The organism is Pseudomonas sp. LBUM1679 (assembly GCF_059695565.1).
The window spans coordinates 1,324,336-1,382,006 of sequence record NZ_CP166774.1; the positions used below are offsets into that span (position 1 = coordinate 1,324,336).

Sequence of the window (57,671 nt, forward strand, 5' to 3'; positions counted from 1 at the left end):
CTGTGCTCGCTGTTCCTGCACGCCGATTACCGCACTGGCCTCAACGGTCGCATGCTGGCCAAGGCGCGGATGCTGTTCATCGCCGAGTTCCCGCAGTTGTTCGGCAACAAGATCATCGCCGAGATGCGTGGCATGTCCGACGCAGCCGGGCGTTCGCCGTTCTGGGAAAGCCTGGGCCGGCACTTCTTCAAGATGGAGTTCAGCCAGGCCGATTACCTGACCGGCGTGGGCAACAAGGCGTTCATCGCCGAATTGATGCCGAAATTCCCGCTGTACACCTGCTTCCTGTCGCCAGACGCGCGCAACGTGATCGGCCAGGTTCACCCGGACACCGAGCCGGCGCTATCGATGCTCAAGAGCGAAGGCTTCAGCTATCAAGGCTACGTCGATATCTTCGACGCCGGCCCTGCGGTGGAGTGCGAAACCGGCAAGATCCGTGCGGTCCGCGACAGCCAGGCGCTGGTATTGGCCATCGGTACGCCGGGTGACGACGCCACGCCTTTCCTGATTCACAACCGCAAGCGCGAGGACTGCCGGATCACGGCCGCTCCGGCACGCTTCGCCGCCGGCACCTTGGTGGTCGATCCACTGACCGCCAAACGTCTTCAACTCAATGCCGGCGATCAAGTGCGCGCCGTTCCGTTGTCCGCTGCCCGGGAGTCGAAATAATGAATTCGCTATACATCGCAGGTGAATGGCTGGCTGGTCAGGGTGAAGCCTTCCAGTCGCTGAACCCGGTGACCCAACAGGTGCTGTGGGACGGCGAAGGCGCCACCACCGCTCAGGTCGAATCGGCCGTGCAAGCCGCGCGTCAAGCGTTCCCGGGTTGGGCTCGGCGCACCCTGGAAGAGCGCATCACCGTGCTGGAGGCGTTTGCCGGCGCGTTGAAAAATCACGCGGATGAACTGGCGCGCACCATCGGTGAGGAAACCGGCAAGCCGCTGTGGGAATCGGCGACCGAAGTCACCAGCATGGTCAACAAGATTGCGATCTCGGTGCAGAGCTACCGCGAACGTACCGGCGAGAAGAGCGGCCCGCTGGGCGACGCCACCGCCGTACTGCGCCACAAGCCACACGGCGTGGTGGCGGTCTTCGGGCCTTACAACTTCCCCGGGCACTTGCCCAATGGCCACATCGTGCCGGCGCTGCTGGCCGGTAACAGCGTGCTATTCAAGCCGAGCGAGCTGACGCCGAAAGTCGCCGAGCTGACGGTCAAGTGCTGGATCGAAGCCGGCCTGCCGGCGGGCGTGTTGAACCTGCTGCAGGGTGCGCGCGAAACCGGGATCGCCCTGGCGGCGAACCCGGGCATCGACGGCCTGTTCTTCACCGGTTCCAGCCGCACCGGCAATCACCTGCACCAGCAGTTTGCCGGCCGTCCGGACAAGATCCTCGCGCTGGAGATGGGCGGTAACAATCCGCTGGTGGTCGATGAGGTGGCTGATCTCGACGCCGCTGTCTACACCATCATCCAGTCGGCGTTCATCTCTGCCGGTCAGCGTTGCACCTGTGCCCGCCGCTTGCTGGTGCCGCAAGGTGCCTGGGGCGATGCACTGCTGGCGCGTCTGGTTGAAGTCAGCTCGACCATTGAGGTCGGCCCTTTCGATCAGCAACCGGCGCCGTTCATGGGCTCGGTGATTTCCCTGGGCGCGGCGAAAGCCCTGATGCAAGCGCAAGAGCATCTGCTGGCCAATGGCGCCGTGGCGCTGCTGGAAATGACTCAGCCGCAGGCTCAGGCCGCTTTGCTGACCCCGGGTATTCTGGACGTCACCGCGGTAGCCGATCGTCCTGACGAAGAGCTGTTCGGCCCCTTGCTGCAAGTGATCCGCTACGCTGACTTTGAAGCCGCGATCGCTGAAGCCAACGATACCGACTATGGGCTCGCGGTGGGTTTGCTGTCGGATTCCGAAGCGCGTTATCAGCAGTTCTGGCTGGAAAGCCGCGCGGGCATCGTCAACTGGAACAAGCAGCTGACCGGTGCCGCGAGCAGCGCGCCATTCGGCGGCGTCGGCGCCTCGGGCAACCACCGCGCCAGTGCCTACTATGCCGCGGATTACTGCGCGTACCCGGTGGCCTCGCTGGAAACTCCGAGCCTGACGTTGCCTGCCGCTTTGACGCCTGGCGTGAAGATGGCGTAACGGCCAATCGCGGGCAAGCCCGCTCCCACAGGATTTGCGTCGGACACAAAGTGTGTGAACACCACCGAACCTGTGGGAGCGGGCTTGCCCGCGATGGCCGCGCCTCGGTCTTACTCAATTGTTACCCGATGCCTAAAACAACAGATTCTCGTGGAGCCTCGCTGATGAAATCCTATGAAGTCAATTTTGACGGTCTAGTGGGGCCGACCCATAACTACGGCGGCCTGTCCTACGGCAACGTCGCGTCCCAGAGCAACAGCCAGCAGTCCTCGAACCCGAAGGAAGCCGCGCTGCAAGGCCTGGCGAAAATGAAAGCGCTGATGGAAATGGGCTTTCAGCAAGGCGTGCTGGCACCCCAGGAACGCCCTGACGTGGCTGCCCTGCGCCGCCTGGGTTTCAGCGGCACCGACGCGCAAGTGATCGAGCAGGCCGCCAGGGACGCCATGCCATTGCTGGTTGCCAACTGCTCGGCGTCGAGCATGTGGGTGGCCAACGCCGCCACGGTCAGCCCAAGTGCCGACACGGCCGACGGTCGCGTGCATTTCACCGCCGCCAACCTCAACTGCAAATATCACCGCAGCATCGAGCACCCGACCACCAGCCGCGTGCTGGGGGCGATGTTCGCGGACCAACAGCATTTCGCTCACCACGCCGCGTTGCCGGCCGTGGCGCAGTTTGGTGATGAAGGCGCCGCCAACCACACCCGTTTCTGCCGTGAATACGGCGAAGCCGGCGTCGAGTTCTTCGTGTTCGGCCGCAGTGCGTTCGATACCCGTTACCCGGCGCCACAGAAGTACCCGGCGCGCCAGACCCTCGAAGCCTCCCAGGCAGTCGCCCGTCTGCACGGCTTGAGTGATGAAGGCGTGGTTTTCGCCCAGCAAAACCCGTCCGTCATCGATCAGGGCGTGTTCCACAACGATGTGATCGCGGTGGGTAATGGCGAGGTGCTGTTCTATCACGAGGACGCGTTCCTCGACACCGAGCAGATGCTGGCTGAACTGCAGGGCAAACTCGCCAGGGTCGGTGGGAAATTTCAGTCGATCTGTGTACCGCGTTCCGCGGTCACCGTGGAAGACGCGGTTCGCTCCTACTTGTTCAATAGCCAGCTGCTGACGCGTGCTGACGGCACCATGCTATTGATCGTGCCGGAAGAATGCCGTGGCAACGAGCGTGTCTGGCAGTACCTGCAAGGCCTGACCAGCTCCGGCGGCCTGATCCGCGAAGTCAAGGTGTTCGATCTCAAGCAGAGCATGCAGAACGGCGGTGGCCCGGCTTGCCTGCGGTTGCGCGTTGCCCTGAACGAAACCGAACTGGCGGCCGTCAACCAAGGCGTTATCATGACGGCACCGTTGTACGGCACGTTGACCGAATGGGTCGACAAGCACTACCGCGACCGCATGACCGAAAATGATCTCGCGGACCCGCAATTGCTGCTTGAGTGCCGGACGGCACTGGATGAACTGACGCAAATCCTTAAACTGGGCGCGGTTTATCCATTCCAGATCAATTGATAGTCGGCGCTGCATGCGCCGATTCATCTCCTTTAGAGAGCATAAAAAAACATGAGCGATACCCTGCAGCTGATCCTTGAAGACACCGACGGCACGCAACTGGAAACGTCCTGCACCCGCGTCGCGGTCATGTGGCAAGGCAAAGAGCTGTGGATCCAGCAGGATGGCCGCGGCCAGCTGCTGATCGGGGTGGACGTCGAAGAAGGTGACGCTGAATACGCCAACCTGCTGCTGCGCCCATTGGCAACTAATCTGGTAAGTCTGCAACTGGAAATGGAACCGGCCGAAGTCGGTGACGAAGACCACGTGCACGGCCCGGATTGCGCACACGACCATTAAGGAAATCGCTCTATGCTCGCCCTCGGCAAACTGCTTGAACTGACCCTCGCCGGCCGCGAACCGGCGGAGAAGACTCAACTGACTGTCGAAGGCGTGCGGATGCGCTGGTTGAGCGAGGGTGCGCTGGAAGTCCGGCCACCTGAAGCGCGCGACAATGGCCTGGACCTGCTGCTGTCAGCCGGCATTCATGGTAACGAGACAGCGCCGATCGAGTTGCTCGACCGCCTGTTGCATGACATCGCCCGCGGTGATGTGAAACCGCGCGCACGTATTCTGTTCCTGTTCGGCAACCCCGAGGCGATTCGCAAGGGCGAGCGTTTCATCGAGCAGGACGTCAATCGGCTGTTCAACGGCCGACATGAACAAAGCAGCGGCTCCGAAGCCCTGAGGGCTTGTGAGCTGGAGCGGCTGGCGGCCAGTTTCTTCAGCCTGCCGGATCGCAACCGCCTGCACTACGACCTGCACACGGCGATTCGCGGTTCGAAAATCGAGCAGTTCGCGTTATATCCCTGGAAAGAAGGCCGTCAGCATTCTCGTCAGGAACTGGCTCGCCTGCGCGCCGCCGGCATGGAAGCGGTGCTGCTGCAGAACAAGCCGTCCATCGTCTTCAGTTCCTATACCTACGACAAGCTCGGTGCCGAGTCCTTCACCCTTGAGTTGGGCAAGGCGCGGCCGTTCGGGCAGAACGACGGCGTCAACGTCGACCTGTTGGAAACCCGCCTCAAACAGATCATCGAAGGTAACGAGCCGCCGCCGACCGACGCGGCGCTGGACGGCCTGCAGTTGTTCAGCGTAGCGCGGGAAATCATCAAGCACAGCGATAGCTTCCGCCTGAACCTGCCGGTGGATATCGAGAACTTTTCGGAGTTGGAAGTGGGTTATCTGCTGGCGGAAGACATCGCCCAGACGCGCTGGATCATCGAGGAGGAGGGCGCCCGGATCATCTTCCCGAACCCCAAGGTCAAGAACGGCCTGCGTGCCGGGATCCTGATCGTGCCGACCACCGACGAAAACCTGGCATAAGCCTGGTCTCAAGCCAGGCATAGAACCAATGTGGGAGCGAGCTTGCTCGCGATAGCGGGTCAACATTCAACGTTAATGTTGACTGTCAGTCCGCCATCGCGAGCAAGCTCGCTCCCACATTTGATTTGAGTGAAGCCAAAGACCTCACCCCAAACCACAGGTTTTGTGTTTACACGGCTACGGCGCGGGGTTCACTGCGACGCAACATCCGCATCTTGTGCAACGTATCCGCACACGTCTTCGCCGCTTCCTGCCCTTTATGCACGAAATGCTCGAAGAAGAACTTCTGATGTTCTTCGCCTGCATGGAAGTGGTGTGGGGTCAGGACCACCGAGAACACCGGCACTTCGGTTTCCAGTTGAACCTGCATCAACCCGCTGATCACCGACTGGGCGACGAATTCGTGGCGATAGATGCCGCCATCGACCACCAGGCCCGCGGCGACGATGCCGGCATAACGGCCGGACTTGGCCAGCAGTTTGGCGTGCAGCGGGATTTCAAAGGCACCGCCGACTTCGAAGAAATCGATCTCCGATTCCTGATAACCCTGAGCAATCATTTCGGCGACGAAGCCTTTACGGCTCTGATCGACGATGTCCTTGTGCCAGCAGGCCTGGATGAACGCAACGCGCTCGCCGTGATGGTTTTTACTTTTGCTATCGATTGCGGTGGGTTGCATGTTCTGATTCCTGTTTGTGTAAAAAACAGGGCTTATGAATCGAATGGGATTTAAGGGTACGCACGCTCGCACGAATGCCTGCGGACGGCCCTTTGGCGCCAATCCCGTTCTCTCTTCATCCGGACTATGACCGTCGGCCCCGGGATCACACCGGGTCTGCTGACCTTATCGCCAATCACCGCCGAAGCCGTCACTGTCGCCAAGCGCTCGCGGGCTATGCACGTTGCGTGCAATTACCGCCGGTGGGGAGTTGCACCCCGCCCTGAGAACGTTTTGCCGCCAGATTATTTGGCGACGCAGCTTTTTTAACACATATTTCTCACCTGTGCATGGCTGCTATCTGATGATTGCTATCGACTTTATGGTTGGCTCGAGCAGCCTTTTCCTGCCCAAGGGTTGATTATTTGTCGCCATGACCGCAGTAATTCCTACCTGAAAGGGATTTCCCCTGTTTACCGAGGCCTGATTCATGAGCGTTATCGATCTTCGCAGCGACACCGTCACCCAACCGACCGCCGGGATGCTCCACGCAATGGCCACCGCGGCCACCGGTGACGACGTTTATGGCGAAGATCCGACGGTCAATCGTCTGGAAGCCGAAGTGGCAAAACGGCTGGGTTTTGCTGCGGCGCTGTTCGTACCAACGGGCACCATGAGCAACTTGCTGGGCCTGATGGCGCACTGTGAGCGCGGTGACGAATACATTGTCGGCCAGCAAGCCCACACCTATAAATACGAAGGGGGCGGTGCGGCGGTGCTGGGGTCGATCCAGCCGCAGCCACTGGAAGTGCAGGCCGACGGTTCGCTGGATCTGTCCCAGGTTGGCGCCGCGATCAAACCGGACGACTTCCATTTCGCCCGCACCCGCCTGCTGGCGCTGGAAAACACCATGCAAGGCAAGGTATTGCCGCTGGCGTATCTGGCCCAGGCTCGAAGCTTTACGCAAGAGCAGGGCCTGGCCCTGCACCTGGACGGCGCGCGGTTGTACAACGCGGCAGTCAAGCTGGGCGTCGACGCTCGGGAAATCACCCGGCATTTCGATTCCGTGTCGGTCTGTTTGTCCAAAGGCCTGGGTGCGCCGGTCGGTTCGGTGCTCTGTGGCACGGTGGAGTTGATCGCCAAGGCGCGGCGCCTGCGCAAGATGGTCGGCGGCGGCATGCGTCAGGCCGGGATCCTCGCGGCGGCGGGGCTGTATGCTCTGGATCACAACGTTCAGCGTCTGGCCGACGATCACGCCAATGCCCAGATTCTGGCTGACGGCCTGCGAAAGGCCGGGTATGACGTCGAACCGGTGCAGACCAACATGGTGTACGTGCAGATGGGCGACAAGGCCGAGGCAATCAAGGCCTTCGCCGCTGAACGCGGGATCAGGCTCAGTGCGGCAGGCCGCCTGAGAATGGTCACGCACATGGACGTCAGTCGCGTCCAGATCGGGCAGGTCGTCGCGGCATTCGTCGAGTTTTCGCGCAACTGACAGCGTTAGCCGTCCAATTGACCGTTTCTATCGTATAAACACGCTGTACCCCGCGCGCAGGGCCGATATAATGCGGCCCTTTGCCGTCGCTTCGTCTGTTGACGTTTCGCACAGGCCTTTGGCCGCAGCCTCCGTGGAAGAACCTAATGAAAAGCGCAGAAATCCGTGAAGCCTTCCTTCGCTTCTTCGAAGAGCAAGGCCACACCCGTGTAGCCTCCAGCTCTTTGATTCCGGGCAACGACCCAACCCTGCTGTTCACCAACGCGGGGATGAACCAGTTCAAGGACTGCTTCCTGGGCCAGGAAAAGCGCGCGTACACCCGCGCCGTCTCGAGTCAGAAATGCGTGCGCGCCGGCGGCAAGCACAACGACCTGGAAAACGTCGGTTATACCGCCCGTCACCACACGTTCTTCGAAATGTTGGGTAACTTCAGCTTCGGCGATTACTTCAAGCGCGACGCGATCAGCTATGCCTGGAACTTCCTGACCTCCGAGCAGTGGCTGAACCTGCCGAAAGAAAAGCTCTGGGTCACGGTCTACGCCAGCGATGACGAAGCCTACGACATCTGGACCAAAGATATCGGCGTTCCGGCCGAGCGCATGGTTCGCATCGGCGACAACAAAGGTGCGCCGTATGCGTCCGACAACTTCTGGACCATGGGCGATACCGGCCCGTGCGGTCCTTGCACCGAGATTTTCTACGATCACGGCGCCGACATCTGGGGCGGCCCGCCAGGCTCGCCGGAAGAAGACGGCGACCGTTACATCGAAATCTGGAACAACGTGTTCATGCAGTTCAACCGCACGGCCGATGGCGTGTTGCACCCGCTGCCGGCACCGTCGGTCGACACCGGCATGGGCCTGGAACGGATCAGTGCCGTGCTGCAGCACGTTCACTCCAACTATGAAATCGACCTGTTCCAGAGCCTGCTGAGCGCTTCGGCCAAGGCCATCGGTTGCACCAACGACGACCAGGCTTCCCTGAAAGTCGTGGCCGACCACATCCGTTCATGCGGCTTCCTGATTGCCGACGGCGTGCTGCCGTCCAACGAAGGCCGCGGCTACGTGCTGCGCCGGATCATCCGTCGCGCCTGCCGTCACGGCAACAAACTGGGCGCCAAGGGCAGCTTCTTCTACCAGATCGTTGCGGCGCTGGTCGCGGAGATGGGCGAAGCCTTCCCTGAGTTGACATCCCAGCAGGCGCACATTGAGCGTGTCCTGAAGGCCGAAGAAGAGCAGTTCGCCAAGACCCTGGAGCAGGGCCTGAAAATCCTCGAGCAGGACCTGGCCGAACTCAAAGGCGACGTGGTGCCGGGCGACGTAGTGTTCAAACTCTACGACACTTACGGCTTCCCGATGGATCTGACCGGCGACATCGCTCGCGAGCGCAGCCTGACCATCGACGAAGCAGGCTTCGAGCGCGAAATGGAAGCCCAGCGCGTCCGTGCCCGTTCCGCCAGTTCCTTCGGCATGGACTACAACAGCCTGGTCAAGGTTGATGTGGCGACCGAGTTCACCGGCTACACCGCCACCAGCGGTTCGGCGAAAGTCGTTGGCCTGTACAAGGATGGGCAGTCGGTCGACGTATTGAGCGAAGGCGAAGAGGGCGTGGTCGTACTGAATCAGACGCCGTTCTACGCTGAATCCGGCGGTCAGATTGGCGACTGCGGTTACCTGCAGGTCGGCAGCGCGCGCTTTGACGTACGCGACACCACCAAGACCGGCGGTGCGTTCCTGCACCACGGCGTGCAGGCATCGGGCAGCCTGACCATTGGCGCGCCGGTCGAGACTCATGTCGATGCCGACGTGCGTCATGCCACCTCGCTGAACCACTCGGCGACGCACTTGCTGCACGCCGCCTTGCGCCAGGTGCTGGGCGAGCATGTTCAGCAGAAAGGCTCGTTGGTCGACAGTCAGCGCCTGCGCTTCGACTTCAGCCACTTCGAAGCCATCAAGCCTGAGCAGTTGAAGGCGCTGGAAGACATCGTCAACGCCGAGATCCGCAAGAACTCCGCGGTTGAAACTGAAGAAACCGACATCGAAACCGCCAAGCGCAAAGGCGCCATGGCGCTGTTCGGCGAGAAGTACGGCGATAGCGTGCGCGTCCTGAGCATGGGCGGCGATTTCTCCGTCGAGCTGTGCGGTGGTATCCACGTCAACCGTACCGGCGACATCGGCCTGTTGAAAATCGTCAGCGAAGGCGGTGTGGCCTCCGGCGTGCGTCGTATCGAAGCGATCACGGGTGCCGCGGCACTGGCCTACTTGAACGCTGGCGAAGAACAACTCAAGGAAGCGGCCAACCTGGTCAAGGGTAGCCGCGACAACCTGATCGACAAGCTGTCGGCTGTGCTGGAGCGCAACCGCCTGCTGGAGAAGCAACTCGAGCAGTTGCAGGCCAAGGCTGCCAGCGCGGCGGGCGACGATCTGTCGGCTTCTGCCCTGGACGTCAAAGGCGTGAAGGTGCTGGCCGTGCGTCTGGACGGTCAGGATGGCAAGGCGCTGCTGGCGCTGGTCGATCAATTGAAAAACAAACTCGGCCGCGCAGTGATCCTGCTCGGCAGTGTCCATGAGGAAAAGGTCGTGCTGGTTGCTGGCGTGACCAAAGACCTGACTGGCCAACTCAAAGCCGGTGATTTGATGAAGCAAGCCGCTGCGGCAGTGGGCGGGAAGGGCGGTGGTCGTCCAGACATGGCGCAGGGCGGTGGTGTAGACGCTGGCGCACTGGATGCGGCATTGGCCCTGACTGTTCCTTTTGTAGAGCAGGGTTTATAAGGCAGTGTGTCCGGCCCGCAGTCTAGTGGCGGGCCGGCAGGCTGTTTGAGTGATTATTTGGGCGCCCTTCATGGGCAGAGGCGGCTTTGAAATGGCTTTGATCGTACAGAAATTTGGAGGCACCTCGGTCGGCACCGTCGAGAGAATCGAACAGGTCGCCGACAAGGTTAAGAAATTCCGCGATGCCGGCGATGACCTGGTGGTCGTGCTGTCAGCAATGAGCGGCGAAACCAACCGTCTGATCGATCTGGCCAGGAAAATCAGTGGCGACGGCCAACCGGTTCCCCGTGAGCTGGATGTGATCGTCTCCACCGGCGAGCAGGTGACGATTGCATTGTTGGCCATGGCGCTGATCAAGCGTGGCGTGCCAGCGGTGTCCTACACCGGCAACCAGGTGCGGATCCTGACGGACAGCGCGCACAATAAAGCGCGTATCTTGCAGATTGATGACCAGAAGATTCGCGGTGACCTGAAGGCGGGTCGTGTGGTGGTGGTCGCCGGTTTCCAGGGCGTCGACGAACACGGCAACATCACCACCCTCGGTCGTGGCGGTTCCGACACCACCGGCGTGGCACTGGCGGCAGCCCTGAAGGCTGACGAATGCCAGATCTACACCGACGTCGACGGTGTCTACACCACCGACCCGCGTGTCGTGCCGGTGGCTCAGCGCCTGGACAAGATTACCTTCGAAGAGATGCTGGAAATGGCCAGCCTCGGGTCCAAGGTGTTGCAAATCCGTGCGGTCGAGTTCGCCGGCAAGTACAACGTTCCGCTGCGCGTACTGCACAGCTTCAAGGAGGGTCCGGGTACCCTCATTACTATTGATGAAGAGGAATCCATGGAACAGCCGATCATTTCCGGTATCGCTTTCAACCGCGATGAAGCCAAGCTGACCATCCGTGGCGTGCCAGACATCCCGGGCGTTGCCTTCAAGATTCTCGGCCCTATCAGCGCCGCGAACATCGAAGTCGACATGATCGTGCAGAACGTTGCGCACGATAACACCACGGACTTCACCTTCACCGTGCACCGCAACGACTACCAGGCGGCGCAGACCGTTCTGGAAAAAACCGCTGGCGAGCTGGGTGCCCGTGAAGTCATCGGCGACACCAAGATCGCCAAGGTGTCGATCGTCGGCGTTGGCATGCGCTCCCACGCAGGCGTCGCCAGTCGCATGTTCGAAGCACTGGCCAAGGAAACCATCAACATCCAGATGATCTCGACCTCGGAAATCAAAGTCTCCGTGGTGATCGAAGAGAAGTACCTGGAACTGGCTGTGCGCGCGCTGCACACGGCTTTCGAACTGGACGCACCGGCCCGCCAGGGCGAGTGATGCGTTTGCCAAAGGGCGCGGTCTGACCGCGCCCTTTGTTTTTTCGAATGGTGCGACTCAAGCTGTTCTTTTGCTCGCGCTAGTCAATACTCAGGCATGTAGGGCTACGATCGCTCCGGTTGTAGGTCGGGTGCCTTTTTTTTGCAGACGGTTGTCCCTGAAATGAAATGCGTGAGGAGAAAGGTATGCTGATTCTGACTCGTCGGTGCGCAGAAAGCCTGATTATCGGTGATGGAGAAATCACCGTGACCGTGCTCGGCGTCAAAGGAAATCAAGTGCGTATCGGTGTCAACGCCCCGAAAGAGGTTGCGGTCCACCGTGAGGAAATTTACCTGCGTATAAAGAAAGAGAAGGACGAAGAACCAAGCCATTAATTTTTATCGTTTTTTATGTTTGCAAACGGGGAAGAAGCTGGTTAATATACGCCCCGTGTTGCGGAGAGCTGGCCGAGTGGCCGAAGGCGCTCCCCTGCTAAGGGAGTACACCTCAAAAGGGTGTCGGGGGTTCGAATCCCCCGTTCTCCGCCATTATTTGCGTAGTACGTTGTAATCTGGCTTTTTCGGTAAGTGGTTGAAATTACTAGAAAAAGTGTTTGACATAGAGATTAGACGGCCTATAATGCGCGGCAACAAATGCACTCGTAGCTCAGCTGGATAGAGTACTCGGCTACGAACCGAGCGGTCACAGGTTCGAATCCTGTCGAGTGCACCATTTAAGAGTTGTTTGCAGCAATGCGAATGACTTGGCTCCAACCAGTTGTGATCTGGTATAAAAACACAAATGCACTCGTAGCTCAGCTGGATAGAGTACTCGGCTACGAACCGAGCGGTCACAGGTTCGAATCCTGTCGAGTGCACCAAACACCAAAAAGCCTGCGTCTAACGCGGGCTTTTTGCTGTCTGGGATTTGGCTTTTTCCTGTTGCATCCTCTCTCCTCCATTCTGGCCTATGCGCCACGACCTCGCCTGGGGTTGTGACGGCTGCGCATGCTCGAATTCATTCCCGATCTTCTCCGGTTTGCCGGGGACGCTTTTGATGTCCTGTTGTCTCATGCGGGGACGATGCGTTGGCTGAGGTTCTTCCGTGAGGAACCTCCCAAGGGGGGCACTGCATTTTTGGACGGTGGTGTGTTTTCTTTCCGGGATAAGTCGTCGCATTTTCATGGATCAGGACAGGGCTCAGGTTTATCTCGCAACCGCTTGTTTCCACCCGCGATTTTTTAACGTTTAAAACGGTCGGGCGGTGTATCATTGCGCCCGTCAGCCCCGCCGGGGCTTGTGGAATACCTCCATGGACTTACCCAGTAGTTACTCAGTAAACCGTTTTTCCAATCATGAATTGACTGATTGATCCTTCCGGCGCGCTCCGCTGCTGGGAGTGGAGTTCGCCTATGTCTGAAGTAGAAGTAAAGAAAACACAAGAAAGCTTGCAGGACCGCCTCGCTCAGGTCGTTGAGCTGCTGCAGCGCCAGCGGGTGGTCGAAGACCTGACTCATCGCCAGGAAGGCCCGCATCACGAGCGGGTCGAGAACCTGGTTCACCGGCAGAATCTCGTCGAGTTGCAACGCAAGCTCGATGACCTGCACTCCGCCGACGTTGCCTACATCCTTGAAGCCTTGCCGCTGGACGATCGCCTGACGCTTTGGCAACTGGTCAAGGCCGATCGCGACGGCGACATCCTGCTCGAAGTATCCGATTCGGTTCGTGAAACCCTGATCGCCGACATGGACGATCACGAGCTCCTGGCTGCCGCCAAGGACATGGATGCCGACGAACTTGCTGACCTGGCTTCCGAGCTGCCGCGAGACGTCGTCCATGAGCTCATGGAAACCCTGGATAACCAGCAGCGTGAGCGCGTGCGATCGGCCCTGTCCTATGACGAGGAGCAGGTCGGTGCGCTGATGGACTTCGAGATGGTGACGATCCGTGAGGACGTCAGTCTCGAGGTGGTGTTGCGCTACCTGCGTCGCCTGAAGGAGCTCCCGGGCCACACGGACAAGTTGTTCGTGGTCGATTATGGCGGCGTGCTCAAGGGCGTGTTGCCGATCAAGCGTTTGCTGGTCAACGACCCGGATAAACAGGTGGCTGAAGTCATGGCCAGCGATCCGGTGAGTTTTCACCCGGATGAAGATGCCTACGATGCCGCCCAAGCGTTTGAGCGTTACGATTTGATCTCGGCGCCCGTCGTCGACAAGAACGGCAAGTTGATCGGCCGTCTGACCATCGATGAAATGGTCGACCTGATCCGTGAAGAAAGCGAAAGCGAAATGCTCAACATGGCGGGTCTGCGCGAAGAAGAAGATATCTTCGCCTCGGTCTGGAAGTCCCTGCGCAACCGCTGGGCCTGGCTGGCTGTGAATCTGATAACCGCCTTCATTGCCTCCCGGGTGATTGGCCTGTTCGAAGGTTCCATCGAGAAGCTGGTGGCGCTCGCGGCATTGATGCCGATCGTGGCGGGTATCGGTGGCAACTCCGGCAACCAGACCATCACCATGATCGTTCGCGCCATGGCGCTGGACCAGGTGAGTACGGGCAACACTTCGCGCCTGATGCGCAAGGAGCTGGCCGTAGGCCTGATCAATGGCTTGGTGTGGGGTGGTGTGATCGGTGTCGTCGCCTATCTGCTCTATGGCAGCTGGTCCCTTGGCGTGGTAATGACCGCCGCCATGACGCTCAACCTGTTGCTTGCAGCCTTGATGGGAGTATTGATTCCCATGACCCTGGCACGGCTTGGTCGTGATCCGGCGATGGGGGCCAGTGTGATGATCACCGCCATGACCGACAGCGGCGGCTTCTTCATCTTCCTTGGGTTGGCGACGATTTTCCTGCTCTGATTTCCATTGCCTGAAACCCGCCAATCCGACTGGCGTCCCCCGTAGGAGCCAGGCTTGCCGGCGAAAGCGACCTCGGGACCGCCTTCGCCGGCAAGCCTGGCTCCTACAGGAAAACCCCATAACCCGCGGATTGGCGGGTTTTTTATTGCCGGATTTCAGGCAAAAAAAAGCCAGCGATTGCGCTGGCTTGGGGGCTTTCGTGATGAATCAGGACGCGTCCGAGGCCATTTCGGCGTCATGGGCAATCAGCGAAACAAGCGCGTTCTGCTGGCGGTGGGACAGTTGGCGGAAGCGTTGCAACAGTTCGCGTTCGTGCAATGACAACTCCGGGCTGTCCAGGCGCATGCTCAGTTCTTCGCCCAGAGCACCTTCCTGAATAAGGCTCTGTTCAAGGCGCGCGATGATTTCGGAGTTCATGCTGCGGTGATGATTGCGAGCCACCTCGGCAATGCGTTCACGCATTCCGTCTGGCAGACGTACGACGAACTTGTCAGCCGTACGGCTGGAATAAATTGCCTGTTTCAATGGGCGCATATATTTAACCGGTTAGTTCAGGGGAGCGGTTCTCGGAATTGGCCGCAGGATGTCTGTTAGGACAAGCGCTCTGGCCAAATGTTCAACCTGAATTGGTAGAGGCCCGCATCATGCCTCAAGGCAGCCAGTTCGTTGGCGTCAATTCTGTGACAAATATTGAACTGGATAAAGGCGTTCTGCCAGCACCTATTATCAGAAATGCGGACTGGTTGGAAAGTTTGACCTGTCCGTATCGCTGGCCGCGTCCGGTTGCCCGACTGGTGATTGTCCGAAGACGCCGGAAGGTGCATGTTGTGCGGATTCGTTCAATGATCCTTACTTATACAGGGTAGTGGCAAATGGCCGATTTGCTAGGGCTCAGGCGTACTGATACGCGATTACAGGATGGATGGCAACCTGATGTGCTTCAGGGGCTACGCTGATCCGGCAGGGCGGGCAGGGTCAAAATCGCGCGCGAGCTGCGGCAGCGCCGAATGATGAGAAGCGCGCCGCCCTGCCACGGCTGTCAGTCATTGGAGTCTGCGGGTTGTCAGCGTAAAACGGGATCGAACTTGATTCTGCGCCCGGCGATCAGTGCCGCCATAAACAGTGTGCCAAATACGCCGCAGGCAATGAGCGGCAAGGTGATGAAGAGCCTGTCCCCGACCAATGCCAGATGAAAAATGCCGCACAGTAACGTCAGGACGAGAAATCCTGCTGCTGTTTTGGACATGCTGTGCTCCCGATAGGGTGGACTCAAAATACCAGGCGTTCTGAAGTTGGAGCTGGCAGCAGGACCTTCTCCTGGCTCACGTCCTGACTTGCAAAGCCCCGCTGATCATTCATGACTGCCAGTTGCGGCGCTTTTTGTAGCTGGAGGTAGTGGGGTGTTCGTTGGGCAACCGACTCAGTGCCGTTCTCTGGAGCAAAATGAAAACCCAGCAGGACGGCCAGGGCGATCGCGTTCGAGAGTAAAAGGGCGCTGTTCATGAGGACCAACCTCCATTGTTCTATAAGGGAACTGAAGCAGCCGGCATGCCAAGACTTAATCGACTATTAAAGTCTTTAAAATCAAAGGCATAGACTGAATCGTCGAGCGGCGGGCCTTGCATTTTGCAATGATGGCTTTTTGCGGTGATGCAATTTGCACGGTCAACGACGCCACGCGGCCTTGAAGTATCTGCCTACACTTAAAAAGCCAACGGACGACATGACAAAAGCAGGCTTGGCCGTTAACATGCTTGCCGTCCCAAGCACCGCGCTTGGGGTGACTCTGTGTCTCAGTAGCTCAATTGGATAGAGCATCCCCCTCCTAAGGGGAAGGTTGGCAGTTCGAACCTGCCCTGGGACACCATATAATTCAAAGAAGCCGATGCGCATCCTTCCTCAACAGCTTCGTGGCTGGCGGGGCGGGGCATTTGCTTCAGGCATGAAAAAGCTCCGCTCAGGGATTCAATTCTGGCGGGGCTTTTTTTGTTTTGGCAGCAGGCATCTCGAAGCGTTGCAGGGTTTGCTTTTTCGAGCACTGAAAATGCCTTCTATATAGAAGGCTTGGGTTTTGCTCTCCTGCCCAGGAAAACGAACAGTTTTGCAGGCTTCGGCAAATTATTGATAGGAAGGCTGAATTAAAGGTTGACGGCAGATTCTGGAAGCCTATAATTCGCCCCACTTCCGGCGCAGTCGAAACGGAAAACTCCTTGGTAAACAAAGAGTTACGCAGTTTTCGGCAGCGAGTTGCTTCAGTTCATCGAAGCCCAGAAGGAGTTGAAAGAGCGGTGATGTTTGGCTCTTTTAGCGGTTCGATCTTCTCGGTCGAAAGCGGAGAAAAAGAGGTGTTGACAGCAGCGAGTAACGCTGTAGAATTCGCCTCCCGCTGACGAGAGATCGGAAGCGCAAGTGGTTGAAGTTGCAAAGGAAACTTTGAAAACTTCTGAAAATAACCGCTTGACAGCAGCAGAGGAAAGCGTAGAATGCGCGCCTCGGTTGAGACGAAAGTTCTTAGCCAACCGCTCTTTAACAACTGAATCAAGCAATTCGTGTGGGTGCTTGTGGAGTCAGACTGATAGTCAACAAGATTATCAGCATCACAAGTTACTCCGCGAGAAATCAAAGATGTAACCAACGATTGCTGAGCCAAGTTTAGGGTTTCTTAAAAACCCAAAGATGTTTGAACTGAAGAGTTTGATCATGGCTCAGATTGAACGCTGGCGGCAGGCCTAACACATGCAAGTCGAGCGGTAGAGAGAAGCTTGCTTCTCTTGAGAGCGGCGGACGGGTGAGTAATGCCTAGGAATCTGCCTGGTAGTGGGGGATAACGCTCGGAAACGGACGCTAATACCGCATACGTCCTACGGGAGAAAGCAGGGGACCTTCGGGCCTTGCGCTATCAGATGAGCCTAGGTCGGATTAGCTAGTTGGTGAGGTAATGGCTCACCAAGGCGACGATCCGTAACTGGTCTGAGAGGATGATCAGTCACACTGGAACTGAGACACGGTCCAGACTCCTACGGGAGGCAGCAGTGGGGAATATTGGACAATGGGCGAAAGCCTGATCCAGCCATGCCGCGTGTGTGAAGAAGGTCTTCGGATTGTAAAGCACTTTAAGTTGGGAGGAAGGGCAGTTACCTAATACGTTGCTGTCTTGACGTTACCGACAGAATAAGCACCGGCTAACTCTGTGCCAGCAGCCGCGGTAATACAGAGGGTGCAAGCGTTAATCGGAATTACTGGGCGTAAAGCGCGCGTAGGTGGTTTGTTAAGTTGGATGTGAAATCCCCGGGCTCAACCTGGGAACTGCATTCAAAACTGACAAGCTAGAGTATGGTAGAGGGTGGTGGAATTTCCTGTGTAGCGGTGAAATGCGTAGATATAGGAAGGAACACCAGTGGCGAAGGCGACCACCTGGACTGATACTGACACTGAGGTGCGAAAGCGTGGGGAGCAAACAGGATTAGATACCCTGGTAGTCCACGCCGTAAACGATGTCAACTAGCCGTTGGGAGCCTTGAGCTCTTAGTGGCGCAGCTAACGCATTAAGTTGACCGCCTGGGGAGTACGGCCGCAAGGTTAAAACTCAAATGAATTGACGGGGGCCCGCACAAGCGGTGGAGCATGTGGTTTAATTCGAAGCAACGCGAAGAACCTTACCAGGCCTTGACATCCAATGAACTTTCCAGAGATGGATTGGTGCCTTCGGGAACATTGAGACAGGTGCTGCATGGCTGTCGTCAGCTCGTGTCGTGAGATGTTGGGTTAAGTCCCGTAACGAGCGCAACCCTTGTCCTTAGTTACCAGCACGTAATGGTGGGCACTCTAAGGAGACTGCCGGTGACAAACCGGAGGAAGGTGGGGATGACGTCAAGTCATCATGGCCCTTACGGCCTGGGCTACACACGTGCTACAATGGTCGGTACAGAGGGTTGCCAAGCCGCGAGGTGGAGCTAATCCCAGAAAACCGATCGTAGTCCGGATCGCAGTCTGCAACTCGACTGCGTGAAGTCGGAATCGCTAGTAATCGCGAATCAGAATGTCGCGGTGAATACGTTCCCGGGCCTTGTACACACCGCCCGTCACACCATGGGAGTGGGTTGCACCAGAAGTAGCTAGTCTAACCTTCGGGAGGACGGTTACCACGGTGTGATTCATGACTGGGGTGAAGTCGTAACAAGGTAGCCGTAGGGGAACCTGCGGCTGGATCACCTCCTTAATCGACGACATCAGCTGCTCCATAAGTTCCCACACGAATTGCTTGATTCATTGAAGAAGACGATAGAAGCAGCTTCAAGCTTTAAGCTACACGCTTCAAGTTTGATTGCGAAAGCATCAAAATTGGGTCTGTAGCTCAGTTGGTTAGAGCGCACCCCTGATAAGGGTGAGGTCGGCAGTTCGAATCTGCCCAGACCCACCAATTTTGCCTGTGTGGGAAACGCCTGTAGCAATACGGGGCCATAGCTCAGCTGGGAGAGCGCCTGCCTTGCACGCAGGAGGTCAACGGTTCGATCCCGTTTGGCTCCACCATTTACTGCTTCTGACGTTAGAGTTTAGAAATGAGTATTCCATTGTGAATATTGATTTCTAGTCTTTGATTAGATCGTTCTTTAAAAATTTGGGTATGTGATAGAAAGATAGACTGAACAACACTTTCACTGGTGTTGGATCAGGCTAAGGTAAAATTTGTGAGTTGCTCTTAATTGAGTATTATCGAATTTTCGGCGAATGTCGTCTTCACAGTATAACCAGATTGCTTGGGGTTATATGGTCAAGTGAAGAAGCGCATACGGTGGATGCCTTGGCAGTCAGAGGCGATGAAAGACGTGGTAGCCTGCGAAAAGCTTCGGGGAGTCGGCAAACAGACTTTGATCCGGAGATGTCTGAATGGGGGAACCCACCTAACATAAGTTAGGTATCTTAAGCTGAATACATAGGCTTAAGAAGCGAACCAGGGGAACTGAAACATCTAAGTACCCTGAGGAAAAGAAATCAACCGAGATTCCCTTAGTAGTGGCGAGCGAACGGGGACTAGCCCTTAAGTGGCTTTGAGATTAGCGGAACGTTCTGGAAAGTACGGCCATAGTGGGTGATAGCCCTGTACGCGAAAATCTCTTAGTCATGAAATCGAGTAGGACGGAGCACGAGAAACTTTGTCTGAATATGGGGGGACCATCCTCCAAGGCTAAATACTACTGACTGACCGATAGTGAACTAGTACCGTGAGGGAAAGGCGAAAAGAACCCCGGAGAGGGGAGTGAAATAGATCCTGAAACCGTATGCGTACAAGCAGTGGGAGCCCACTTTGTTGGGTGACTGCGTACCTTTTGTATAATGGGTCAGCGACTTATTTTCAGTGGCGAGCTTAACCGAATAGGGGAGGCGTAGCGAAAGCGAGTCTTAATAGGGCGTCTAGTCGCTGGGAATAGACCCGAAACCGGGCGATCTATCCATGGGCAGGTTGAAGGTTGGGTAACACTAACTGGAGGACCGAACCGACTACCGTTGAAAAGTTAGCGGATGACCTGTGGATCGGAGTGAAAGGCTAATCAAGCTCGGAGATAGCTGGTTCTCCTCGAAAGCTATTTAGGTAGCGCCTCATGTATCACTGTAGGGGGTAGAGCACTGTTTCGGCTAGGGGGTCATCCCGACTTACCAAACCGATGCAAACTCCGAATACCTACAAGTGCCGAGCATGGGAGACACACGGCGGGTGCTAACGTCCGTCGTGAAAAGGGAAACAACCCAGACCGTCAGCTAAGGTCCCAAAGTTATGGTTAAGTGGGAAACGATGTGGGAAGGCTTAGACAGCTAGGAGGTTGGCTTAGAAGCAGCCACCCTTTAAAGAAAGCGTAATAGCTCACTAGTCGAGTCGGCCTGCGCGGAAGATGTAACGGGGCTCAAACCATACACCGAAGCTACGGGTATCACTTAGGTGATGCGGTAGAGGAGCGTTCTGTAAGCCTGTGAAGGTGAGTTGAGAAGCTTGCTGGAGGTATCAGAAGTGCGAATGCTGACATGAGTAACGACAATGGGTGTGAAAAACACCCACGCCGAAAGACCAAGGTTTCCTGCGCAACGTTAATCGACGCAGGGTTAGTCGGTCCCTAAGGCGAGGCTGAAAAGCGTAGTCGATGGAAAACAGGTTAATATTCCTGTACTTCTGGTTATTGCGATGGAGGGACGGAGAAGGCTAGGCCAGCTTGGCGTTGGTTGTCCAAGTTTAAGGTGGTAGGCTGGAATCTTAGGTAAATCCGGGATTCTAAGGCCGAGAGCTGATGACGAGTGTTCCTTTTGGAACACGAAGTGGTTGATGCCATGCTTCCAAGAAAAGCTTCTAAGCTTCAGGTAACCAGGAACCGTACCCCAAACCGACACAGGTGGTTGGGTAGAGAATACCAAGGCGCTTGAGAGAACTCGGGTGAAGGAACTAGGCAAAATGGCACCGTAACTTCGGGAGAAGGTGCGCCGGTGAGGGTGAAGCATTTACTGCGTAAGCCCATGCCGGTCGAAGATACCAGGCCGCTGCGACTGTTTATTAAAAACACAGCACTCTGCAAACACGAAAGTGGACGTATAGGGTGTGACGCCTGCCCGGTGCCGGAAGGTTAATTGATGGGGTTAGCTAACGCGAAGCTCTTGATCGAAGCCCCGGTAAACGGCGGCCGTAACTATAACGGTCCTAAGGTAGCGAAATTCCTTGTCGGGTAAGTTCCGACCTGCACGAATGGCGTAACGATGGCGGCGCTGTCTCCACCCGAGACTCAGTGAAATTGAAATCGCTGTGAAGATGCAGTGTATCCGCGGCTAGACGGAAAGACCCCGTGAACCTTTACTATAGCTTTGCACTGGACTTTGAATTTGCTTGTGTAGGATAGGTGGGAGGCTTTGAAGCGTGGACGCCAGTTCGCGTGGAGCCAACCTTGAAATACCACCCTGGCAACTTTGAGGTTCTAACTCAGGTCCGTTATCCGGATCGAGGACAGTGTATGGTGGGTAGTTTGACTGGGGCGGTCTCCTCCTAAAGAGTAACGGAGGAGTACGAAGGTGCGCTCAGACCGGTCGGAAATCGGTCGTAGAGTATAAAGGCAAAAGCGCGCTTGACTGCGAGACAGACACGTCGAGCAGGTACGAAAGTAGGTCTTAGTGATCCGGTGGTTCTGTATGGAAGGGCCATCGCTCAACGGATAAAAGGTACTCCGGGGATAACAGGCTGATACCGCCCAAGAGTTCATATCGACGGCGGTGTTTGGCACCTCGATGTCGGCTCATCACATCCTGGGGCTGAAGCCGGTCCCAAGGGTATGGCTGTTCGCCATTTAAAGTGGTACGCGAGCTGGGTTTAGAACGTCGTGAGACAGTTCGGTCCCTATCTGCCGTGGACGTTTGAGATTTGAGAGGGGCTGCTCCTAGTACGAGAGGACCGGAGTGGACGAACCTCTGGTGTTCCGGTTGTCACGCCAGTGGCATTGCCGGGTAGCTATGTTCGGAATAGATAACCGCTGAAAGCATCTAAGCGGGAAACTAGCCTCAAGATGAGATCTCACTGGGACCTTGAGTCCCCTGAAGGGCCGTCGAAGACTACGACGTTGATAGGTTGGGTGTGTAAGCGCTGTGAGGCGTTGAGCTAACCAATACTAATTGCCCGTGAGGCTTGACCATATAACACCCAAGCAATTTGCTGACCTGAAAAGGCACCAGATTGCGGTGTGTGAAGACGAAATGAACCGAAAGTTCGAATCTTACAAACACCGAAAGCTATCACATACCCACTTTGCTGAAGCGAGGCCAACTGGTCACGACTCAGTACCCGAATTTCTTGACGACCATAGAGCATTGGAACCACCTGATCCCATCCCGAACTCAGCAGTGAAACGATGCATCGCCGATGGTAGTGTGGGGTTTCCCCATGTGAGAGTAGGTCATCGTCAAGATTAAATTCCGAAACCCCTATCTGCGTATGCAGGTAGGGGTTTTGTTTTTGCCCGCCGGAAACTGGCGTGACGAAAATGCAACCGCCCGACGACCTACATGGAAACTCCGCCAGTGCTGTGCCTTAATCCAGAGGACCACTCACGGAGCGAAATAGATGCGACGCAGAGGCGCCCAATTCTGGCTATGGACCAATAGACGATTACCCCTCCACACCCATGAGGACGTCCTCAGCGATGGCATGGAAATCGATGTGCAGGCGCGGGTCAACCATGGGGGTATTACCCAGGTTTTCGTAGGCGTCTACGGCCCGAATGGCTGGGCGATTGGCGAGGAGTTTTATGACCGGCGTGTCGGTGAACATTACTGTATAGCGTTGAAATGGGGCACCCAGCGGGCAAGAGAAATTGTCGCGGGCACTCAAGGATTCGTAGCGCCACACCGGGTGCAGTTGACCCTGAGTACGGTGATCACCGATGAGTCGGTATTGGCTTTGAGGCGCATGGAGATGACCGAGCGCGAACGTTTGAAGCTCAGGTCTGAGGATGCTTGGGCGGAGTATCGTGCGGCCAAGATTGCCATGTTGTCTTTGATGCGCTTAACCAAGGTTGATCCCGGGATCTGGGCCGATCACAAGGAGCGACTCAGGCAGGCGATCGACCGGCGCGCCAGTGTACAGCGCGCCTATCTCGACTGACCTTGTCCCACCGTTGTGGCTCGCGCAAGGCCTCGATGGTCTCGATCAGGTCATCGTAGGACACGGGCTTTCCAATATGCTGGCCAAAGCCCCATAGCCGGGACTTTTGACTGTCGCTCGGCAGAGTTCACCTCAACCGTCCCTCATTGTGCCTCGGTCAAACAATTCAACCGTGAGACTCCCGGGCAATCTTCACATAGCCCTTGAGATTCTCACCCTTGAGCAGCGTCACCTCGCCGCTGCAGAAGAAGCGGCTGCCATCCTTGCGCAGGTGCCAGCGTTCATCTTCGCTGCGGCCATGGCTGTGCGCCGATAACAGCTCATTTTCAGGCACCCCCGCCGCGCGATCCTCGGCGGAGAATATGAAGTCGTAATACGCACCTTCGGCCTCGGCCTTGCTGTAGCTGAAGATCAACTCGGCGCCTTTGTTCCAGCTGGTGATGATGCCCAGTTCATCGAGGGTGATGATCGCGTAGTCGCGGGTACTTTCGGCGACCAGGCGCATGCGTTCTTCGCCCAGGCGCAGCTCTTCTTCGGCGGCGCGACGTTTGCTGATGTCGATGAAGGTCAGTACGGTGCCGTCGATGTGGTCTTCGCTGGAGCGATAGGGCAGCAGGCGCGCGATGTACCAGCGATTGTCGGTGCTGCTGACTTCGCGCTCGATCATGTTCAATGATTCGAACACCTGCGTTGCATCTGCGGCCAGGTCGTCGTAATGCAGGCGATGGGTAATGTCGAGCAACGAGCGACCGGTATCCACCGGCAACATGCTGAAAATGTCGGTGGCGCGCGGGGTGAACCATTTGATGCGCATGCTGCGGTCGACAAACACCGTGGCAATGTCGGTGGAGGCGATCAGGTTGGTCAGGTAATCGTTGATCTTGTCGGTCTCTTCAACCTTGGTTTTCAGCTCGAAGTTGACGGTCAGCAGTTCTTCGTTGATCGACTGCAGTTCTTCCTTGCTGGTTTCCAGCTCTTCGGTGGCCGAGCGCAGTTCTTCGTTGATCGCCTGCATTTCTTCGTTGGAAGCCTTGAGCTCTTCGCTGGAGACTTCCGATTGTTCGATGGTGTCCTGCAGGTGCAGTTTGGTGCGTTGCAATTCGCGCTCCAGGTTGGACAGCACCTGGCTTTCCGTTTGTAGCACGGTGGTCGCCGCCAACTCCAAAGGGTCGACCTCCACCTCCTCGAATATCACCAGCACGTAGTCGCCGTCCGACTCTTCATCCTTGTAGGGATGGGCGACGAGATCAATCAGGTAGCGCCGGTCGCCGCGCTGGATCGGTACTTCGCGGGATTTGACCGGCTGGCCGCTCTGCTGCGCCTGGAACAGGATGGTGCGGATTTCCAGGCGCAATTGTGGAAGAATCAGGGTCAGCAAATTGCGCGACAATTCACCGCCGACATGCCGCAGGAAACGCCCGACACTTTCACTCATGTGCAGGATGTCGGCATTGGCATCGACAATCATGCTCGGTGGTGCGGACTGTTCCAGGGCCCGTTGATGGATATCGGCGACGGACAGTTTACGCGGCAGGCTGTCTTGCGGCACCTGCCGGGAAACACTGGTTCGCACGTAACCACCGCGGGGCATGGTCGGGGTGCGACGGCTATTGGCCGTGCCGGTTTTGGCGCGGAAGATCCGGTTACGTTTATCGACCGCAGCGAATAATTCATGGCACGCGTCCGCGCTCTCGGATGAACCGAGGAACAGAAAGCCGCCGGGACGCAGGGCAAAGTGGAACATCTGCAGGATTTCGCGCTGCACCTCGCGATCCAGATAGATCAGCAGGTTGCGGCAAACGATCAGGTCGATTTGCGAGAAGGGCGGATCGGACAACAGGCTGTGTTTGGCGAACAGCACCTTTTCGCGGATTTCCTTGCGAATTCGATAGTGATCGTTTTCCTTGGCGAAGTAATGCCGCAATCGTGTCGGCGGTACGTCGGTAATGATCGCCTGCGGGTACAGCCCGGCCCGGCCGACGCTGATCGCGCGCTCGTCGATGTCGGTAGCAAACAGCTGAAACGAGGCCGCGCTTCTGTCCAGTTGCAACTGATCGTTCAGCAGCATCGCCAGGCTGTAGGCTTCCTCGCCCGTGGAGCAGCCAGCGGACCAGACCCGGATCTCTTCTTTCTCCGGTTGCGCCGAGATGGCGGCGTTGACCAGTTGCGGCACCACATCCCGTTCCAGGGCTTCGAAGGCTTCACGGTCGCGGAAGAAGTTGGTCACGCCGATCAGCATATCGCCCAGCAGTGCCTTGGTTTCCTCGGGGTTATTTTGCAAAAAGCGATAGTAGCCGGCGAGGTCCGGCTGAGCCGTCACCTGCATTCGGCGTTCGATCCGGCGCAATACGGTGGCGCGTTTGTAGTGTTTGAAATCATGGCCGGTGCCGGTGCGCAACTGGATAAGAATGTCGTGCAGCCATTGTTCGGCCACCACGGCTTCGCGTTCGGATACGGCGGCAATGGTTTGCAATTCGGGATCGTTGGCGGTAGGCAAGCTGATTTCCTGAGCGTTACGCCACAATTCCAGCAACTTTTGCGGCATCTCGACCACGGGCAACACCAGGTCCACCAAGCGAGTGTCGATGGCTGCACGGGGCATGCTGTCGAACTCGGCGTCTTCCGGTGCCTGGGCGAGGGTGACGCCGCCCTGTTCCTTGATACGGGACAAACCGACGGCACCGTCCGAACCGGAACCTGACAGCACCAGGCAGAACGCACGCTCGCGGTGCACATCGGCCAGGTCACGAAAAAACAGATCGATGGACGCATGGCGCCCTTGACCCGGGTCGCAGGGGCGGACTTCAAGAACCCCGTCGTTCATCGCCAGCCGTTGCGCCGGTGAAATGACGTACACCCGGTTTTTCTCGATAGGCACTGTTTCGGTCACCTGCAGCACCGGCATCCTGGTCGATTCCTGGATGATCTTGTCAGCGATGCTTTGGTGGTCGGGGGAGAGATGGAGAATGATCACGAACGCCATGCCGTTGTCCTGGGGCATGTTTTCGAAAAACAGTTTGATGGCTTGCAGCCCGCCGGCCGACGCGCCAATGCCCACTACCGGAAAATCCAGGGTGCTGGGGCTCAAGGCCTTAGGCTCGGAAACAGTGTCCGAGCGCTTGGGAGTGAGGGTCATGACTTCGGCCTTTGGCAGCGACGGAAAACGTCTTGAGTTCAAGCGTTGGACAGCGCACTTCAATGAGTCAGGATAATCCGTTTTTCAATAACGCCTTCAAATATTTAGCCCCTTGGGCGGGGCGTATTCAGCCTCTACCTGCCGTGACGCGGATCGCTTTTGTAGGAGCTGGCTTGCCAGCGAAGGCGTCCTGACATCCAACGCCGATCCAGCGCCGATCCAACAATGATCCAATGCCGATCCAACATTGATGTCGACTGAACCACCGCTTTCGCCAGCAAGCCGGCTCCTACAGGGGCTGCTGCGTATCCGCCATGAAGTATTTGTCTGCCGGTGCTTGATATTCCGAACACGCGGAGCCTATTTTGTACGGGTCGCCGTTAGCGGCTCGCACAATAACAAGGATTGCGTCATGACAACCGATGGCCAGCGCTCACTCGCGCAGCGATTGACGGGCATTGATGAGATTGAATGTGTCACGCCGGACTTGAATGGCGTACCCCGTGGCAAGGTAATGACCGCCGAAGGCTTTCTCGAAGGGCGACGTTTGCAGATGGCACGGGGGGTGCTGCTGCAATGCATCATGGGCGGATATCCGCCAGCGCGTTTCTACGGCAGCGATGACAGCGACCTGGCGTTGGTCCCCGATCCTGCGCAGATCCACCGTTTGCCCTGGAGCAAGCAACCGCGAGCCTTGGCCATTTGTGATGCGGATGAGTTGACCGGCGGCAGCTCTAATCTGTCGACCCGCGGCCAGCTCAAGGCCGTCATCGCGCGTTACGCCGCCCTCGGCCTGGCACCGGTGGTGGCGACCGAGGTCGAATTTTTTGTCTTCGCGCCCAATACCGACCCGACTCGACCCTTCCAGCCACCGGTAGGCCTGGACGGTCGTCGCGAGGACGGTCATTCGGCCTTCAGCGTCAGTTCCAACAATGGCTTGCGGCCGTTCTTCAGTGAAGTCTATGAATGCATGGCAGCCTTGGGCTTGCCGCGCGATACCTTCATGCACGAGATGGGCGTCAGCCAGTTCGAGATCAACCTGCTGCACGGCGATCCGTTGCTGCTGGCCGACCAGACGTTCCTGTTCAAACATCTGCTCAAGGAAGTCGCGCTCAAGCATGGCTTGATCGTGGTCTGCATGGCCAAGCCGCTGGCGCACACGCCGGGCAGTTCGATGCACATTCACCAGAGCATCGTCGAGATCGGCACCGGGCGGAACGTGTTCAGCGACGAGAGCGATGAGCCGACCGCGACCTTCCGTCACTTCATTGCCGGTCAGCAGGCGGGCATGGCTGATTTCACCGCGTTGTTCGCGCCGAATGTGAACTCCTACCAGCGCTTATACCACCCGTTCGCCTCACCGAATAATGCCTGCTGGTCCCACGACAACCGTGCGGCCGGATTGCGCATTCCGGCCAGTTCGCCCCTCGCCCGTCGGGTCGAGAACCGTTTGCCGGGGGCGGATGCCAATCCCTATCTGGCTATTGCCGCGAGCCTGGCGGCGGGGTTATATGGCATCGAAAATCGACTGGAGCCGAGCGAGGCGATTCAGGGCGAATTCGAGGTGCCGGATAATCTTTCATTGCCGTGTACCTTGCATGCCGCTCTCGAACGTCTGACACGTAGCCAATTAGCGAGGGAACTGTTTGGCGAGGAGTTCATCGAAGGCTACATCGCTTCGAAGACCCTGGAGTTGACCAGCTTCCTTGATGAAATAACTCCCTGGGAACGGCGTGTTTTAGCGGCCCAGGCCTGACGATCCGTCGACACCGGGCTATCTTTTCGGATAGCCCGTTACTCACTGCAAGGAGCCGCTCGGAACGCCGATGCGCCAAATCTGGAAACCCTTTCGAGCGCTTTATTTCGCCTCGCTGATGATGTTGATCGGCTCGGGCTTGTTGAGTACTTACCTGGCCTTGCGCCTGGCCGCCGATCACGTCGACAGCCTGTGGGTCGGTGCGTTGATGGCGGCCAACTATTTCGGCCTGGTGCTGGGTGGCAAGATCGGCCATCGGCTGATTGCCCGGGTCGGGCATATTCGAGCCTATTCGGCGTGTGCCGGGATCGTCGGTGCGGCGGTGCTTGGCCATGGCTTGGTGGACTGGCTGCCCGCGTGGTTGTTTTTGCGGGTCATCGTCGGCCTCGGCATGATGTGCCAGTACATGGTCATCGAAAGCTGGCTCAACGAGCAGGCGGAAGCCAAGCAGCGGGGCATCGTGTTCAGCGGCTACATGATCGCGTCCTATCTGGGGTTGGTGTTGGGCCAGCTGATTCTGGTCATGCACCCGGGGCTGGGTCTGGAACTGCTGATGCTGGTCGCCCTGTGCTTCGCGCTGTGCCTGGTGCCGGTGACCCTGACCCAGCGGATTCACCCGGCGGCATTGCACCCGGCGCCGATGGAGCCAAGGTTCTTCATCAAGCGCGTGCCGCAATCGTTGAGCACGGTGCTGGGGGCGGGGTTGATCGTCGGTTCGTTCTACGGCCTGGCGCCGCTGTACGCCTCGCAGCAAGGCTTGTCCACGGAGCAAGTCGGTCTGTTCATGGGTAGCTGCATTTTCGCCGGCCTGCTGGTGCAGTGGCCGCTGGGTTGGCTGTCCGATCGTTATGACCGGGCGCTGTTGATCCGCTGTTTTGCCTTCAGCCTGGCACTGGCTGCATTGCCACTGGCGATCATGAAGCAGGTGCCGCTGGAGGTGCTGTTCATCACTGGTTTCCTCTGCTCGTTGGTGCAGTTCTGCCTGTATCCGTTGGCGGTGGCGTTCTCCAATGACCATGTCGAGGGTGATCGTCGGGTGTCCCTGACGGCGATGCTGCTGGTGACCTATGGCATCGGCGCCAGTATCGGGCCGCTGGTGGCGGGGGTGCTGATGAAGCTGTTCGGCAGCCAGATGCTGTATGCCTTCTTCAGTTTCTTCGCGTTGGTGCTGGTCTGGCGGATTCGGCCGAAAGCGGTCACCAACCTGCACCAGGTGGACGATGCGCCGCTGCATCACGTCGCCATGCCGGACAGTATGTCGAGTTCACCACTGGTGGCTTGCCTTGATCCACGGGTCGATGAGCAGGTGGTGCAGGAGCAGATGCAGAATCCGGTCGAACCTGAGCCAGACCCCGCGCCTGAGCTTGAACCGGAGCCCGAAATCGATTCGTCCGCCGATGACGATGACGATGACCTGGGCCGTCAGAAAAGCTTTACCGAAGCCCGGCCTTAACACCCGAGCACAAAAAACGGGCAGTCACCACAAGGGGCTGCCCGTTTTCATGGGAGCGTTGTATCAGAAGTCGTCTTTGTCGAAGCGCCGTGCTTCGCGCTGAAGCTGATAGACGAACCGCTCGACCTGACGCTGCACCAATCCGCTCATGTTGTGAAAGCGTACGCCGGCGAAGGTGGTGGAGATTCTTTCCTCGAAATGCAGGTAGCGCAGCTCGACCGGTGCCGTCATTTTGCCAAAGGGCAGGGCAGCGGCAAAGCGGTCGTAAACCTGGCCCAGCTGCAGGCTGCTGCTGATGTTGCCTTCGAAGCGCAACTTGCAACCGGTGGCGGAAATGTCCAGCAATTTGCCGCTGATCGGCGTCCTGAGCTTTTCACCGTCCAGATCGACGTTGACCAGTTGTGCCAGCTTCAACGCTGCGCGAAAGGCATTGCGGCGCTGGTGATAGACCACTTGATCGGGCAGGGGGCCGTGGTAGCAGCGGGTTTCGACGGACTCGTCGATGGTCAGCGGGCCGTTGCTGTCCCAGGCAATGCGCACGCCGTCGTGGAAGCCTTCGACCTTGAACGGTTCGCCGGCCAGCAGGAAGCGCTCGCCATCGCGGGGAATCATTTCATCCAGAGCGATCGTTTTACGTTTATGGTCGATGTCCACCAGATAGCTCTGGAAGCGCTGGCTGCGCTCGTGGAACGTGATGATCAGCGGATCATGGCTTTCTTGCAGCTGGCGCAGGGTGCCGGAGATCTCCAGAGGCGTGGTAAGCACCTTGGGTGGCTGCGGAGCATCTTCCGCATATAAGGCATTGGACACGGTTCATCAATCTCCGGACAAAATATGACTGCGACTGGCCAGTATTTTGCCAGCATGTTTTGCGTCTAGATAGGGTGTACTTATCAGCAGGCTCACGCCTGACTGAGCGGGCGCGGCTTCACCAGCGTGGAGAATGATCCGCTGGCGTTGTAGAGCGCTGGCGGCTCGCCGCCGGTAAGGATTTTCAGCTGGGTGGCCGTGGCGGCCTGCTGCCTCACAATCGACTGGCCATTGATGAGGTTGGCGGCCTGGCATTGGGCCAGAAGGTCGGTCAGCACATCGCTTTGCGCCAGCAACTGTTCGCCCAGGCTCGACTGGCTGGCCAGTTGCTCGAGGCCCTGGCGATTGGTGGGCAGGTTGAGACTGGCGAGGATTTCACTGCGCTTGCGGCCATGTTGTTCGAGCAGCACGATCAATGCCTGTTTCTGCGCCAGAATGTCTTCGAGCAGCGGCATGTCGCGACCGTGCAAGGCGATGGATTCGGTTTGCAGTAGCTGCAGCAAGTGTTGTGCGGGAGCAAAGTCGTCGGTGATCAATTGCAACAAATGAGAGTCGTGCATGGCTGGCCTTGGGTTTTAAGCGTCCAAAAGCCTGGCGCGGGCCGTGGCCTAGCGCTGGGCTTCGAAGTTGAGCAGTTTGCTGGCGACACGGTTGCTGTCGACTTTGTAGCTGCCATCGGCAATCGCTGCTTTCAACTCGGCCACTCGGGCTTTGTCGACGGCAGGCTGATCGCGCAGCGTGTCAGTGACCTTCTGCAACTGTTGAGCCTCATTGCTGATGTGTACCGATTCCCCGCTTTGGACGGTACTGGCCTGCTCGGCCGGGGTACGCAGCGGCGCGGATTTGCCGGCTTCGGTGGTTTCCTTGGCAGCGCTGGTACGGGTACTGCCCGTCGGTGGCGAGGAACTGTTCAATCGGCTGAAATCGATGACCATGATAAAAAACCTCTGGGTATTTGGACGCTTGCCATGTTTTCGGCCATACCCGGGAAAACTTTAGGCCCACTTCTCAATGAGCTTGCGCGCGTCAGCGCTTGCCCTGCATGAACACAGTTTAGGGAACAGTCGGGTGGCGCGCCACATCTTCACCCACGCAGCACCCACCCACACAGCACCCTACATGGCCACTTCCACCTGGCCAGGCGCGATGACTTGCGCCTTGATGACCCGCTTGGAGTTGAGATTCTTCACACGAATCTGTTCACGCATACCGCCGTTGGACAGTGCTTCACCCGGCATGCGCACGCTGAGCGTACCACTGCGGGCGATAATCACCACCTGGTCGCCCTTGCTGATGACTTCAGCCTGTTCCAGATTCACCAGGGTAATGACCTGGTCAGCGACCATGGGTCGGGTCAGTTTCTGCCCGATCGCCTGGTCGACCGACGTCAGGTAACCCTGACTGAGCAGACTGATGTCACGTTCCCGCAACGTCACGTCCTCGGGCTCGACAATACCGGCACGGCGCATGGGGCGGCTGGTGGTCACGATGTCGCGAAACAGGCGTACTTGAGCGGGCACGAAGACTGTCCAGGGGGAGGCGCCCTCGCAGCGAACCTTGACCGTGACCCGACCCAGCGGCTTGGCCGGGCTCTCAAGGGTGGCTGTCAATTCCTTGTCGCACATCGGCATGCGCAGTCGCGGGTCGAGCGGGTTGACCTGGATCTCGTAACGGCCTTCCGTTTGACTGCTCGCCAGATAGTCTTCCACGGTGAATTCAAGAAAGCCCTGAGTGACGCCGATAAGCATGTCAGGCAAGGTAACCGTGTCAGCAATGGCAGGGCTGCCGGCGTTGAACAGGCACACGGCCGACAGCACGCTGCACCAGCGGCGGCAGTTGGAGGTCAGGCGTCGGAAAAATGTCAGGTCTGGGTTCATAAAGGTTAAAAAGCAAGCGCCGTGCCGTTTAGTGATGAATGCGCGTCGCAACACACTTAGCGTTGGTGTAGGAGTCTGGGCATGGCGGGTGTAATGGATTCGGTAAACCAGCGCACGCAACTGGTTGGGCAGAATCGCCTTGAGCTGTTGTTGTTCCGTCTCGACGGCCAGCAGCTGTATGGGATCAACGTATTCAAGGTTCGTGAGGTGCTGCAATGCCCCAAACTGACCCTGATACCCAAGTCCAATCCTGTGGTGTGCGGTGTGGCGAGTATTCGTGGGGCGACTATTCCGATTCTCGATCTGGCGATGGCGACCGGTTCCGGTCGGTTGCGTGATCAAAGCAATCCCTTCGTGATCATCACGGAGTACAACACCAAGACCCAGGGTTTCCTGGTGCGCTCGGTGGAACGCATCGTCAACATGAACTGGGAGGAGATCCATCCGCCGCCCAAGGGCACGGGGCGCGATCATTACCTGACGGCGGTGACCCGGGTCGACAATCAGCTGGTCGAAATCATCGACGTCGAAAAGGTGCTGGCGGAAGTGGCGCCGACACCGGAAGCGATTTCCGTCGGCGTGGTGGATGTCGACACCCGGCACAAGGCGTTGTCCTTGCGCGTGTTGACGGTCGACGACTCGTCGGTGGCGCGCAAGCAGGTCTCGCGTTGCCTGCAAACGGTCGGTGTCGAAGTGGTGGCGCTGAACGACGGCCGGCAAGCGCTGGACTACCTGCGCAAGATGGTCGAGGAGGGCAAGAAGCCGGAAGAGGAGTTCCTGATGATGATTTCCGACATCGAGATGCCGGAAATGGACGGGTACACCCTGACGGCCGAGATCCGCAACGACCCGCGCATGCAAAAGCTGCATATCATCCTGCATACTTCGTTGTCGGGTGTGTTCAATGAGGCGATGGTCAAGAAAGTCGGTGCCGATGACTTCCTTGCAAAATTCCGCCCTGATGACCTGGCATCCCGGGTAGTCGACCGGATCAAAGCAGCAGACATCAGCTAGGGGCCTTCTGCCCCTGGCGGTCAACACGATTTAAGAGGCGGTATCTTTGTCTACGGGTAATTTGGATTTCGAACAGTTCCGGGTATTCCTGGAAAAAGCCTGTGGCATTTTGCTCGGTGAAAACAAGCAGTACCTGGTCGCGAGCCGTCTCAACAAACTGATGGAACAGCAAGGCATCAAGTCCCTGGGTGAGCTGGTCCAGCGCATCCAGACCCAGCCGCGCAGTGGTTTGCGCGAGAGGGTGGTGGATGCCATGACCACCAACGAAACCCTATGGTTTCGTGACACCTATCCGTTTGAAGTGTTGAAGAACAAGGTGTTGCCCGAAGCGATCAAGGCCGCCCCTGGCCAGCGTCTGCGGATCTGGTCGGCGGCGTGCTCGTCGGGTCAGGAACCGTATTCGCTGTCGATGTCGATCGATGAATTCGAGCGGGTCAACATGGGCCAGTTGAAGATGGGGGTGCAGATCGTTGCCACCGACCTGTCCAGCACCATGCTGGCCAGTTGCAAATGCGGCGAGTATGACAGCCTGGCCATCGGCCGCGGTCTGTCACCCGAGCGCCTGCAGCGTTATTTCGACCCCAAAGTGCCGGGGCGCTGGGCCATCAAGGCACCGATCAAGAGCCGGGTGGAGTTCCGCTCGTTCAACCTGCTGGACAGCTACGCGGCTCTCGGCAAGTTCGACATCGTGTTCTGCCGCAACGTGCTGATCTACTTCTCCGCCGAGGTGAAGAAAGACATCCTGTTGCGTATTCACGGCACGTTGAAGCGCGGCGGTTATCTGTTCCTCGGCGCTTCCGAAGCACTGAATGGTTTGCCGGATCATTACCAGATGGTTCAGTGCAGCCCGGGGATTATTTACCAGGCCAAGTGATTCACAGGCGTCAAAAAAAACGGGAGTCCTCAGTGGACTCCCGTTTTTTTTGCCTGCTCATTCCTCAAACCCACCGCCCATCCCCTGTGGGAGCGAGCTTGCTCGCGATGGCGTCGTGTCAGTCAACATCTTCGTCACCTGACACTCCGCTATCGCGAGCAAGCTCGCTCCCACAGGGTCAGGTGGTGTGCTCCAGACCGAGTGAAGCGGCAGAAAAGCGGCAGCCAGCGGACACCGGTTGCCGCTTTTCTGGCATTGCCGCCTTGCCCCTGCCCGCAAAGCCCCGGTTTACGGCCTTTTTTGAATTGGCACGACGCTTGCTAAGTTCATGCTACGAAAATCAGGTCCCCCGAAGGTTTCCCGACATGAGCATCAGCTTCGATAAAGCGCTCGGTATCCACGAACAGGCCCTGGGCTTTCGCGCCAAGCGTGCCGAAGTCCTGGCCAACAACATCGCCAACGCCGACACCCCGAACTACAAGGCTCGGGACCTGGATTTCTCGGCAGTGCTCGCCGCGCAGAACGAAAAGACCAGGAGCGGCTCTTTCGCCTTGAACATGACCAACAACCGTCATATCGAAGCCGAAGGCCTGGGTAATGGCGACGAGTCGCTGCTGTATCGCACGCCGATGCAAGCCTCGATCGACCAGAACACCGTGGACGCTCAGCTTGAGCAATCGGCCTATGCGGAGAACTCGGTCAACTTCCAGGCCAGCTTCACCCTGCTCAACAGCAAATTCAAAGGGTTGATCTCAGCCCTTCGTGGAGAATGATTCATGTCCCTCGCCAGCGTTTTCAACATTGCCGGTAGCGGCATGAGTGCCCAGACCACTCGCTTGAACACCGTCGCCAGTAACATCGCCAACGCCGAAACCGTTTCGTCGAGCATCGACCAGACCTACCGCGCGCGTCACCCGGTGTTCGCCACCATGTTCCAGGGCGCCCAGAGTGGCGGCAGCGATTCGCTGTTCCAGAACCAGGACGCCGCCGGCCAGGGTGTGCAAGTGCTGGGCGTGGTCGAAGACCAGAGCGATCTGGACGCACGGTACGAGCCGAACCATCCGGCGGCTGATGCCAAGGGGTACGTCTATTACCCCAACGTCAACGTGGTGGAAGAAATGGCCGACATGATTTCCGCGAGCCGTTCGTTCCAGACCAACGCCGAAATGATGAACACCGCCAAGACCATGATGCAGAAGGTCCTGACCCTGGGTCAGTGATAAGGGACGACTCAGATGAGTGTGATTGATACCACCAGTGGCTTGAACCTCAACGACATCCTGGCCAACTCCTCGATCAAGACCAATACCAACACCGACGGCCTGGCGTCGGCAACGGACAGCGCCACCGGCAAAAAAGCCTTGGGCAAGGATGCATTCCTGCAGTTGCTGGTCACCCAGCTGAAAAACCAGAACCCGCTGGAGCCGCAGGACAACGGCGAGTTCGTCGCTCAGTTGGCGCAGTTCAGCAGCCTGGAGGGGATCACCTCGCTTAACGACACGGTGACGGGCCTTGCCAGCAACTACAACTCGTCCCAGGCATTGCAGGCTTCGTCGCTGGTGGGGCGTTCGGTCATCGCGCCGGGCGACAAAGCCGTGGTCGACACTTCCAAGAGCATGACCGGCACGGTGGTGATCCCGGATTCAGTGGCCGCTGCCACCTTGAAAATCAGCGACAAGGACGGCAAAACCGTTCGCACCATTGACCTGGGCAGCCAGTCGGCCGGCAATGCCAGCTTCATCTGGGACGGCAAGGACGATGCAGGCAACACGGTTGAGTCGGGTACTTACTCCTTCGCCGCAGCGACCACCATCGATGATCAAGCCGTGGCGCTGATCACCTATCTGCCGGCGACCGTCAACAGCGTGACCATCAGCCAGACCGGCGGTGAGTTGATGCTCAACCTGGCCGGGCTGGGCAGCATCGCCCTGTCCAAAGTACAAACCATTGGTATGTAGAGCCGACTAACACGGCACAAAGGAGTGGAATATGTCTTTCAATATCGGCCTTAGCGGTCTCTATGCAGCCAACAAACAACTGGACGTGACCGGCAACAACATCGCCAACGTCGCGACCACCGGTTTCAAATCGTCCCGTGCCGAATTCCAGGACGTTTACTCGGCGAGCAAGCTGGGTACCGGCAGCAAGGCCGTCGGTAGTGGTGTACGCCTGGCCAACGTTGCCCAGCAGTTCACCCAGGGCGACATCAACAACACCGGTAACGTGCTGGACATGGGCATCAACGGCTCCGGCTTCTTTGTACTGAATGACAGCGGTTCGCTGTCCTATACCCGTGCCGGTACGTTCAAGGTCGACAAGGAAGGTTATGTCACCAACACCGACGGCTCTGCGCGTCTGCAAGGCTACGGTGTGGATGCCAACGGCAAGATTCGGAACGGTGTGTTGACCGACCTGCGCATCGACACGTCGAACCTGGCACCGAAGACCACCACCACCGTGTCGTCGACGATCAACCTGAACTCCACGGCGGACGTGATCGATCAGTCGATTGCCGCCAACAGGTTCGATCCGACCAAGCAGGCCACCTTCACCGAGCAATTCAGCACCCCGGTTTTCGACAGCCAGGGTAACCAGCACGTCATGGATCAATACATGGTCAAGACGGGCCCCAATACCTGGGACACCTACACCCTGATCGATGGCCGCAACCCGGACGGCACCGACCCTACTGTCGTTACTACCCCTGCTACCCCTGAGATCCCTGCTGTTCCTGGTACCCCTGGCACCCCAGCCATCCCTGGTACCCCTGCTGTCATGGCCAACCCTGCGATCCCTTCGACCATGACGTTCGATTCGAGCGGCAAGCTGGTTTCGGTCAGCACTCCGGTAAGCCCGCCGACCACTCCAGCCACCGCGACTCTCGGCAACGATCTGAAGATCACCAGCTGGACTCCGGGCACTGTGACCGCCGGCGTCTGGAAGCCCAACGGCGCCGACGACAACCCGGAGGGCTTGACCATCTCCATGGGCAGCACGACCCAGTTCAACGCCGATACCGCGCGTTCGATTCCTGCGCAGGACGGTTACGCCACCGGCCAGATCACCAGCCTGACCATCGACGGCAGCGGGGTGTTGCTGGCCAACTTCAGCAACTACCAAACCAAGGCTATCGGCCAGATCTCGCTCGCCAGCTTCACCAACGAACAAGGCTTGCAGCCTATTGGCGGCTCCAGCTGGAAAGAATCCTATGCGTCGGGCATGCCCGGCTTTGATTCGCCGCAAAGCGGTACCCTGGGGATGATCGAATCCAACGCGCTGGAAGAGTCCAACGTCAACCTGACCAACGAACTGGTCGACTTGATCAAGGGGCAGAGCAACTACCAGGCGAATGCCAAGACCATCTCCACCCAGAGCACCATCATGCAGACTATTATTCAGATGGCGTGATGTGGGTGGGTTGATTGCTTTACACGGAGCCCCTCGGAAGAGGGGCTTTTTTTAGCGGGGATTTTGTCAGGAACTAGGTTTTTGTGTTGATTATGCGGGCCCCATCGCGGGCAAGCCCGCTCCCACAGGATTTTGTGTCGTTCGTAGCAACCGTGAACGACGCCAACCCTGTGGGAGCGGGCTTGCCCGCGATGGGGGCGGCCCGGCCACCGTTTTTCTTGAGGCAAAAGAAAACCCCCGACAAGCCAGAGGCTCATCGGGGGTTTCAGGTAAAGCGCCTTTCGGCGCCTACCGGCTCAGCTTATTGGCAAGCTTCGCAATCCGGCTCGTCGATGGCGCACGCCTTCGGCACTGGAGCAGGGCCGGCTGGCGCTGCCAGGACCGAATCTTCACCGTGGTTGCCGCCGCTGGAAACAGCGTTCAGCTTGCCGGTGTTGATGGTCGACTTCTCGGTGCTGGTCGCGGCCAGGGCACGGAGGTAGTAAGTGGTTTTCAGGCCACGGTACCAGGCCATGCGGTAGGTCACGTCCAGCTTCTTGCCCGAAGCGCCGGCGATGTACAGGTTCAGCGACTGAGCCTGGTCGATCCATTTCTGGCGACGGCTGGCCGCGTCAACGATCCACTTGGTGTCCACTTCGAAAGCCGTCGCGTAGAGCTCTTTGAGTTCTTGCGGGATGCGCTCGATCTGTTGCACGGAACCGTCGTAGTACTTCAGGTCGTTGATCATGACCGAGTCCCACAGGCCGCGAGCCTTCAGGTCGCGAACCAGGTACGGGTTGATCACGGTGAATTCGCCCGACAGGTTCGATTTCACATAGAGGTTCTGGTAGGTCGGTTCGATCGACTGCGAGACGCCAGTGATGTTGGCGATGGTCGCGGTCGGTGCGATGGCCATAATGTTGGAGTTACGAATGCCTTTCTGTACACGGGCGCGAACCGGTGCCCAGTCCAGGGATTCGTTCAGGTCAACGTCGATGTACTTCTGGCCACGTTGTTCGATCAGGATCTGTTGCGAATCCAGCGGCAGGATGCCTTTGGACCACAGCGAACCCTGGAACGTCTCGTAGGCGCCGCGCTCGTCGGCCAGGTCGCAGGAAGCCTGGATCGCGTAGTAGCTGACCGCTTCCATCGACTTGTCGGCGAATTCGACGGCCGCGTCGGAACCGTAAGGGATGTGCTGCAGGTATAAAGCGTCCTGGAAGCCCATGATGCCCAGACCGACCGGACGGTGCTTGAAGTTGGAGTTCTTCGCTTGCGGCACCGAGTAGTAGTTGATGTCGATCACGTTATCGAGCATGCGCACGGCGGTGTTCACGGTGCGTTCCAGCTTGGCGGTGTCCAGCTTGCCGTTGACGATGTGGTTCGGCAGGTTGATCGAGCCCAGGTTGCAAACGGCGATTTCGTCCTTGTTGGTGTTCAAGGTGATCTCGGTGCACAGGTTCGAGCTGTGAACCACGCCGACGTGCTGCTGCGGGCTGCGCAGATTGCACGGGTCTTTGAAGGTCAGCCATGGGTGGCCGGTTTCAAACAGCATGGACAGCATCTTGCGCCACAGGTCTTTGGCCTGGATGGTCTTGAACAGCTTGATCTTGCCCGGGTACTGGGACAGGGCTTCGTAGTACTCGTAGCGCTCTTCGAAGGCCTTGCCGGTCAGGTCGTGCAGGTCCGGCACTTCGGATGGCGAGAACAGGGTCCACTGACCGTCATCGAAGACGCGCTTCATGAACAGGTCAGGGATCCAGTTGGCCGTGTTCATGTCGTGGGTACGACGACGATCATCACCGGTGTTCTTACGGAGTTCGATGAACTCCTCGATGTCCATGTGCCAGGTTTCCAGGTAGGCACAGACAGCGCCTTTGCGCTTGCCACCCTGGTTGACGGCAACGGCGGTGTCGTTCACCACTTTCAGGAACGGAACAACGCCCTGGGATTTGCCGTTGGTGCCCTTGATGTACGAGCCCAATGCACGCACCGGGGTCCAGTCGTTGCCCAGGCCACCGGCGAATTTCGACAACATGGCGTTGTCGTGGATCGCGTGGTAGATGCCCGACAGGTCATCCGGCACGGTGGTCAGGTAGCAGCTCGACAGCTGTGGACGCAGGGTACCGGCGTTGAACAGGGTCGGGGTCGAGGACATGTAGTCGAAGGACGACAACAGGTTGTAGAACTCGATCGCACGGTCTTCCTTGTTCTTCTCTTCGATCGCCAGGCCCATGGCCACGCGCATGAAGAAAATCTGCGGCAGTTCGAAACGGATACCGTCCTTGTGAATGAAGTAACGGTCGTACAGGGTTTGCAGGCCCAGGTAGGTGAACTGCTGATCGCGCTCGTGGTTGATCGCCTTGCCGAGTTTTTCCAGGTCGAAGGTGGCCAGGACCGGGTTCAGCAATTCGAATTGGATACCCTTGGCGATGTACGCAGGCAAGGCCTTGGCGTACAGGTCGACCATTTCGTGGTGGGTCGCGCTTTCGGCGACTTCCAGGAAATTCAGGCCTTCGGCACGCAGGGTGTCCATCAACAGGCGAGCGGTCACGAACGAGTAGTTCGGTTCGCGTTCAACCAGGGTACGGGCGGTCATTACCAGGGCGGTGTTGACGTCGGTCAGGGCCACGCCGTCGTACAGGTTCTTCAGGGTTTCGCGCTGGATCAGGGCGCCGTCGACTTCTTCCAGGCCTTCGCACGCTTCGGTGACGATGGTGTTCAGGCGGCCCATGTCCAAAGGAGCAAAGGTGCCATCGGCGCGGGTGATGCGGATCGACGGGTGAGCGTTGACTGCTTCTTCCGCCGGTGCGTGGGCAGCGCGTTCTTTCGAGCGGCCGTCACGGTAGATCACGTAGTCGCGAGCCACTTTCTGCTCGCCGGCACGCATCAGGGCCAGTTCGACCTGGTCCTGGATTTCTTCGATGTGGATGGTGCCGCCCGATGGCATGCGACGCTTGAAGGTCGCGGTGACCTGTTCGGTCAGGCGGGCAACGGTATCGTGGATTCGCGACGAAGCGGCAGCGGTGCCGCCCTCAACTGCGAGGAACGCTTTGGTGATGGCGACGGTAATCTTGTCATCGGTGTAAGGAACGACAGTGCCGTTACGCTTGATCACGCGCAGTTGACCCGGCGCGGTCGCGGACAGATCCGAAGTCGAATCAGCGGCCTGCGGCAAGGTACCCTGCGGGTTCTCGCGAGTTGTGTCGGTTTGCATGGGGGGTTGTCTCCACATTCTCTATGTTTGTTTGGGCACCATCACGGTGCCCACCGTTCCGTCCTGAAGCACTACAGCCGGCCAGGGGCCGGGCATACCAACTTCGGGACAGATCAGGAAGGGCTACAGGGCGCCGCTTCCATGCCGAAGTATTTTGGCCCCAGGCCTTGAGCCTGAAACCGGGATCCTCTTGAGTGACAGTAACTGACTGCAACACCCGTACCGTTGTCGCCGTTTTCGGCTCAAAAACAGTAGCCATCCGCACGCGCGGTTTGGTCTTTCGAAATACGTTTGGTTCAACCGGACAGAGGCAATAAAAGCGCTTGAAATCGGTGTCTGGTTTGTGTTTGGTTTTTGATGCAAAACCCTACATGTAGGGTTTTTTTCGCGCAGGGGTACAAGATAATGCGTTTTGGGGGGTGTTGCAACGTACTACCTGTGGATAAACCTGTGCGTAAATTGTGTGTGAAAGTTGGAACGTGCGTGTAGGCCGCGACCCTACTGGAGCGGACCGTTTTTCACGGATTTTCAATGTTTGAAAACGGTCCGTTGGATTTTTAAGGGCGCGAACCCTACCACAAAAAACCGGCATGACCGAACGCATTTGCCGGCTTGTGTTCTCGACGAGTGGCGTTTATACCATCGACCACTGCATACGCATTCTTATCCCCGCTGGTCATTACAAAAAGACGGGCGGATTCTTTCCTATTACGTGTTGTTGGCAAGCAGAGGTCACTGTGGAGCAAGAAGCCTGGCAGATATTGATTGTGGAGGACGACCAGCGTCTGGCCGAATTGACCCGCGAATACCTCGAGGCCAACGGTCTGCGTGTGTCGATCGAGGGCAATGGCGCCCTGGCCGCGGCCCGCATCATCGATGAGCAGCCGGATCTGGTGATCCTCGACCTGATGCTGCCGGGCGAGGATGGCCTGAGCATCTGCCGCAAGGTCCGGGAGCGTTTTGATGGCCCGATCCTGATGCTCACGGCTCGCAGCGACGACACCGATCAAATTCTGGGCCTGGACCTGGGGGCCGACGATTATGTCTGCAAACCGGTTCGCCCTCGGTTGCTGCTGGCGCGCATCCAGGCCTTGCTGCGGCGCAGTGAAGTACCCGAAGCCACCCCGGAAAAGCTTCGGCGCCTGCAATTCGGTCCGTTGGTGGTGGACAACGCGTTACGCGAAGCCTGGCTCAATGACCACGGCATCGAGCTGACCAGCGCCGAGTTCGACCTGCTCTGGCTGCTGGTGGCCAATGCCGGGCGCATCCTGTCCCGGGAAGAAATATTCACCGCGTTGCGTGGCATCGGCTATGACGGCCAGGATCGCTCCATCGACGTGCGCATCTCGCGCATTCGCCCCAAGATTGGCGACGATCCGGAGCATCCGCGGCTGATCAAGACCATCCGCAGCAAAGGCTATTTGTTCGTTCCAGAGGCCTGCACCCTGTGAATTCGATCTTCCTGCGCATTTACGGTGGCATGTGCGCGGCGTTGATTCTGGTGGCGGTACTGGGCGTACTGGCCCTGCACCTGCTCAATCAGGTGCGCAGCGAGCAATACCGTGAACGCCTGGCCCACGGCACGTTTGCACTGATGGCCGACAATCTGCAGCCGATGAACCCGACGGAGCGCCACCGAACCCTGTTGGTGTGGGAGCGACTGCTCGGGATTCCCCTGGCGTTGAAAACCTTCGACCAGACCGACCTCGATCTCACGCAACGCACCCGCGTGCTGCGCGGTCAGGCGCTGGTGGAGCAGACCGGCCCGCACGCGGCGAAGGTTTACCGCCTGGTCAGTGACAAGGAGCAGCTGGTACTGACGGGCGAGGTGCAGCAGATCAGCGAGCAATTGGCGCGTGCGACTATTTACCTGCTGGCGGATGAACTGGTGCGCGTCCCGGTGGCCGAGCAGCCCAGGCGTCTGGCGCAATTAAAGGAAGAGAAGGGCTTCGGCTTTGATCTGCAACTGGTCACGGTCGACCAGGCCGACATGGACGAAGACCAGAGTCGCCGGGTGGCCGAAGGCGATACGGTGATGGCCCTGGGCAAGGGCGGCGATTCGATCCGGGTGTTCGCCGGCATGGTTGGTACGCCCTGGGTATTGGAAATCGGTCCGCTGTACCAGATGAATCCTTACCCCCCGGAGTGGCTGGTGCTGATCGCGGCCCTCGGCTTGAGTCTGATCGGTTTGATCGTCTATTTATTGGTGCGTCAGCTGGAGCGCCGCTTGCGTGGCCTGGAAGCCGCGGCCACGCGCATCGCCAAGGGCAGCCTGGAAACCCGGGTGCCGGCACGCGGTGCGGACTCGGTAGGGCGCCTGGCCTCGGCGTTCAACGGCATGGCCGAGCACTTGCAACAGTTGTTGGCGATTCAGCGGGAACTGGTACGCGCGGTGTCCCATGAGTTGCGCACACCGGTGGCACGCCTGCGTTTTGGCCTGGAGATGATCGGTTCGGCCACTACCCCGCAAGCGCTGGAGAAGTACCGCGAGGGCATGGACCATGACATCGAGGATCTCGATCGACTGGTGGACGAGATGCTGACTTATGCACGCCTGGAGCAGGGCTCGCCGGCGTTGAACTTCCAGCGCATCGACCTGGATGCCTTGGTCAATCAGGTGATCGAGGAACTGGCCCCGCTGCGAGCTGAAGTCACGGTGCGGCGCGGCCTGTGCCTGTCGGCCGCCGATTGCGACGACGCCTGGGTCGAGGCCGAGCCGCGCTACCTGCACCGGGCGTTGCAGAATCTGGTGAGCAACGCCATGCGCCACGCTCAATCGCGGGTGACGGTCAGCTATCAGGTGGGTCAGCAGCGCTGTCGGGTGGATGTCGAGGATGACGGGCCGGGCGTGCCGGAATCGTCGTGGGAGAAGATCTTCACCCCGTTCCTGCGCCTCGATGACAGCCGCACCCGTGCCTCGGGCGGGCATGGGTTGGGGTTGTCCATCGTGCGACGGATCATCCATTGGCATGGTGGCCGGGCGTTGATCAGCAAGAGCAAGAGCCTGGGTGGGGCGTGTTTCAGTTTGAGTTGGCCGCGGAATCAGGAGAAGCGTTGAGATCGTAGTTGTCTGTCAGGGCCTCATCGCGGGCAAGCCCGCTCCCACAGGGATCGCAGGCGCAGCAAAGATCGTGTGGGAGCGGGCTTGCCCGCGATGAGGCCGTCCCAAACACCGAAAACCTCAGGCCTTGATACTGACCAGACTCAACAACTGCCCATCCATCACCCCAAACTGCGCATCCAGCTCAGTGCCATTGCGCCATTCGCTGGACAGGTCTGTGAGCAATCGCACGCGCACTTCACCCTTCTCGCTCCACTCCAGCACTTCAGCATGTTCAAAATAGAACCGCTGCTGAACGATCGGGTACAGCGCCTTGAACACACTTTCCTTCACCGAAAACGTCAGCGTCACCAGCAGCGCCAGCTGATCCCGACGGCCTGCGTTCATACGCTGCAACTCCGGCGCGGTCAGGATTTCGCCGGCCAGGCGTTCGGCCCGGTCAGGGTCGAGCAGGTTTTCCAGGTCCATGCCCAGCCCGCGCCAGTGGCTTTTCTTCGCGACGATCGCCGCCGCCCGGCCGGTGCTGTGGGTGATCGAGCCAGTGATATGTGACGGCCACACCGGTGCCCGGTCTTCACCGATGGCCGGGATAAAGTCCAGTCCTTCCAAGGCTTGCAATGCCGCCCGAGCGCAGACCCGTCCGGCGAGAAACTCCGCCTGGCGCTTGGCGACCGAGCGCTGGATGCTGGCCGGCGGCTCGATGGCACTGCGTTGAAAATCATCGCTGGCCAATTGCGCGGTATTGAAGTGAGTGCCCAACAGGACCGTATCGGGCAGCACCAAGGGTAGCGGCCAATCGGCATCGAGTGGGGTGCAGCAGGCGGGTAGGGCAGGGGCGCGATTCATGTCGGCATTTTGCCGGGTTGCCCGGGTGCTGGGTAGTCCTGGCGTAAAACCGCGGTGAGCCATTCGCGAGCAGGCTTGCTCCCACACTGGGTGTGGATCTGGTTCAGCTCAGGTTAAGTGCGTGTTCAGGGGGCGTTCAGGGCGGGGTCGGTAATCTTGCCTCGTAGCCAAACAACATGTCACTCACTAGGAGTTTCACCCATGACTGGATTCAAAAAACTGCTTCTGGCACTCACCGTAATGGGCGCGAGCACGGCAGCGTTCGCCTCCGACGACAATTTCGCCGGCCTTACTTATGGACAGACCAGCGACAAGGTCAAAAAGTCCCGCGCCTTGAGCGATAACCTCGACCGGCCGAATGCCAACGGCGTGATCGACAAGGATAATACCTGGGGCGTGCGCCTGGGTCGGCAAAACAGCCAGGGCCGCTACTACGCCACTTACGACAATGTGTCGGGGTCGCACAATGGCATTAAAATGCGTCAGGAAAACCTGCTGGGCAGCTACGATCTTTTCTACCCGGGCGGTGGCAGCACCAAGCTGTTCGGCGGCGTCTCGGCGGGGTTGACCAAAGCGAGTCTGGAAGCGACAGGCTTCAGCCGCGACACCAACGTCGGTTACACCTACGGTGCGCAGGCGGGTGTTTTGCAACAGCTTTCGCGAAACACGTCGGTTGAACTGGGTTACCGTTACCTGCGCACCAATGCCGGCACCGAGATGCGCGACCACAGCGGCAGCAAACAGGGTTCGCTGGGCATGAACAGCAGTTCCCAGGCCTACGTTTCCGCTAATTACGCTTTCTAAAAAGCGTTCGCGACAGGCCGGTACCGGATCAACCCAGGAGGCTGATCCGGCGTCGCCCTGTCAGTCATCGAGGTGCGCCGTTCGTGCCTCAAGATGTTGATTGGCCCGGGAGGGCGTTATGAAACTGCTGGTCGTCGAAGATGAAGCGCTGTTGCGCCATCACCTGCAAACCCGCCTGACGGATAGCGGCCATGTGGTCGAGTCCGTGGCCAACGCCACCGAGGCGCTGTATCAGACCGGGCAATTCAACCATGACCTGGCGGTGATCGATCTCGGCTTGCCGGGCATGGGCGGGCTGGACCTGATCCGTCAACTGCGCTCGCAGGGCAAGACCTTTCCGATACTGATCCTCACCGCACGCGGCAACTGGCAGGACAAGGTCGAAGGCCTTGCGGCCGGCGCCGACGACTATGTGGTCAAACCGTTCCAGTTCGAAGAACTGGAAGCCCGGCTGAATGCCTTGCTCCGTCGCTCCAGCGGGTTCACCCAGTCGACGATTGTTGCCGGGCCGTTGCTGCTGGACCTCAATCGCAAGCAGGCGTCCCTCGATGGTCAGCCGCTGGCGCTGACTGCGTTCGAATACCGGATTCTCGAGTACCTGATGCTCCATCACCAACAGGCGGTGCCCAAGGACCGCTTGATGGAGCAGTTGTATCCGGACGACGACGAGCGCGATCCGAACGTGATCGAAGTGCTGGTCGGCCGTCTGCGCCGAAAACTGGAGGGACCGGCCTGTTTCAAACCGATCGATACCGTGCGTGGCCGTGGTTATCTGTTCAATGAGCGCTGCACTTGATCAGTTCTCTTCGAATTCGACTGATGCTCGCCGCCACGACCCTGGCGGTATTGTTCATGCTCGCGTTGCTGCCGGCGATGCAGGGCGCGTTCAGCCTGGCATTGCAGGACGCCATCGAGCAGCGCCTGGCGTCGGACGTCACCACGTTGATCTCCGCCGCACGGGTAGAGAACAACCGCTTGCAGATGCCGACACAATTGCCCGACGAGCGCTTCAACCTGGCCGACGGCCGTTTGCTCGGTTACATCTACAACCGTGAAGGTCGCCTGGTCTGGCGCTCGAAAGACACCCTCGAAGAGAACATCAATTACACACCGCGTTACGACGGACGCGGTAACGAGTTCGCGAGGATTCGCGAAGACAATGGCCAGGAATTCTTCGTCTATGACGTCGAAGTCAAACTGCTCGGCGGCAAAAGTGCGGCGTTCAGTTTTGTCGCGCTGCAACCGCTGCGCGACTACGAAATCACCCTCAAAGGCCTGCGGGAAAACCTTTACCTGGGCTTCGGCGCGGCCTTGCTGGTGTTGCTGGCGTTGCTGTGGATCGGTCTGACCTGGGGCTTGCAGGCGTTGCGCCGGCTGAGTCAGGAACTGGACGAGATCGAAAGCGGCACCCGCGATAGCCTCAGCGAGCAACACCCTAGCGAATTGCTGCGCCTGACCGGTTCCCTGAACCGTTTGCTGCACGGCGAGCGCGAACAGCGCAGCCGCTATCGCGATTCCCTGGATGATCTGGCCCACAGCCTGAAAACCCCGCTGACAGTGCTGCAAGGCGTCAGCGAGGACATGGCCCTGCGGCCGGCGGATCGCGATCAGGCCTGGGTCCTGCAAACCCAGATCGAGCGCATGAGCCAGCAGATCGGTTACCAGCTACAGCGCGCCAGCCTGCGCAAAAGCGGGCTTGTGCGACATCAGGTGCGCTTGCGTCCGGTATTGCAGAGCCTGTGCGACACGCTGGACAAGGTTTATCGCGACAAGCAGGTGCGGGTGACCATCGATCTGTCGGAGCCGTGTTATGTGCCGATCGAGCAGGGCGCCTTGCTGGAGATGTTGGGCAATCTGCTGGAAAACGCCTATCGCCTGTGTCTCGGCGAAGTGCGCATCAGCGCGCGCGCGATCCTGGACGGGATCGAGTTGTGCGTCGAGGATGACGGCCCCGGGGTGCCGCCGGATCAGCGCGCGCGGATTCTGCAGCGCGGCGAACGCCTGGATCGCCAGCATCCGGGGCAGGGCATAGGCCTGGCGGTGGTCAAGGACATCATCGAAAGCTACGGCGCGAAGCTCACCCTGGATGATTCACCCCTGGGCGGGGCGGCGTTCCGGATTCAAATTCCGGTGGTTTGACCTGAGTCATGCAGGGTTCTTTCGGGCCAGTGAGTTCACCCTAGAGCCTGGCCCCGGAGCTCAGTTCTCCCGGGCGCGGTAGGCCCCCGGCGTCAATCCCGTCCACTTCTTGAACGCCCGGTGAAACGCCGAAGGTTCGGAAAACCCCAGCTGCTCGGCAATCTGTTGCAACGACAGATCCGCACGCCCCAAGTGATAAATCGCAATGTCCCGGCGCAATTGGTCTTTGAGTTCCTGGAAGCTCGAACCCTCTTCACGCAAATGCCGACGCAGCGTTTGCGGGCTGATGTGCAGGTGCGCCGCCACCGATTCCAGGTCAGGCCAGCATGAACTGTCGCGGCTGAGCAGACGCCGCAGCTGGCTACTCAGGCTGTCGCCGTCATCCGGGCGCGACAACAGGTCGGCCGGGGACCGTTCGAGGAAACGCTTGAGCGTTCGCTCGTCCTGCAACAGTGGCAGGCTCAGGTAGCGGCTGTGAAACAGCAGGCTGCTCTGCGCCGCCTTGAACTGCAGCGGGCATGCAAACAGCAAATCGTATTCCGCGCTGTGTTCGGGCCCTGGATAGCTGAAGGTTGCCTGCTCCAGACGAATGCGCTGGCCGATCATCCAGCTGCCAAACCGATGCCAGATCATCAGCAGGCTTTCGCTGAGGAAATGGTCCGGGTCCCACAGCTGCGCATCGTCGAGGCTCAGGCGCACCCATTCGTCTTCGCGGGTCAGGCTCAGGCGCGGAGCCCCGGGGAATAAGCTATAAAACAATAAGCCGCGATTGAGCGCGCTTTCCAGGCTGCGGCAGTGGATCACCGCATGGCACATCATCGCGAAGCTGCCTGGTTTGCTCGGGGCCGACCCGAAACCCAGGTACTCGTCGTCCAGTGCCAGCCACAATCCCTGGATCAACCGGGTGAACTGCTCGGGCGCGATGCGGGCACGCGGCTCGTCGAGCCATTCGGCGCTGATCCCCAATCGCTGCAGCAGGTTCGAATAGTCGTACCCACGCCGGCGCGCCCCTCCCAGAGCAGCGCGGGCGAAATGACTGGCGATGGTGCGTTCGCGCATAGAGGCAGGTCCTTCCAGTGAGCAGCGGATGGTAGCCGGGCGCACGGGAGATCAACAAGGCGGATAACCGCCAAATTGCAGGACGCGATTTGACCGATTGGCGGGAATCCGCCACGTTGCTGTGATTGTTCAGTGTCCAGGAAAAACCTGTAACCCTTGATGTCGAAAGGCTTGCGGGGATTTCGCCGAAGGTGGCACGGGCTTTGCGATACAACCAGCAGATGCCTGCCGTTGCGCAGCTCGACAAAACAAATCCCTCCAGTGCAGGAGGGTTCGCAAATGAGGTGTCGTCGACAACAGATGGAGGTTGTCGCGGGACGCTCTTGAGGAACTTTGCAATGACGACTCGTCAGCCACTGTATAAATCCCTGTATTTCCAGGTGATCGTTGCTATCGCCATCGGCATCCTGCTGGGTCACTTCTACCCCCAGACGGGTGTAGCCCTCAAACCGCTGGGTGACGGGTTCATCAAACTGATCAAAATGATCATCGCGCCTATCATTTTCTGCACCGTTGTCAGCGGTATCGCCGGCATGCAGAACATGAAGTCGGTCGGCAAGACCGGCGGTTACGCGCTGTTGTACTTCGAAATCGTTTCGACCATCGCATTGCTGGTCGGTCTGGTGGTGGTCAATATCGTGCAGCCCGGTGCCGGCATGCACATCGACGTCACCACGCTGGATGCCTCCAAAGTCGCGCAGTATGTAGCCGCCGGTGCCGATCAAAGCGTGGTGGGCTTCCTCCTGAATGTCATTCCGTCCACCATCGTCGGCGCGTTCGCCACGGGTGACATCCTGCAAGTGCTGATGTTCTCCGTGATCTTCGGCTTCGCCCTGCATCGGCTGGGTGCTTACGGCAAGCCGATCCTGGACTTCATCGATCGCTTCGCCCACGTGATGTTCAACATCATCAACATGATCATGAAGCTCGCGCCAATCGGTGCCTTCGGTGCCATGGCGTTCACCATCGGTGCCTACGGTGTCGGCTCGCTGGTGCAACTGGGTCAGTTGATGGCCTGCTTCTACATCACTTGCCTGCTGTTCGTCCTGGTGGTGTTGGGCGGTATCGCTCGCGCGCATGGCTTCAGCGTGCTGAAAGTGATCCGTTACATCCGTGAAGAGCTGCTGATCGTGCTGGGGACTTCCTCCTCGGAATCGGTACTGCCACGCATGCTGATCAAGATGGAACGTCTGGGCGCGCAGAAATCCGTGGTCGGTCTGGTGATCCCGACCGGTTACTCGTTCAACCTCGACGGTACTGCGATCTACCTGACCATGGCGGCGGTATTTATTGCTCAGGCCACCGACACGCACATGGATATCACTCACCAGATCACGCTGCTGGTGGTATTGCTGCTGTCCTCCAAAGGCGCGGCGGGCGTGACCGGCAGTGGTTTTATCGTGCTGGCGGCGACCCTGTCTGCGGTCGGCCATCTGCCGGTTGCCGGCCTGGCGCTGATCCTGGGTATCGACCGCTTCATGTCCGAAGCCCGTGCCCTGACCAACCTGGTGGGCAATGCCGTGGCTACCCTGGTAGTGGCCAAATGGGTCAAGGAACTGGATGTCGATGTGATGCAAGCCGAACTGGCTTCCGGTGGTCGCGGTATCGCCGACGAGCGTGAAGAAGATGACCTGGGCGTGGCCGAAGGCCCAACCCCGAACGGCGTCAAGTAACGCTCGCTTCACTGTTACTCAGGCTGCAACGAAAAACCCGCTTCGGCGGGTTTTTTGTGGGCGGCGATTTGAGCGCAACGGTCAGCGCAACTGACGCAAAAGGTGATTGCCGCAATGCCGATGGCTGCCTAGTCTGGGGGTATCGTTTACGGAGAAGACCCATGCTCGGTCCATTGGCATCACTCAAGGTTCTGGATTTCTCTACATTGTTGCCAGGGCCGTTTGCCTCGTTATTGCTGGCGGACATGGGCGCCGAGGTGTTGCGTATCGAATCGCCGAGCCGCATGGATTTGCTGCGGGTGCTGCCGCCCCATGACCAGGGTGTCTCGGCCAGCCACGCCTACCTCAATCGCAACAAGCGCAGCCTGGCGCTGGACCTCAAGCAGCCTGAAGCGCTGGAGGTGATCAAGCAGTTGCTGCAGGACTACGACATCGTGCTGGAGCAGTTCCGCCCCGGCGTGATGGAGCGTCTGGGCCTGGGTTATGAAGCCCTTAAGGCGATCAATCCGAAACTGATTTACGTGTCGATCACCGGTTACGGTCAGACCGGCCCTTACAAGGACCGCGCCGGCCATGACATCAATTACCTGGCGCTGGCAGGGCTGGCCAGTTACACCGGTCGCGCCGACAGCGGGCCCTTGCCCTTGGGCATGCAAGTGGCGGATGTCGCCGGTGGCTCTTTGCACGGGGTGATAGGCCTGTTGGCAGCGGTGATCGCCCGTCAACAAAGCGGATCAGGACAATATCTGGATGTGAGCATGACCGATTGCGTGTTCAGTCTGAACGCCATGGCTGGCGCCGGCTACCTGGCCTGTGGCGCGGAGCCGCACTGGGAGGACCAGATGCTCAATGGTGGCAGCTTCTACGACTATTACCGTTCCCGCGACGGCCGCTGGTTATCGGTGGGTAGCCTGGAGCCGCCGTTCATGAAACAACTGTGTACGGCGTTGGGGCTGGAGGAGCTGGCGACCTTGGGATTGTCGCCTGAACCGGCGCAGCAAAAGGCGCTCAAAAATGCGCTGAAGATTGAATTCGAAAAACATGACTTTGCCGAATTGTGCGCGCTGTTTGCAGAGCTCGATGCCTGTGTCGAACCGGTATTGAATCTGGGCGAAGCGGTTCGGCATCCTCAATTGCGCTCGCGGCAGTTGGTCACTGAAGTGCCGCGCACCGACGGCTCGACCCAACCGCAGATGGCCTGTCCGTTGAAGTTTTCGGACGGTTTGCCCGAGCCGCGACATATCGGCGCGGCGCTGGGTGAGCATACCGATCAGGTGTTGGGGGAGTTGGGGTATGGCGCGGAGCGGATTGAAGAGTTGCGGCGTGCCAGGGTGATTCTCTAGCGGCTGTACTGGCCTCATCGCGGGCAAGCCCGCTCCCACAGGTATTGATTTTGAGCGCAAGACTCGTGAACGACGCCGGTCACTGTGGGAGCGGGCTTGCCCGCGATGAGGCCGGCCCAAACACCGCATACCCCATTACTCGACCCGCATTTCCCCACTGAACACCAAGGTGCTCCGGCAGCGCCGACACAAATACCGCCGCCCTTGCCGCACCAGCCCATGGCGCTGCGCCGAAAACGCAAAGTCGCTGTCGGCGCAGGGGCATTTGTAGATATAGCGGGTCACCCTGCGGCGTTTGACGTCATAGGTATGGCAGCGATTGGGTGGCAGTTCGTACACGCCACGCATGATCAATTGCCACTCTTCGCCATGGGGCTGGATGCGGTCGCCGAACAACTGATGGGCGATCAGATGGGCCACCTCGTGGGCCACGGTCTGTTTAAGAAAATCTTCGGTATTTTCCCGGTACAACTGCGGATTGAAACGCAGCATGTTCTCGTGCAAGTGCGCGACACCGGCTTTTTGCCCGCGCAGCTTGAGGCTCACCACGGGGCGTTTGAAAGGTCGTTTGAAAAAAAATTCAGCTTGTTGGAAACAGTCTTCGACGCGGGTATTGAGGTGCTCGGGCATGCTTGATGGATCTCCAGAGACGTCGAGTATGCCGCAACCCTCGGGACTTGCGAATCGTCCAAGCGCCGAATGGTCACCGCCGCTCACTATCCTGAACACGTTAAAAGGCCGCCTGGTGGCGGCCTGTGTTGGCAGATCTGGTTATTAGGTAAACAGCCTTGTCAGTTGGTATAGACCGGCCCCACGCCGAGTCCCCAGACAATCACGGTGAACGCCATGATGGCCACCAGCACCACCAGGCCTACGGCGAGCACCGAACTTGAAAACAGAAAACCTTCGTCCGACGGAATGTTCATGAACGTCGGTAGCCCGACATAGAGCAGGTACACCGTGTAGCAGATGGCCGCGGTGCCGACGATCATCCCCAGCCACATGTGCGGGTACAGTGCCGCCAGGCCGCCAATGAACAGTGGCGTCGCGGTATAGGTCGCAAACGCGACGCAGCGGGCCAGGCTCGGGTTGGCATCATAGGTACGGGCCATCCAGTGGATGAACGCGCCCATCACCGCAACGCCGCCGAGCATCGCCAGGTACGACATGATCGTCATCCATAGCGCACTCTCTGTCGTCAGCATCACCGGCGCTCGATTGCCGATGACCCAGCCGACCTGTGTGGTACCGATAAACGCCGACACCGCCGGGATGGCCGCCAGGATGAGCGTGTGGGTCAGGTACATGTGGCTGATGCTTTCCTCCTGGTCGCCACGAATTTCTTTCCATTCTTGGTCAGGGTGGGTGAATAGCCCCACTACGTGATGGATCATGCCAGTCACTCCTCTTGTTTTACCGTCGCCCCCCAGTGGAGCGCCTACGGGCCAAGGTGGCCGAGTAAGGAAAGGTCTGGATATGCGTGCGACCTTATGTCGCAGTATAGAAAGGAGTTAACCCGAGGGCTTAGAGCAAATCGCGCTGTAAAGCGGCGGGGTAATCGCGCTTGCATCTGTAGGAGCTACCGGAGGCTGCGATCTTTTGATCTTTCTTCCAAGGGGGGGCCAAATTGCGAAGATCAAAAGATCGCAGCCTTCGGCAGCTCCTACGGGGTGGTCCGTCGGGGGCCTTCGCCCTTGCGGCGTTTTTGCGTAAAATGCCGGCTTTTCGTCACACCTCACGGATTTCGCGTCATGGGCACTCTCACGGTCAACCAGAACAAACTGCAAAAGCGCCTTCGCCGCCAGGCCGGTGAGGCTGTCGCCGACTTCAACATGATTGAAGACGGCGACAAGGTCATGGTCTGCCTGTCCGGAGGCAAGGACAGCTACACCATGCTCGACGTGCTGATGCACTTGCAGAAGGTTGCACCGATCAGGTTCGAGATCGTGGCCGTGAACATGGACCAGAAGCAGCCGGGCTTCCCGGAGCATGTACTGCCGGCTTACCTCAAGACGCTGGGTATCGAGTACCACATCGTCGAGAAAGACACCTACTCGGTGGTCAAGGAGCTGATCCCGGAAGGCAAGACCACCTGTTCGCTGTGCTCACGTCTGCGTCGTGGCACGCTCTACACCTTCGCCGACGAAATCGGCGCGACCAAAATGGCGCTCGGTCATCACCGCGACGACATCGTCGAGACCTTCTTCCTGAACATGTTCTTCAATGGATCGCTCAAGGCCATGCCGCCGAAACTGCGGGCCGACGACGGTCGCAACGTGGTGATCCGCCCGCTGGCCTACTGCAACGAAAAAGACATCCAGGCCTACTCCGACTTCAAGCAATTCCCGATCATCCCGTGCAACCTCTGTGGGTCCCAGGAAAACCTGCAGCGGCAGGTGGTCAAGGACATGCTCCAGGAGTGGGAACGCAAGACACCGGGCCGCACGGAAAGCATTTTCCGCAGCCTGCAGAACGTGATCCCGTCGCAATTGGCGGACCGCAACCTGTTCGACTTCACCAGCCTCAAGATCGACGAAACCGCAGCTTCGCGGTTCGTCAACGTCGTCAACCTCTAAAACACAATCACTGTGGGAGCCAGCCTGCTGGCGATGGCGGTGGGTCAGACACAACATTGTTGACTGACCCACAGCGATCGCCAGCAGGCTGGCTCCCACATGGGTCTATTTCACTTATTCATCAGGAGAGGGCATGCGCGATTACAAGTGGCTGCACGAATACTGTCTGAACCGCTTCGGTTCAGCGGCTGAACTGGAAGCCCATCTGCCCGTTCCCAAGACCCCGGCGCAATTGCGCAAGATCAGTGATGACCGCTACCTGTCGACCATGGCGCTGCGCGTGTTCCGTGCCGGGCTCAAGCACAGCCTGGTGGACGCCAAGTGGCCGTCGTTCGAAGAGGTGTTCTTCAAATTCGACCCGGAAAAAGTCGTGCTGATGAGTGCCGAACACCTGGAGCGCCTGATGCAGGATGCGCGGATCATTCGGCACCTGGGCAAGCTCAAGAGCGTGCCGCGCAATGCGCAGTTCATTCTTGATGTGGCGCATGAGCAGGGCAGCTTCGGCGCCTTGATCGCCGATTGGCCGGTGACCGATATCGTCGGTCTGTGGACTTACCTGAAAAAGCGCGGGCATCAGTTGGGCGGGTTGTCGGCGCCGCGGTTCTTGCGCATGGTCGGCAAGGATACCTTTGTGCCGAGCTATGACGTGGTGGCGGCATTGAATGCGCAGAAGATCGTCGACAAGGTGCCGACCAGCCAGCGGGACCTGGCCACGGTGCAGCAGGTTTTCAACCAGTGGCATGAAGAGAGTGGCGGGCGGCCGATGAGCCAGATTTCGATGATGCTGGCGTACACCGTCAATCATTGAGACCGAGTCGATCCCTTCGCGAGCAAGCCCGCTCCCACATTTGACCGCGTTTTCATGTTGCATACGGTCGAATGTGGGAGCGGGCTTGCTCGCGAAGGCGTCCTGTCAGGCGACTGAGATCTCACCTTCACCCGCCAACTTGCGATTCAACTGAAACCGCCACCGCACATACAGCAGCGCGGAGCAGAACACCGCCAGGCTCGCGCCCATCTCCAGCAAGCCGAACAACTGCCGATTCGGGTCATACGCCGCCAATGCGCCCTTGATGAAATACAGGTTCACCACAAAACACATCCACGAATGCCCGCGCGCGCTACCAATAATCATCCCCGGCGCCAGCAACAGCAGCGGCACCAGTTCGATCAGCAGAATCACCCACGGCCGTGCGCCATGCAGGTCGGCGACCACCAGGTAATAGACGCAGAGCAACCCCACCAGGCCGAAAAAGCACAGCAGGCTGATGACGCGCATCGCCCGGACCCGGGGTTCGAGCCATTCGATGGAGGGCAGAATCTTTGGCTTCTTGGCCACCTTAGCTCTCCAGTTTCAGTGCAGTTTTCGCCAGGCGCAGGCCCAGCGCGCGGCAGAGCGCCACTTCATGGGAGTCCAGGCCGCTTTTGCCATCGGCACCGGCGTGGTGGCTGGCACCATACGGTGTACCGCCGCCCTGGGTTTCCAGCAACGCCGACTCGCTGTACGGCAGGCCGGTGATCAGCATGCCGTGGTGCAGCAGCGGCAGCATCATCGACAGCAGCGTGGTTTCCTGGCCACCGTGCAGGCTAGCGGTGGAAGTGAACACCCCGGCCGGTTTGCCTACCAGGGCACCGGTCAGCCACAGGTTGCTGGTGCCGTCGAGGAAGTATTTGAGCGGCGCCGCCATGTTGCCGAACCGGGTCGGACTGCCCATGGCCAGGCCTGCGCAGTTTTTCAGGTCGTCGAGGCTGGCGTATAGCGCGCCTTCATCGGGGATGTCCGGCGACACGGCTTCGCATTCGGTAGAAATCGCCGGCACCGTGCGCAACCGGGCTTCAAGTCCGGCCTGCTCGACGCCCCGGGCAATCTGCCGGGCCATTTCATTGGTCGAACCGCTGCGGCTGTAATACAGGACCAGGATATAGGGTGCGCTCACGGCAGCAACTCCAGCACATTCTCCGGCGGCCGGCCGATGATGGCTTTGTCGCCGACTTCGAGAATCGGTCGCTCCATGAGTTTCGGGTGTGCGGCGATGGCGGCGATCAATTGCGCCTCGCCGAGGCTGCTATCGGCCAGATTGAGGGTTTTGTACTCGTCCTCGCCGGTGCGCAGCAGTTGCCGGGCACTGATGCCGAGCTTGGTCAGCAGGCTCTGGATTTGCCCGGCGTCCAGCGGGGTTTCCAGGTAGCGGACCACGGTCGGAGCCAGGCCCCGGGCTTCGAGCAGTTCGAGCGCACCGCGGGATTTCGAGCAGCGCGGGTTGTGATAAAGCGTCAGATCGGTCATGTGCGGGTCGCATCTTGCGTAAGGTGGCGGCTATTCTAACTGGGCAGCGCGTAATCCAGAACCTTGGGAGGCAATGGGTCGCGGCAGTATTCTTTTTTTGACAAGGATCACGACATGACAAGACGACTGGCTGCGGCATTGACGATCATCGGGGCGCTGGTGCTGGGGGGCTGTGGCAATGACTATGGCATCGACCAGAACGGTCGGAAAATCGCTGCCGAGCGTCTGGACAAGCAATGGCTGGTGCTCAACTACTGGGCCGAATGGTGTGGGCCGTGCCGTACCGAAATTCCGGAGTTGAACGCGCTGGCCGAGCAGCTCCAAGACAAGCAGATCGGTGTGTTCGGGGTCAACTTCGACAATGTACAGGGCGAGGAGCTAAGAAGCGCCAGTGAGAAGTTGGGGATCAAATTCACGGTGTTGGCTCAAGACCCGGCCGAGCTGTTCGAACTGCCGCGCAGTGAAGCGTTGCCGGTGACCTATATCATCGATAACAAGGGCAAGGTGCGGGAACAGTTGATGGGCGAGCAGACGGCGGCGGGGGTGGTAGCGAAGCTGGAGGCGTTGCAGGCTAACAACTGATCGTCCGTGCTGTAGGAGCCGGCTTGCTGGCGAAGGCGGCGGAACGGCCAACATACATGTCGCCTGACACGCCGCTTTCGCCAGCAAGCCGGCTCCTGCAGGGTTGCGGCGGAACAGCCAACATTTATGTTGCCTGACACACCGCCTTCGCCAGCAAGCCGGCTCCTACAGGGGGGCGTCGGATCAACCCTCTTCCAGCCACCAGCGCAACGGCTTGCCTTCGGCCGGCCAGAAACGCATCTGGTCGATCGGCGAAACATCCCAGCGCTGCACATTTTCCAGCGCCTGGAGAAAACGCTGTTCCTGCTCCATCAACGCCGGCGCACACATTTTGCGGGTGCTGCCGACCTTGCCGAAGCTCAGCTTGTCGCCGTCCAGGGTGTACGGCGCGAACCAATGGTTGCAGCCGCCGTTGCCATAGGCCCGACCGTCGTCACCGAGGGTGATGGTCAGGTGGCTGTAATCCATCAACGGACGTTCGCCGATCCACTCCAGTATGTAGCTGCGGTTCTGTTGCAACTTTACCGGTTCGGCGGCGCAACCCAGCAGGCTGGCGCCAAGCAGGGCGCTCAGAACAAGGCGTTTCATCACGCAGGCTCCTGGCATGTCGGGCACAGGTGTTTCTCGCCGGCAGTGGTCCAGCCCAGCTCGGCAATCCGCGCGGTGGCGGCTGGCTTTTCGGCCTTGTTGCCCAGCTTGGCGTCGACCGCGAACTCGAAGCTCAGCGCTTTGGCGCAGCTGTCGCAGTTGACTTTCCAGGTGTGGATCGCCAGTTCGCCGAACACCGGACCACTGGCCACCGCGACCCATTGGCCGGGCGGGTTGATCAGGTGGCGAACCGTTTCGACGGTCAGGCGCATGGACAAGTCCTTGCTGCCTTTGAGGGTCACGACCAACACGTCGTTATTGCGAATCGAGCCGCCGTTGCCGGTGACTTGATAACGCCCCGGTACCAGGGCGCGGCATTCGGTGAGGGTGTGTTGCGGGTTCATCAGGCTATAGCGGAAATCGTGTTCGACCATGGGTCCTCCAAATATGCGCGGCATGCTA

The 57,671-nt window shown here is 58.8% G+C and carries 48 protein-coding genes, 6 tRNA genes, 3 rRNA genes, 1 pseudogene and 1 riboswitch (1 of these 59 running past the window's edge); of the genes and pseudogenes, 38 read left to right on the forward strand and 20 right to left on the reverse strand.

Features of this window, described 5'->3' with window-relative positions; genetic code table 11:
- From astA to astE, 5 genes are all read left to right on the forward strand, one after another.
- A protein-coding gene (astA, locus tag ACA062_RS06050) for an arginine N-succinyltransferase (protein ID WP_497455618.1) crosses the window boundary here: on the forward strand, window positions 1-669 show its 3' portion. It extends 357 nt beyond the left edge of the window; the window shows 669 of its 1,026 coding nt (coding positions 358-1,026); its start codon lies beyond the left edge, outside the window; it ends in the stop codon at window positions 667-669.
- Window positions 666-2,135 (forward strand): succinylglutamate-semialdehyde dehydrogenase, encoded by a 1,470-nt coding sequence (astD, locus tag ACA062_RS06055; protein ID WP_497457366.1) that lies wholly within the window; start codon window positions 666-668, stop codon window positions 2,133-2,135. Before astA ends, astD begins: the two co-directional genes overlap by 4 nt.
- Before the next feature lie 164 nt (window positions 2,136-2,299).
- Window positions 2,300-3,646, forward strand: coding sequence for an N-succinylarginine dihydrolase (astB, locus tag ACA062_RS06060; RefSeq protein WP_497455619.1), 1,347 nt, complete (start codon window positions 2,300-2,302; stop codon window positions 3,644-3,646).
- 51 nt (window positions 3,647-3,697) lie between these two features.
- Entirely contained in the window at window positions 3,698-3,985 is a 288-nt protein-coding gene (locus ACA062_RS06065) for a hypothetical protein (protein ID WP_033056735.1), read from the forward strand.
- A 12-nt stretch (window positions 3,986-3,997) separates the two neighbouring features.
- Complete coding sequence (gene astE / locus ACA062_RS06070) at window positions 3,998-5,008, forward strand: succinylglutamate desuccinylase (protein WP_497455620.1); 1,011 nt, start codon at window positions 3,998-4,000, stop codon at window positions 5,006-5,008.
- 169 nt (window positions 5,009-5,177) lie between these two features.
- Here the strand turns inward: astE and ACA062_RS06075 are convergent, their stop codons facing one another.
- The gene (locus tag ACA062_RS06075) at window positions 5,178-5,687 is read right to left on the reverse strand and encodes a 6,7-dimethyl-8-ribityllumazine synthase (RefSeq protein ID WP_128869779.1); all 510 of its coding nucleotides are present in this window, start codon (window positions 5,685-5,687) and stop codon (window positions 5,178-5,180) included.
- Window positions 5,688-5,789: 102 nt separating this feature from the next.
- A riboswitch (FMN riboswitch) is annotated at window positions 5,790-5,961 on the reverse strand.
- A 195-nt stretch (window positions 5,962-6,156) separates the two neighbouring features.
- On the opposite strand from ACA062_RS06075, the gene ltaE reads away from it, so the two are divergent.
- The 8 genes from ltaE (at window position 6,157) to mgtE (ending at window position 14,098) form a co-directional block, all read left to right on the forward strand.
- Complete coding sequence (ltaE, locus tag ACA062_RS06080) at window positions 6,157-7,161, forward strand: low-specificity L-threonine aldolase (RefSeq protein WP_497455621.1); 1,005 nt, start codon at window positions 6,157-6,159, stop codon at window positions 7,159-7,161.
- Between the two features lie 146 nt (window positions 7,162-7,307).
- The gene (alaS, locus tag ACA062_RS06085) at window positions 7,308-9,932 is read left to right on the forward strand and encodes an alanine--tRNA ligase (protein WP_497455622.1); all 2,625 of its coding nucleotides are present in this window, start codon (window positions 7,308-7,310) and stop codon (window positions 9,930-9,932) included.
- A 91-nt stretch (window positions 9,933-10,023) separates the two neighbouring features.
- On the forward strand, window positions 10,024-11,265 hold the full coding sequence (locus ACA062_RS06090; RefSeq protein WP_128869781.1) for an aspartate kinase: 1,242 nt from the start codon (window positions 10,024-10,026) through the stop codon (window positions 11,263-11,265).
- A 185-nt stretch (window positions 11,266-11,450) separates the two neighbouring features.
- Window positions 11,451-11,639: a carbon storage regulator CsrA gene (gene csrA / locus ACA062_RS06095; protein ID WP_002554426.1), complete on the forward strand. Its 189-nt coding sequence runs from the start codon at window positions 11,451-11,453 to the stop codon at window positions 11,637-11,639.
- Between the two features lie 62 nt (window positions 11,640-11,701).
- Window positions 11,702-11,792, forward strand: a tRNA-Ser gene (locus ACA062_RS06100).
- Window positions 11,793-11,899: 107 nt separating this feature from the next.
- Window positions 11,900-11,976 (forward strand) — tRNA-Arg (locus ACA062_RS06105).
- 71 nt (window positions 11,977-12,047) lie between these two features.
- Window positions 12,048-12,124 (forward strand) — tRNA-Arg (locus tag ACA062_RS06110).
- A 531-nt stretch (window positions 12,125-12,655) separates the two neighbouring features.
- Window positions 12,656-14,098: a magnesium transporter gene (mgtE, locus tag ACA062_RS06115; RefSeq protein ID WP_497455623.1), complete on the forward strand. Its 1,443-nt coding sequence runs from the start codon at window positions 12,656-12,658 to the stop codon at window positions 14,096-14,098.
- Window positions 14,099-14,305: 207 nt separating this feature from the next.
- On the opposite strand, the gene ACA062_RS06120 is transcribed toward mgtE, so the two are convergent.
- The 3 genes from ACA062_RS06120 to ACA062_RS06130 all read right to left on the reverse strand — a co-directional run bounded on the left by ACA062_RS06120 (window position 14,306) and on the right by ACA062_RS06130 (window position 15,601).
- Complete coding sequence (locus ACA062_RS06120) at window positions 14,306-14,632, reverse strand: Arc family DNA-binding protein (RefSeq protein WP_007992792.1); 327 nt, start codon at window positions 14,630-14,632, stop codon at window positions 14,306-14,308.
- A 529-nt stretch (window positions 14,633-15,161) separates the two neighbouring features.
- Complete coding sequence (locus tag ACA062_RS06125; RefSeq protein ID WP_497455624.1) at window positions 15,162-15,344, reverse strand: PA3371 family protein; 183 nt, start codon at window positions 15,342-15,344, stop codon at window positions 15,162-15,164.
- A 23-nt stretch (window positions 15,345-15,367) separates the two neighbouring features.
- Window positions 15,368-15,601 carry a hypothetical protein gene (locus ACA062_RS06130; protein WP_497455625.1) on the reverse strand — a complete coding sequence of 78 codons (234 nt, stop codon included), beginning with the start codon at window positions 15,599-15,601 and terminating at the stop codon, window positions 15,368-15,370.
- Between the two features lie 287 nt (window positions 15,602-15,888).
- On the opposite strand from ACA062_RS06130, the gene ACA062_RS06135 reads away from it, so the two are divergent.
- Window positions 15,889-15,965, forward strand: a tRNA-Arg gene (locus tag ACA062_RS06135).
- A 390-nt stretch (window positions 15,966-16,355) separates the two neighbouring features.
- On the opposite strand, the gene ACA062_RS06140 is transcribed toward ACA062_RS06135, so the two are convergent.
- The gene (locus ACA062_RS06140; protein WP_497454779.1) at window positions 16,356-16,748 is read right to left on the reverse strand and encodes a hypothetical protein; all 393 of its coding nucleotides are present in this window, start codon (window positions 16,746-16,748) and stop codon (window positions 16,356-16,358) included.
- A gap of 32 nt (window positions 16,749-16,780) precedes the next feature.
- Between ACA062_RS06140 and ACA062_RS06145 the strand changes: the two genes are divergently transcribed.
- The 6 genes from ACA062_RS06145 (at window position 16,781) to ACA062_RS06170 (ending at window position 22,727) form a co-directional block, all read left to right on the forward strand.
- Window positions 16,781-18,317 (forward strand): 16S ribosomal RNA (locus tag ACA062_RS06145).
- Window positions 18,318-18,441: 124 nt separating this feature from the next.
- Window positions 18,442-18,518 (forward strand) — tRNA-Ile (locus tag ACA062_RS06150).
- 34 nt (window positions 18,519-18,552) lie between these two features.
- Window positions 18,553-18,628: transfer RNA gene (locus ACA062_RS06155), tRNA-Ala, on the forward strand.
- A 239-nt stretch (window positions 18,629-18,867) separates the two neighbouring features.
- Window positions 18,868-21,760 (forward strand): 23S ribosomal RNA (locus ACA062_RS06160).
- Window positions 21,761-21,916: 156 nt separating this feature from the next.
- Window positions 21,917-22,032, forward strand: a 5S ribosomal RNA gene (gene rrf, locus ACA062_RS06165).
- Together the 16S, 23S and 5S rRNA genes with 2 tRNA genes alongside form the textbook arrangement of a ribosomal RNA operon.
- A gap of 155 nt (window positions 22,033-22,187) precedes the next feature.
- Window positions 22,188-22,727 (forward strand): hypothetical protein, encoded by a 540-nt coding sequence (locus tag ACA062_RS06170; RefSeq protein WP_497455626.1) that lies wholly within the window; start codon window positions 22,188-22,190, stop codon window positions 22,725-22,727.
- A gap of 169 nt (window positions 22,728-22,896) precedes the next feature.
- Here the strand turns inward: ACA062_RS06170 and ACA062_RS06175 are convergent.
- Window positions 22,897-25,863 (reverse strand): annotated as a pseudogene (locus tag ACA062_RS06175) (CheR family methyltransferase); the annotation flags it as partial.
- Window positions 25,864-26,377: 514 nt separating this feature from the next.
- Here ACA062_RS06175 and ACA062_RS06180 point away from each other — a divergent pair.
- On the forward strand, window positions 26,378-27,619 hold the full coding sequence (locus ACA062_RS06180) for a glutamine synthetase family protein (RefSeq protein WP_497457367.1): 1,242 nt from the start codon (window positions 26,378-26,380) through the stop codon (window positions 27,617-27,619).
- Between the two features lie 70 nt (window positions 27,620-27,689).
- Window positions 27,690-29,072, forward strand: coding sequence for an MFS transporter (locus ACA062_RS06185; protein ID WP_497455627.1), 1,383 nt, complete (start codon window positions 27,690-27,692; stop codon window positions 29,070-29,072).
- A 63-nt stretch (window positions 29,073-29,135) separates the two neighbouring features.
- Here ACA062_RS06185 and ACA062_RS06190 read toward each other — a convergent pair whose 3' ends face one another.
- The 4 genes from ACA062_RS06190 to flgA all read right to left on the reverse strand — a co-directional run bounded on the left by ACA062_RS06190 (window position 29,136) and on the right by flgA (window position 31,759).
- Window positions 29,136-29,882: a flagellar brake protein gene (locus tag ACA062_RS06190; protein WP_497455628.1), complete on the reverse strand. Its 747-nt coding sequence runs from the start codon at window positions 29,880-29,882 to the stop codon at window positions 29,136-29,138.
- A 92-nt stretch (window positions 29,883-29,974) separates the two neighbouring features.
- A complete protein-coding gene (locus ACA062_RS06195; protein WP_497455629.1) occupies window positions 29,975-30,442 on the reverse strand; it encodes a flagella synthesis protein FlgN in 468 nt (155 codons plus the stop codon).
- Window positions 30,443-30,490: 48 nt separating this feature from the next.
- Complete coding sequence (gene flgM / locus ACA062_RS06200) at window positions 30,491-30,817, reverse strand: flagellar biosynthesis anti-sigma factor FlgM (RefSeq protein WP_497455630.1); 327 nt, start codon at window positions 30,815-30,817, stop codon at window positions 30,491-30,493.
- A gap of 180 nt (window positions 30,818-30,997) precedes the next feature.
- Complete coding sequence (gene flgA / locus ACA062_RS06205) at window positions 30,998-31,759, reverse strand: flagellar basal body P-ring formation chaperone FlgA (protein WP_497455631.1); 762 nt, start codon at window positions 31,757-31,759, stop codon at window positions 30,998-31,000.
- A gap of 81 nt (window positions 31,760-31,840) precedes the next feature.
- Here flgA and ACA062_RS06210 point away from each other — a divergent pair, with 81 nt between their 5' ends.
- From ACA062_RS06210 to flgE, 6 genes are all read left to right on the forward strand, one after another.
- Window positions 31,841-32,773, forward strand: a complete 933-nt coding sequence (locus ACA062_RS06210; protein WP_497455632.1) for a chemotaxis protein CheV — start codon at window positions 31,841-31,843, stop codon at window positions 32,771-32,773.
- Window positions 32,774-32,819: 46 nt separating this feature from the next.
- On the forward strand, window positions 32,820-33,647 hold the full coding sequence (cheR, locus tag ACA062_RS06215; protein WP_497455633.1) for a protein-glutamate O-methyltransferase CheR: 828 nt from the start codon (window positions 32,820-32,822) through the stop codon (window positions 33,645-33,647).
- A gap of 365 nt (window positions 33,648-34,012) precedes the next feature.
- The gene (flgB, locus tag ACA062_RS06220; RefSeq protein ID WP_497455634.1) at window positions 34,013-34,420 is read left to right on the forward strand and encodes a flagellar basal body rod protein FlgB; all 408 of its coding nucleotides are present in this window, start codon (window positions 34,013-34,015) and stop codon (window positions 34,418-34,420) included.
- A gap of 3 nt (window positions 34,421-34,423) precedes the next feature.
- Window positions 34,424-34,867, forward strand: a complete 444-nt coding sequence (gene flgC, locus ACA062_RS06225; RefSeq protein WP_497455635.1) for a flagellar basal body rod protein FlgC — start codon at window positions 34,424-34,426, stop codon at window positions 34,865-34,867.
- A gap of 15 nt (window positions 34,868-34,882) precedes the next feature.
- The gene (flgD, locus tag ACA062_RS06230) at window positions 34,883-35,605 is read left to right on the forward strand and encodes a flagellar hook assembly protein FlgD (RefSeq protein ID WP_497455636.1); all 723 of its coding nucleotides are present in this window, start codon (window positions 34,883-34,885) and stop codon (window positions 35,603-35,605) included.
- A 31-nt stretch (window positions 35,606-35,636) separates the two neighbouring features.
- Entirely contained in the window at window positions 35,637-37,055 is a 1,419-nt protein-coding gene (gene flgE / locus ACA062_RS06235; protein WP_497455637.1) for a flagellar hook protein FlgE, read from the forward strand.
- A 301-nt stretch (window positions 37,056-37,356) separates the two neighbouring features.
- On the opposite strand, the gene ACA062_RS06240 is transcribed toward flgE, so the two are convergent.
- Window positions 37,357-40,251 carry a ribonucleoside-diphosphate reductase subunit alpha gene (locus ACA062_RS06240; RefSeq protein ID WP_497455638.1) on the reverse strand — a complete coding sequence of 965 codons (2,895 nt, stop codon included), beginning with the start codon at window positions 40,249-40,251 and terminating at the stop codon, window positions 37,357-37,359.
- A 737-nt stretch (window positions 40,252-40,988) separates the two neighbouring features.
- On the opposite strand from ACA062_RS06240, the gene ACA062_RS06245 reads away from it, so the two are divergent.
- On the forward strand, window positions 40,989-41,702 hold the full coding sequence (locus ACA062_RS06245; protein WP_497455639.1) for a response regulator: 714 nt from the start codon (window positions 40,989-40,991) through the stop codon (window positions 41,700-41,702).
- Window positions 41,699-43,309: an ATP-binding protein gene (locus tag ACA062_RS06250; protein ID WP_497455640.1), complete on the forward strand. Its 1,611-nt coding sequence runs from the start codon at window positions 41,699-41,701 to the stop codon at window positions 43,307-43,309. The genes ACA062_RS06245 and ACA062_RS06250 overlap by 4 nt, the downstream gene beginning before the upstream one ends.
- Before the next feature lie 123 nt (window positions 43,310-43,432).
- On the opposite strand, the gene ACA062_RS06255 is transcribed toward ACA062_RS06250, so the two are convergent.
- Window positions 43,433-44,158, reverse strand: a complete 726-nt coding sequence (locus tag ACA062_RS06255; RefSeq protein ID WP_497455641.1) for a 4'-phosphopantetheinyl transferase family protein — start codon at window positions 44,156-44,158, stop codon at window positions 43,433-43,435.
- Window positions 44,159-44,359: 201 nt separating this feature from the next.
- Between ACA062_RS06255 and ACA062_RS06260 the strand changes: the two genes are divergently transcribed.
- The 3 genes from ACA062_RS06260 (at window position 44,360) to ACA062_RS06270 (ending at window position 47,101) form a co-directional block, all read left to right on the forward strand.
- Window positions 44,360-44,962: a hypothetical protein gene (locus ACA062_RS06260; protein ID WP_497455642.1), complete on the forward strand. Its 603-nt coding sequence runs from the start codon at window positions 44,360-44,362 to the stop codon at window positions 44,960-44,962.
- A gap of 118 nt (window positions 44,963-45,080) precedes the next feature.
- The gene (locus tag ACA062_RS06265; protein ID WP_497455643.1) at window positions 45,081-45,758 is read left to right on the forward strand and encodes a response regulator; all 678 of its coding nucleotides are present in this window, start codon (window positions 45,081-45,083) and stop codon (window positions 45,756-45,758) included.
- Entirely contained in the window at window positions 45,755-47,101 is a 1,347-nt protein-coding gene (locus tag ACA062_RS06270; protein WP_497455644.1) for an ATP-binding protein, read from the forward strand. The genes ACA062_RS06265 and ACA062_RS06270 overlap by 4 nt, the downstream gene beginning before the upstream one ends.
- Window positions 47,102-47,161: 60 nt before the next feature.
- Here the strand turns inward: ACA062_RS06270 and ACA062_RS06275 are convergent, their stop codons facing one another.
- Complete coding sequence (locus ACA062_RS06275) at window positions 47,162-48,160, reverse strand: AraC family transcriptional regulator (protein ID WP_497455645.1); 999 nt, start codon at window positions 48,158-48,160, stop codon at window positions 47,162-47,164.
- A gap of 338 nt (window positions 48,161-48,498) precedes the next feature.
- On the opposite strand from ACA062_RS06275, the gene ACA062_RS06280 reads away from it, so the two are divergent.
- A complete protein-coding gene (locus ACA062_RS06280) occupies window positions 48,499-49,833 on the forward strand; it encodes a dicarboxylate/amino acid:cation symporter (protein WP_497455646.1) in 1,335 nt (444 codons plus the stop codon).
- Window positions 49,834-49,994: 161 nt separating this feature from the next.
- Entirely contained in the window at window positions 49,995-51,176 is a 1,182-nt protein-coding gene (locus tag ACA062_RS06285; protein ID WP_497455647.1) for a CaiB/BaiF CoA transferase family protein, read from the forward strand.
- A 135-nt stretch (window positions 51,177-51,311) separates the two neighbouring features.
- On the opposite strand, the gene ACA062_RS06290 is transcribed toward ACA062_RS06285, so the two are convergent.
- Together ACA062_RS06290 and ACA062_RS06295 are read right to left on the reverse strand one after the other, a co-directional pair.
- Window positions 51,312-51,806: a SprT family zinc-dependent metalloprotease gene (locus tag ACA062_RS06290; RefSeq protein WP_497455648.1), complete on the reverse strand. Its 495-nt coding sequence runs from the start codon at window positions 51,804-51,806 to the stop codon at window positions 51,312-51,314.
- A 161-nt stretch (window positions 51,807-51,967) separates the two neighbouring features.
- A complete protein-coding gene (locus ACA062_RS06295) occupies window positions 51,968-52,570 on the reverse strand; it encodes a Yip1 family protein (protein ID WP_017340184.1) in 603 nt (200 codons plus the stop codon).
- A 357-nt stretch (window positions 52,571-52,927) separates the two neighbouring features.
- Here ACA062_RS06295 and ttcA point away from each other — a divergent pair, with 357 nt between their 5' ends.
- The gene (ttcA, locus tag ACA062_RS06300) at window positions 52,928-53,752 is read left to right on the forward strand and encodes a tRNA 2-thiocytidine(32) synthetase TtcA (protein WP_497455649.1); all 825 of its coding nucleotides are present in this window, start codon (window positions 52,928-52,930) and stop codon (window positions 53,750-53,752) included.
- 133 nt (window positions 53,753-53,885) lie between these two features.
- Entirely contained in the window at window positions 53,886-54,560 is a 675-nt protein-coding gene (locus ACA062_RS06305) for a DNA-3-methyladenine glycosylase I (protein ID WP_497455650.1), read from the forward strand.
- Between the two features lie 105 nt (window positions 54,561-54,665).
- On the opposite strand, the gene ACA062_RS06310 is transcribed toward ACA062_RS06305, so the two are convergent.
- From ACA062_RS06310 to arsC, 3 genes are read right to left on the reverse strand one after another with little or no spacing between them, the layout of a single operon-like run.
- Complete coding sequence (locus ACA062_RS06310) at window positions 54,666-55,091, reverse strand: DUF2069 domain-containing protein (protein ID WP_497455651.1); 426 nt, start codon at window positions 55,089-55,091, stop codon at window positions 54,666-54,668.
- Window position 55,092: 1 nt separating this feature from the next.
- A complete protein-coding gene (wrbA, locus tag ACA062_RS06315) occupies window positions 55,093-55,689 on the reverse strand; it encodes an NAD(P)H:quinone oxidoreductase (protein WP_401363869.1) in 597 nt (198 codons plus the stop codon).
- Window positions 55,686-56,039, reverse strand: a complete 354-nt coding sequence (gene arsC / locus ACA062_RS06320; RefSeq protein ID WP_150746729.1) for an arsenate reductase (glutaredoxin) — start codon at window positions 56,037-56,039, stop codon at window positions 55,686-55,688. Before arsC ends, wrbA begins: the two co-directional genes overlap by 4 nt.
- Window positions 56,040-56,153: 114 nt before the next feature.
- On the opposite strand from arsC, the gene ACA062_RS06325 reads away from it, so the two are divergent.
- Entirely contained in the window at window positions 56,154-56,621 is a 468-nt protein-coding gene (locus ACA062_RS06325; protein WP_497455652.1) for a TlpA disulfide reductase family protein, read from the forward strand.
- 183 nt (window positions 56,622-56,804) lie between these two features.
- Here ACA062_RS06325 and ACA062_RS06330 read toward each other — a convergent pair whose 3' ends face one another.
- Both ACA062_RS06330 and ACA062_RS06335 read right to left on the reverse strand, forming a co-directional pair.
- A complete protein-coding gene (locus ACA062_RS06330) occupies window positions 56,805-57,209 on the reverse strand; it encodes an META domain-containing protein (RefSeq protein ID WP_497455653.1) in 405 nt (134 codons plus the stop codon).
- A complete protein-coding gene (locus tag ACA062_RS06335) occupies window positions 57,209-57,643 on the reverse strand; it encodes a hypothetical protein (protein WP_497455654.1) in 435 nt (144 codons plus the stop codon). Before ACA062_RS06335 ends, ACA062_RS06330 begins: the two co-directional genes overlap by 1 nt.
- Between the last annotated feature and the right edge of the window lie 28 nt (window positions 57,644-57,671).

Coding starts and splice junctions, on each gene's coding strand:
- astB (WP_497455619.1), top strand. CDS start 2,300: ATGAAATCCTATGAAGTCAATTTTGACGGTCTAGTGGGGCCGACCCAT.
- ACA062_RS06065 (WP_033056735.1), top strand. CDS start 3,698: ATGAGCGATACCCTGCAGCTGATCCTTGAAGACACCGACGGCACGCAA.
- astE (WP_497455620.1), top strand. CDS start 3,998: ATGCTCGCCCTCGGCAAACTGCTTGAACTGACCCTCGCCGGCCGCGAA.
- ACA062_RS06075 (WP_128869779.1), bottom strand. CDS start 5,687: ATGCAACCCACCGCAATCGATAGCAAAAGTAAAAACCATCACGGCGAG.
- ltaE (WP_497455621.1), top strand. CDS start 6,157: ATGAGCGTTATCGATCTTCGCAGCGACACCGTCACCCAACCGACCGCC.
- alaS (WP_497455622.1), top strand. CDS start 7,308: ATGAAAAGCGCAGAAATCCGTGAAGCCTTCCTTCGCTTCTTCGAAGAG.
- ACA062_RS06090 (WP_128869781.1), top strand. CDS start 10,024: ATGGCTTTGATCGTACAGAAATTTGGAGGCACCTCGGTCGGCACCGTC.
- csrA (WP_002554426.1), top strand. CDS start 11,451: ATGCTGATTCTGACTCGTCGGTGCGCAGAAAGCCTGATTATCGGTGAT.
- mgtE (WP_497455623.1), top strand. CDS start 12,656: ATGTCTGAAGTAGAAGTAAAGAAAACACAAGAAAGCTTGCAGGACCGC.
- ACA062_RS06120 (WP_007992792.1), bottom strand. CDS start 14,632: ATGCGCCCATTGAAACAGGCAATTTATTCCAGCCGTACGGCTGACAAG.
- ACA062_RS06125 (WP_497455624.1), bottom strand. CDS start 15,344: ATGTCCAAAACAGCAGCAGGATTTCTCGTCCTGACGTTACTGTGCGGC.
- ACA062_RS06130 (WP_497455625.1), bottom strand. CDS start 15,601: ATGAACAGCGCCCTTTTACTCTCGAACGCGATCGCCCTGGCCGTCCTG.
- ACA062_RS06170 (WP_497455626.1), top strand. CDS start 22,188: ATGCGACGCAGAGGCGCCCAATTCTGGCTATGGACCAATAGACGATTA.
- ACA062_RS06180 (WP_497457367.1), top strand. CDS start 26,378: ATGACCGCCGAAGGCTTTCTCGAAGGGCGACGTTTGCAGATGGCACGG.
- ACA062_RS06185 (WP_497455627.1), top strand. CDS start 27,690: ATGCGCCAAATCTGGAAACCCTTTCGAGCGCTTTATTTCGCCTCGCTG.
- ACA062_RS06195 (WP_497455629.1), bottom strand. CDS start 30,442: ATGCACGACTCTCATTTGTTGCAATTGATCACCGACGACTTTGCTCCC.
- flgM (WP_497455630.1), bottom strand. CDS start 30,817: ATGGTCATCGATTTCAGCCGATTGAACAGTTCCTCGCCACCGACGGGC.
- flgA (WP_497455631.1), bottom strand. CDS start 31,759: ATGAACCCAGACCTGACATTTTTCCGACGCCTGACCTCCAACTGCCGC.
- ACA062_RS06210 (WP_497455632.1), top strand. CDS start 31,841: ATGGCGGGTGTAATGGATTCGGTAAACCAGCGCACGCAACTGGTTGGG.
- flgB (WP_497455634.1), top strand. CDS start 34,013: ATGAGCATCAGCTTCGATAAAGCGCTCGGTATCCACGAACAGGCCCTG.
- flgC (WP_497455635.1), top strand. CDS start 34,424: ATGTCCCTCGCCAGCGTTTTCAACATTGCCGGTAGCGGCATGAGTGCC.
- flgD (WP_497455636.1), top strand. CDS start 34,883: ATGAGTGTGATTGATACCACCAGTGGCTTGAACCTCAACGACATCCTG.
- flgE (WP_497455637.1), top strand. CDS start 35,637: ATGTCTTTCAATATCGGCCTTAGCGGTCTCTATGCAGCCAACAAACAA.
- ACA062_RS06240 (WP_497455638.1), bottom strand. CDS start 40,251: ATGCAAACCGACACAACTCGCGAGAACCCGCAGGGTACCTTGCCGCAG.
- ACA062_RS06255 (WP_497455641.1), bottom strand. CDS start 44,158: ATGAATCGCGCCCCTGCCCTACCCGCCTGCTGCACCCCACTCGATGCC.
- ACA062_RS06260 (WP_497455642.1), top strand. CDS start 44,360: ATGACTGGATTCAAAAAACTGCTTCTGGCACTCACCGTAATGGGCGCG.
- ACA062_RS06265 (WP_497455643.1), top strand. CDS start 45,081: ATGAAACTGCTGGTCGTCGAAGATGAAGCGCTGTTGCGCCATCACCTG.
- ACA062_RS06275 (WP_497455645.1), bottom strand. CDS start 48,160: ATGCGCGAACGCACCATCGCCAGTCATTTCGCCCGCGCTGCTCTGGGA.
- ACA062_RS06280 (WP_497455646.1), top strand. CDS start 48,499: ATGACGACTCGTCAGCCACTGTATAAATCCCTGTATTTCCAGGTGATC.
- ACA062_RS06285 (WP_497455647.1), top strand. CDS start 49,995: ATGCTCGGTCCATTGGCATCACTCAAGGTTCTGGATTTCTCTACATTG.
- ACA062_RS06290 (WP_497455648.1), bottom strand. CDS start 51,806: ATGCCCGAGCACCTCAATACCCGCGTCGAAGACTGTTTCCAACAAGCT.
- ACA062_RS06295 (WP_017340184.1), bottom strand. CDS start 52,570: ATGATCCATCACGTAGTGGGGCTATTCACCCACCCTGACCAAGAATGG.
- ttcA (WP_497455649.1), top strand. CDS start 52,928: ATGGGCACTCTCACGGTCAACCAGAACAAACTGCAAAAGCGCCTTCGC.
- ACA062_RS06305 (WP_497455650.1), top strand. CDS start 53,886: ATGCGCGATTACAAGTGGCTGCACGAATACTGTCTGAACCGCTTCGGT.
- arsC (WP_150746729.1), bottom strand. CDS start 56,039: ATGACCGATCTGACGCTTTATCACAACCCGCGCTGCTCGAAATCCCGC.
- ACA062_RS06325 (WP_497455652.1), top strand. CDS start 56,154: ATGACAAGACGACTGGCTGCGGCATTGACGATCATCGGGGCGCTGGTG.
- ACA062_RS06330 (WP_497455653.1), bottom strand. CDS start 57,209: ATGAAACGCCTTGTTCTGAGCGCCCTGCTTGGCGCCAGCCTGCTGGGT.
- ACA062_RS06335 (WP_497455654.1), bottom strand. CDS start 57,643: ATGGTCGAACACGATTTCCGCTATAGCCTGATGAACCCGCAACACACC.